This window comes from Sphaerisporangium sp. NPDC049457 (assembly GCF_055586705.1).
Genome location: NZ_JBVJHR010000006.1, coordinates 113203 through 170873, shown reverse-complemented (window position 1 = coordinate 170873; position 57671 = coordinate 113203). Strand labels below are relative to the sequence as shown.

At 71.7% G+C, this 57671-nt stretch carries 39 protein-coding genes (2 of these 39 only partly in view); 25 read left to right on the top strand and 14 right to left on the bottom strand.

Annotation, left to right across the window (positions count from 1 at the left end; genetic code table 11):
• The 5 genes from ACZ6QO_RS11700 to pgfA (ACZ6QO_RS11680) all read left to right on the top strand — a co-directional run.
• Nucleotides 1–1913, top strand: the 3' portion of a protein-coding gene (locus ACZ6QO_RS11700) for an acyl-CoA dehydrogenase (protein WP_465849928.1). The gene continues 286 nt to the left of window position 1, outside the view; only the last 1913 of its 2199 coding nucleotides appear in the window; its start codon lies off the left edge, out of view; it ends in the stop codon at nucleotides 1911–1913.
• 157 nt (nucleotides 1914–2070) lie between these two features.
• Nucleotides 2071–3969 (top strand): MmpA family trehalose lipid delivery protein, encoded by a 1899-nt coding sequence (locus ACZ6QO_RS11695; protein WP_465849926.1) that lies wholly within the window; start codon nucleotides 2071–2073, stop codon nucleotides 3967–3969.
• 716 nt (nucleotides 3970–4685) lie between these two features.
• The gene (locus tag ACZ6QO_RS11690; protein WP_465850159.1) at nucleotides 4686–5864 is read left to right on the top strand and encodes a glycosyltransferase family 4 protein; all 1179 of its coding nucleotides are present in this window, start codon (nucleotides 4686–4688) and stop codon (nucleotides 5862–5864) included.
• A 255-nt stretch (nucleotides 5865–6119) separates the two neighbouring features.
• Nucleotides 6120–10382, top strand: coding sequence for an alpha-(1->3)-arabinofuranosyltransferase domain-containing protein (locus ACZ6QO_RS11685; RefSeq protein ID WP_465849924.1), 4263 nt, complete (start codon nucleotides 6120–6122; stop codon nucleotides 10380–10382).
• The gene (pgfA, locus tag ACZ6QO_RS11680) at nucleotides 10379–11443 is read left to right on the top strand and encodes a cell envelope lipid trafficking protein PgfA (RefSeq protein WP_465849922.1); all 1065 of its coding nucleotides are present in this window, start codon (nucleotides 10379–10381) and stop codon (nucleotides 11441–11443) included. The genes ACZ6QO_RS11685 and pgfA (ACZ6QO_RS11680) overlap by 4 nt, the downstream gene beginning before the upstream one ends.
• Here the strand turns inward: pgfA (ACZ6QO_RS11680) and ACZ6QO_RS11675 are convergent.
• The gene (locus ACZ6QO_RS11675) at nucleotides 11384–12127 is read right to left on the bottom strand and encodes a class I SAM-dependent methyltransferase (RefSeq protein ID WP_465849921.1); all 744 of its coding nucleotides are present in this window, start codon (nucleotides 12125–12127) and stop codon (nucleotides 11384–11386) included. The two genes, pgfA (ACZ6QO_RS11680) and ACZ6QO_RS11675, sit on opposite strands and share 60 nt — an antisense overlap.
• 2069 nt (nucleotides 12128–14196) lie before the next feature.
• On the bottom strand, nucleotides 14197–15504 hold the full coding sequence (locus ACZ6QO_RS11670; protein ID WP_465850157.1) for an acyltransferase family protein: 1308 nt from the start codon (nucleotides 15502–15504) through the stop codon (nucleotides 14197–14199).
• A 516-nt stretch (nucleotides 15505–16020) separates the two neighbouring features.
• Here ACZ6QO_RS11670 and ACZ6QO_RS11665 point away from each other — a divergent pair.
• From ACZ6QO_RS11665 to ACZ6QO_RS11655, 3 genes are all read left to right on the top strand, one after another.
• Entirely contained in the window at nucleotides 16021–16887 is an 867-nt protein-coding gene (locus ACZ6QO_RS11665) for a decaprenyl-phosphate phosphoribosyltransferase (RefSeq protein WP_465850156.1), read from the top strand.
• Nucleotides 16888–16957: 70 nt separating this feature from the next.
• Nucleotides 16958–18283, top strand: coding sequence for an FAD-binding oxidoreductase (locus ACZ6QO_RS11660; RefSeq protein WP_465849919.1), 1326 nt, complete (start codon nucleotides 16958–16960; stop codon nucleotides 18281–18283).
• Between the two features lie 25 nt (nucleotides 18284–18308).
• The gene (locus ACZ6QO_RS11655; RefSeq protein WP_465849918.1) at nucleotides 18309–19088 is read left to right on the top strand and encodes a decaprenylphospho-beta-D-erythro-pentofuranosid-2-ulose 2-reductase; all 780 of its coding nucleotides are present in this window, start codon (nucleotides 18309–18311) and stop codon (nucleotides 19086–19088) included.
• Between the two features lie 23 nt (nucleotides 19089–19111).
• Here ACZ6QO_RS11655 and ACZ6QO_RS11650 read toward each other — a convergent pair whose 3' ends face one another.
• Nucleotides 19112–21133 carry an AfsR/SARP family transcriptional regulator gene (locus tag ACZ6QO_RS11650; RefSeq protein ID WP_465849916.1) on the bottom strand — a complete coding sequence of 674 codons (2022 nt, stop codon included), beginning with the start codon at nucleotides 21131–21133 and terminating at the stop codon, nucleotides 19112–19114.
• Nucleotides 21134–21319: 186 nt separating this feature from the next.
• Between ACZ6QO_RS11650 and ACZ6QO_RS11645 the strand changes: the two genes are divergently transcribed.
• The gene (locus ACZ6QO_RS11645; RefSeq protein ID WP_465849914.1) at nucleotides 21320–26764 is read left to right on the top strand and encodes an RHS repeat-associated core domain-containing protein; all 5445 of its coding nucleotides are present in this window, start codon (nucleotides 21320–21322) and stop codon (nucleotides 26762–26764) included.
• A gap of 89 nt (nucleotides 26765–26853) precedes the next feature.
• Here ACZ6QO_RS11645 and ACZ6QO_RS11640 read toward each other — a convergent pair whose 3' ends face one another.
• On the bottom strand, nucleotides 26854–27819 hold the full coding sequence (locus tag ACZ6QO_RS11640) for a hypothetical protein (RefSeq protein WP_465849913.1): 966 nt from the start codon (nucleotides 27817–27819) through the stop codon (nucleotides 26854–26856).
• A gap of 536 nt (nucleotides 27820–28355) precedes the next feature.
• On the opposite strand from ACZ6QO_RS11640, the gene ACZ6QO_RS11635 reads away from it, so the two are divergent.
• Nucleotides 28356–29039 (top strand): L-2-amino-thiazoline-4-carboxylic acid hydrolase, encoded by a 684-nt coding sequence (locus ACZ6QO_RS11635; RefSeq protein ID WP_465849911.1) that lies wholly within the window; start codon nucleotides 28356–28358, stop codon nucleotides 29037–29039.
• A gap of 216 nt (nucleotides 29040–29255) precedes the next feature.
• Here the strand turns inward: ACZ6QO_RS11635 and ACZ6QO_RS11630 are convergent, their stop codons facing one another.
• A complete protein-coding gene (locus tag ACZ6QO_RS11630) occupies nucleotides 29256–29645 on the bottom strand; it encodes an ATP-binding protein (RefSeq protein WP_465850154.1) in 390 nt (129 codons plus the stop codon).
• Nucleotides 29646–29857: 212 nt separating this feature from the next.
• Here ACZ6QO_RS11630 and ACZ6QO_RS11625 point away from each other — a divergent pair, with 212 nt between their 5' ends.
• Entirely contained in the window at nucleotides 29858–30733 is an 876-nt protein-coding gene (locus ACZ6QO_RS11625) for a helix-turn-helix domain-containing protein (RefSeq protein WP_465849909.1), read from the top strand.
• On the top strand, nucleotides 30730–30975 hold the full coding sequence (locus tag ACZ6QO_RS11620; RefSeq protein WP_465849908.1) for a DUF397 domain-containing protein: 246 nt from the start codon (nucleotides 30730–30732) through the stop codon (nucleotides 30973–30975). Before ACZ6QO_RS11625 ends, ACZ6QO_RS11620 begins: the two co-directional genes overlap by 4 nt.
• Before the next feature lie 191 nt (nucleotides 30976–31166).
• Here the strand turns inward: ACZ6QO_RS11620 and ACZ6QO_RS11615 are convergent, their stop codons facing one another.
• Both ACZ6QO_RS11615 and ACZ6QO_RS11610 read right to left on the bottom strand, forming a co-directional pair.
• Nucleotides 31167–31475, bottom strand: coding sequence for a helix-turn-helix domain-containing protein (locus ACZ6QO_RS11615; RefSeq protein ID WP_465849906.1), 309 nt, complete (start codon nucleotides 31473–31475; stop codon nucleotides 31167–31169).
• Nucleotides 31459–31854 (bottom strand): type II toxin-antitoxin system RelE/ParE family toxin, encoded by a 396-nt coding sequence (locus tag ACZ6QO_RS11610; RefSeq protein WP_465849904.1) that lies wholly within the window; start codon nucleotides 31852–31854, stop codon nucleotides 31459–31461. The genes ACZ6QO_RS11615 and ACZ6QO_RS11610 overlap by 17 nt, the downstream gene beginning before the upstream one ends.
• Before the next feature lie 386 nt (nucleotides 31855–32240).
• Here ACZ6QO_RS11610 and ACZ6QO_RS11605 point away from each other — a divergent pair, with 386 nt between their 5' ends.
• Both ACZ6QO_RS11605 and ACZ6QO_RS11600 read left to right on the top strand, forming a co-directional pair.
• Nucleotides 32241–32699 carry a SigE family RNA polymerase sigma factor gene (locus ACZ6QO_RS11605; RefSeq protein WP_465849902.1) on the top strand — a complete coding sequence of 153 codons (459 nt, stop codon included), beginning with the start codon at nucleotides 32241–32243 and terminating at the stop codon, nucleotides 32697–32699.
• The gene (locus ACZ6QO_RS11600; protein ID WP_465849901.1) at nucleotides 32696–33757 is read left to right on the top strand and encodes a hypothetical protein; all 1062 of its coding nucleotides are present in this window, start codon (nucleotides 32696–32698) and stop codon (nucleotides 33755–33757) included. The genes ACZ6QO_RS11605 and ACZ6QO_RS11600 overlap by 4 nt, the downstream gene beginning before the upstream one ends.
• A gap of 41 nt (nucleotides 33758–33798) precedes the next feature.
• Here ACZ6QO_RS11600 and ACZ6QO_RS11595 read toward each other — a convergent pair whose 3' ends face one another.
• Complete coding sequence (locus ACZ6QO_RS11595) at nucleotides 33799–34680, bottom strand: aminoglycoside phosphotransferase family protein (protein WP_465849900.1); 882 nt, start codon at nucleotides 34678–34680, stop codon at nucleotides 33799–33801.
• A 311-nt stretch (nucleotides 34681–34991) separates the two neighbouring features.
• On the opposite strand from ACZ6QO_RS11595, the gene ACZ6QO_RS11590 reads away from it, so the two are divergent.
• From ACZ6QO_RS11590 to ACZ6QO_RS11565, 6 genes are all read left to right on the top strand, one after another.
• On the top strand, nucleotides 34992–36410 hold the full coding sequence (locus ACZ6QO_RS11590) for a M20/M25/M40 family metallo-hydrolase (protein ID WP_465849899.1): 1419 nt from the start codon (nucleotides 34992–34994) through the stop codon (nucleotides 36408–36410).
• Between the two features lie 606 nt (nucleotides 36411–37016).
• Complete coding sequence (locus ACZ6QO_RS11585) at nucleotides 37017–39608, top strand: NPCBM/NEW2 domain-containing protein (protein ID WP_465849898.1); 2592 nt, start codon at nucleotides 37017–37019, stop codon at nucleotides 39606–39608.
• Between the two features lie 49 nt (nucleotides 39609–39657).
• Nucleotides 39658–40929 (top strand): ABC transporter substrate-binding protein, encoded by a 1272-nt coding sequence (locus ACZ6QO_RS11580; RefSeq protein ID WP_465849896.1) that lies wholly within the window; start codon nucleotides 39658–39660, stop codon nucleotides 40927–40929.
• Nucleotides 40926–41855: a carbohydrate ABC transporter permease gene (locus tag ACZ6QO_RS11575; RefSeq protein WP_465849894.1), complete on the top strand. Its 930-nt coding sequence runs from the start codon at nucleotides 40926–40928 to the stop codon at nucleotides 41853–41855. The genes ACZ6QO_RS11580 and ACZ6QO_RS11575 overlap by 4 nt, the downstream gene beginning before the upstream one ends.
• Nucleotides 41856–41904: 49 nt before the next feature.
• A complete protein-coding gene (locus ACZ6QO_RS11570) occupies nucleotides 41905–42798 on the top strand; it encodes a carbohydrate ABC transporter permease (protein ID WP_465849892.1) in 894 nt (297 codons plus the stop codon).
• A gap of 13 nt (nucleotides 42799–42811) precedes the next feature.
• Nucleotides 42812–44971: an alpha-galactosidase gene (locus tag ACZ6QO_RS11565; protein WP_465849891.1), complete on the top strand. Its 2160-nt coding sequence runs from the start codon at nucleotides 42812–42814 to the stop codon at nucleotides 44969–44971.
• 63 nt (nucleotides 44972–45034) lie between these two features.
• Here ACZ6QO_RS11565 and ACZ6QO_RS11560 read toward each other — a convergent pair whose 3' ends face one another.
• Nucleotides 45035–45898 carry a helix-turn-helix domain-containing protein gene (locus ACZ6QO_RS11560; protein WP_465849889.1) on the bottom strand — a complete coding sequence of 288 codons (864 nt, stop codon included), beginning with the start codon at nucleotides 45896–45898 and terminating at the stop codon, nucleotides 45035–45037.
• A gap of 165 nt (nucleotides 45899–46063) precedes the next feature.
• Between ACZ6QO_RS11560 and ACZ6QO_RS11555 the strand changes: the two genes are divergently transcribed.
• Complete coding sequence (locus ACZ6QO_RS11555) at nucleotides 46064–46795, top strand: SDR family NAD(P)-dependent oxidoreductase (protein WP_465849887.1); 732 nt, start codon at nucleotides 46064–46066, stop codon at nucleotides 46793–46795.
• Between the two features lie 194 nt (nucleotides 46796–46989).
• Here the strand turns inward: ACZ6QO_RS11555 and ACZ6QO_RS11550 are convergent, their stop codons facing one another.
• The gene (locus ACZ6QO_RS11550; RefSeq protein ID WP_465849885.1) at nucleotides 46990–47217 is read right to left on the bottom strand and encodes a hypothetical protein; all 228 of its coding nucleotides are present in this window, start codon (nucleotides 47215–47217) and stop codon (nucleotides 46990–46992) included.
• 178 nt (nucleotides 47218–47395) lie between these two features.
• Here ACZ6QO_RS11550 and fabG point away from each other — a divergent pair, with 178 nt between their 5' ends.
• Complete coding sequence (fabG, locus tag ACZ6QO_RS11545) at nucleotides 47396–48136, top strand: 3-oxoacyl-ACP reductase FabG (protein WP_465850153.1); 741 nt, start codon at nucleotides 47396–47398, stop codon at nucleotides 48134–48136.
• Nucleotides 48137–48200: 64 nt separating this feature from the next.
• On the opposite strand, the gene ACZ6QO_RS11540 is transcribed toward fabG, so the two are convergent.
• On the bottom strand, nucleotides 48201–49355 hold the full coding sequence (locus ACZ6QO_RS11540; RefSeq protein WP_465849883.1) for a S1 family peptidase: 1155 nt from the start codon (nucleotides 49353–49355) through the stop codon (nucleotides 48201–48203).
• Between the two features lie 105 nt (nucleotides 49356–49460).
• The gene (locus tag ACZ6QO_RS11535; protein WP_465849881.1) at nucleotides 49461–50420 is read right to left on the bottom strand and encodes a LysR family transcriptional regulator; all 960 of its coding nucleotides are present in this window, start codon (nucleotides 50418–50420) and stop codon (nucleotides 49461–49463) included.
• A gap of 402 nt (nucleotides 50421–50822) precedes the next feature.
• Between ACZ6QO_RS11535 and pgfA (ACZ6QO_RS11530) the strand changes: the two genes are divergently transcribed.
• The 3 genes from pgfA (ACZ6QO_RS11530) (at nucleotide 50823) to ACZ6QO_RS11520 (ending at nucleotide 54412) form a co-directional block, all read left to right on the top strand.
• Nucleotides 50823–51755, top strand: coding sequence for a cell envelope lipid trafficking protein PgfA (gene pgfA / locus ACZ6QO_RS11530; RefSeq protein ID WP_465849879.1), 933 nt, complete (start codon nucleotides 50823–50825; stop codon nucleotides 51753–51755).
• Between the two features lie 252 nt (nucleotides 51756–52007).
• Entirely contained in the window at nucleotides 52008–53123 is a 1116-nt protein-coding gene (locus ACZ6QO_RS11525; RefSeq protein ID WP_465849878.1) for an NAD(P)H-dependent flavin oxidoreductase, read from the top strand.
• Nucleotides 53124–53245: 122 nt separating this feature from the next.
• Nucleotides 53246–54412 carry a damage-control phosphatase ARMT1 family protein gene (locus ACZ6QO_RS11520; RefSeq protein ID WP_465849876.1) on the top strand — a complete coding sequence of 389 codons (1167 nt, stop codon included), beginning with the start codon at nucleotides 53246–53248 and terminating at the stop codon, nucleotides 54410–54412.
• A 25-nt stretch (nucleotides 54413–54437) separates the two neighbouring features.
• Here ACZ6QO_RS11520 and ACZ6QO_RS11515 read toward each other — a convergent pair whose 3' ends face one another.
• Complete coding sequence (locus ACZ6QO_RS11515; RefSeq protein ID WP_465849875.1) at nucleotides 54438–57209, bottom strand: FtsX-like permease family protein; 2772 nt, start codon at nucleotides 57207–57209, stop codon at nucleotides 54438–54440.
• Nucleotides 57206–57671, bottom strand: partial view of an ABC transporter ATP-binding protein gene (locus tag ACZ6QO_RS11510; RefSeq protein WP_465849873.1) — the 3' portion only. 236 nt of this gene lie beyond the right edge of the window; the window shows 466 of its 702 coding nt (coding positions 237–702); its start codon lies beyond the right edge, outside the window; it ends in the stop codon at nucleotides 57206–57208. The genes ACZ6QO_RS11515 and ACZ6QO_RS11510 overlap by 4 nt, the downstream gene beginning before the upstream one ends.

Here is a 57671-nt window from a genome sequence, read left to right as displayed (position 1 = left end):
TCATCCTGGCCTCCGACGGCAAGGCGCGCTCCGAGCTGCTTCCCGGGCTGGCCGACGGCACGCTGACCGGCGCGGTCGCCCTCGGCGGCACGCTCACCGGCACCCGCGGCGACGACGGCGTCCTGACCGTCAGCGGCACCGCCGAGCCCGTGCTCGGGGCGGCGCTCGCCGACGTGCTCGTGCTCCCGGTGAGCACCGGGCAGGGCGAGGAGTGGGTCGTCGTACCCGCCGGCGACGTGACCGTCACCCAGGTCAAGAGCCTGGACCTCACCAGGGCGGTGGCCAAGGTCGAGGCCGACGGGGTGGCGGTGCAGGGCGAGCGCGTCCTGGACGGCCTCGACCGGACGCGCGTCCGCGGCCTCGCCGCGATCCTGCTCGGCGCGGAGGCGGCCGGCGTCGCCTCCTGGTGCGTGCGCGCCGCCGCCGAGTACGCCAAGGTGCGCGTGCAGTTCGGCCGGCCGATCGGCCAGTTCCAGGGCGTCAAGCACAAGGCGTCCCGCATGCTTGTCGCGCTGGAGCAGGCCCGCGCCACCGTGTGGGACGCCACCCGCGCGGCCGGCGACGAACTGCGCTACGCCGCCGCGATCGCCGGGGTCATGGCCCCCGACGCCGCCGTGCAGTGCGCCAAGGACGCCATCCAGATCTTCGGCGGCATCGGATACACCTTCGAGCACGACGCCCACCTGTACTACCGCCGCGCGCTGACCATCCGCGCGCTGCTCGGCCCGTCCGCCGAGTGGGCGGACGCGGTCGCCTCCTACGCCCTGTCCGGCGTGACCCGCGAGATGGAGATCGAGCTTCCCGAGGACACCGAGGCGCTGCGCACGGCCATCCGCGAAGAGATCGCCGAGCTCGCCGCGCTGGAGGGCAAGGAGCAGAAGCGCGCCTTGGCGGCCAAGGGCTTCGTCATGCCCCACCTGCCGAAGCCGTGGGGCCGGGGCGCCTCGCCGCTGGAGCAGGTGCTCATCTACCAGGAGCTCAAGGCCGCGCGGGTACGGCTGCCGCAGATGATCATCGGTGCGTGGGTGGTGCCGTCCCTCGTGGCCTACGGCACCTCCGAGCAGCAGCAACGGTTCCTGCCGTCGACCCTGTCCGGCGAGCTGATCTGGTGCCAGCTGTTCAGCGAACCCGGCGCGGGCTCCGACCTGGCCTCGCTGCAGATGAAGGCCGAGCGGGTCGAGGGCGGCTGGAAGCTGAACGGCCAGAAGATCTGGACCTCCGTCGCGCACGTCGCCGAGTGGGGCATCTGCATCGCGCGCACCGACAGCGCCAAGCCCAAGCACGACGGCATCACCTACTTCGTGGTCGACATGAAGGCCCCCGGGGTCACCGTCCGCCCGCTCACCGAGATGACCGGGGAGAACCTGTTCAACGAGGTGTTCCTCGACGACGTCTTCGTCCCGGACGAGCTGGTCGTGGGCGAGGTCAACGAGGGATGGCGGGTCGCGCGCAACACCCTGTCCAACGAGCGCGTGTCCCTGTCGTCCGGCTCGGGCGGCACCGGGTCCTCGGTGCCCGACCTGCTCGGCCTGGTGTCCCGTCTCGGCCGCGAGCTCACGGCGGCCGAGCGGCAGCAGGTGGCGCACGTGGTGTGCGAAGGGCACTCGATCAACGCGCTCAGCCTGCGGGTCACGCTGAAGCAGCTCGCCGGCGCCGAGCCGGGGGCCGACGCCTCGGTGCGCAAGCTGCTGTCCACCTCGCACGCGCAGCACGTGTCCGAGTGCGCGGTCGACCTGCTCGGCGCGTCGGCGACGGTGGCCGCCGACATGAAGCTCGGCGACGCGGGCTACTGGAACCGGGCGGTCCTCGCCACCCGGGCGATGACCATCTACGGCGGCACCACCGAGGTCCAGCTCAACATCATCGCCGAACGCATGCTCGGCCTCCCCCGCGACCCCGAACCCGGCAAATAACCCCGCCTCACCCCCGACCTCAGGTATCCGACTCCCGGTATCCGACGCCTCCTGGGCTCCTCGCCGCCGTGGCGAGGTGCCGGGTTCGGGTAGTTTTGCGTGGTCCGCTGCTTGCCGGCGACCGGAGTAGTGCGAGGCCATGCGAGATCATCGGTTCGTGGGGGCGGCGCCCGCGGTGGCCGCGCTGATCGTGGGCATCGTGGTCCTCGGCCCGGCGCTGCGGCCCGGGTTCGTGCTGCGGTACGACATGGTGTTCGTGCCGGACCCGCCGGTCACCTGGCCGTCAGGCGGCTTCCCCCGCGCCGTGCCCAGCGACCTTGTCGTCGCGCTGCTCTCGCATGTCGTGCCGGCGGCCGTCCTGCAGAAGGTCATCCTGCTCGGCATCTTCGTCCTGGCGGGCGCCGGAGCCGCCGCCCTGGTCTCACAGGTCCGCACAGCCAGGGCCGGGCTGGACGTCGGAATGCTCGTGGCCCGGATCGCGGCGGCGGTGTTCTACGCCTGGAACGCCTACCTCGCACAGCGGCTCCTGCTCGGGCAATGGGCGCTGCTGCTCGGTTATGCCGGGCTGCCCTGGGTGGTGAGAGCAGCAATTCAGGGCGGGTGGCGGCGGCTCGCCCTGGCCCTTCTCCCTGCGGCGGTGGGCGGCTTCCAAGCCACGCTCGTCTCGGTCCTGGTGGTGCTGCCCGTCGCGGCCACCCGTCCTGGACGACGGCTGCGTTCGACTGTGCCGGCTTTGGTGGTGCCGGCCGTGCTCAGCCTGCCGTGGGCGGTGCCCGCACTGCTCAGCGACGCCGCGACCGACCCGGCCGGGGTCGACGCCTTCGCGGCCCGCGCCGACGGGCCGTTCGGCACGATCGGCAGCCTGCTGACCCTTGGTGGCATCTGGAACGCCGAGGCCGAAGTACCGGGCCAGTCCGCGTGGTGGCTCGCCACCGCACGACTGGTCGTCGCTGTGCTGGCGATCGTCGCATTCACCCGGTTCCGCGCGGCGCCGTACCGTCACGGGTTGCTGATCGCGGCCGGAGCCGGACTCGTCGTTGCGCTGACCGGCGCGTACGCGCCTGGCGTACTCAAGGCGCTGATCGCCTGGTGGCCGGGCTTCGGCCCGCTACGCGACGGCCAGCTCTACATCGCCCCTCTGGCATTGCTCCAGGCCGTGGGCTTCGCACTGCTCGCCCGCCGTACAACGGCGCCGGCATCGCCGTACCCCTCCCCACCGACGCGGCGCCGATTCAACCCCAACACGATGCGGGAGGAGGGTCCCCCTCCGGGCGGTGGTGGGTCATTGGTCCCGTCGGATGTGGCGGGTGAGGAGGCACGGCCTCCGGAGTGTGGCGGGTGGGGAGCAGCCTCGTCAGGGGAGGAGGGGCGGTCTCCGGTGAGTGGTGGGCGAGGAGCTGGTGGCGGCGTTGCGGGGGAGGAGGGGGCGTCTCTGGCTGGTGGTGCGTGGGATGGGACGGGTGGCAAGTGGGGGGTGGTGGTCGCGGTTGTCGTGGGGTTGGTGCCGGTGTTGGTGTTGCCTGCGTTGGGGTGGGGGGCGGCCGGGCGGCTCGGGGCGGTGGAGTATCCGCAGGACTGGCGGCGGGTGCAGGCCATCGTCAACGGGGACCCGAGTCCCGGGGCGCTGCTCTCGTTGCCGTGGGGCGCGCACCGGGCGTTCGCGTGGAACGACGGGCGGGTGATCCTGGACCCCGCGACCAAGAGCTTCGCGCGCCGGGTCGTGTGGGACGACGCGCTCCTCGTCGGGCTCGGGCGCGGACGCGTCCTGCGGGTCGGCGGGGAAGATCGGCTGGCCCGGCGGATCGGAGCACTCCTCGGTACGCCCGCCGGTCCGGGGGCCGAGCGGCGGGACGGGCCGGGTGCCGAGCGTCCAGGTACTGAGTGGCGGTCCGGGCCGGGGGGCGAGCAACGGGCTGGGGCGCTGACGGCTGGACTGAGGGGGGCGGGGATACGCTACGTGCTCATTGTGGGACAGAGTGAGAACACGTTCCGGTCTCGGCTGGCGGGAGCGGTTTCCGTGTACATGGGACAGGAGTTGGTGCTGCTGCGGTTGTGACCGCCTCCCCGGGACGACAGGGAGCTCTGCTGCCCCTGTGACGTGGGCGGTATCTCCAGGCCTGGGCATACTGGACGGTAAGTCTTATTATTACGTTTTGAGTAACGGCCTGGCCTGTAACCTGTATCACGTTCTACTCTCGGTGAAGTCCCCACGCGTCCGCACTTTGGAGGGAGAAAGCCCAATGGTGCGAGTACTCGCTGCTCTCGTCGTTGGGGTGGTTCTGGCGATCGGCGCGTCTGTCAGCGTCGTCAACGTTGTCGCCCCAAGCCCTCAGCCGCCCAACAAGCCGCTGTACAACTACGGCAACCGGTGATCTTCAACGGGCGGGGCCCGCGCCGCGATAGGTGAGCCCGTCCCGTCTCTTGTTCCCCGCAGATCGAGGCGTGGCTCAGCCATGCCCGAAACCCGGCGGGGGCGGGGCCCGACGATATATAGGCCGGCAGACGTATGCGGCAGACGTATGACCGACGACAGCGAGCGCACAGCCAGGAGGGCTCGACGCACACGAAGGAGTGTCCGTGGTCGCACAGCAGGTGGGCCGAGCCCCGCAGGAACCCCGCCGTCACTCTCGTGACGCGGCCGGGTCTCGCGGCGCCGCGGAACCGTCCCTTGGTGTCGCCGAGGTCGTTCCCAGTGTGGCCTGCGCGATCGCGGACGAGGCCTCTGCGAGTGTGGGCGGGGCTTCCGCGGGCGCCGGTGGGGCGTTGGCGGGGGTGCGGGTGGCGGTGTGCAACTTCCGGGAGCCCGCGCAGTCGGTCGCCGGTGGGGCGGAGGAGTACGCCTGGCAGGTCGGACGCCACCTTCTCGCCCAGGGCGCCTCGGTGCACTTCCTGACCAGCCGGGAGCCCGGCCAAACGGGCGGCGAGCGGCGCGACGGCGTCGAGCTGCGGCGCATGGGCAACCGCTACCTCGTCTACCTGCTGGTCCCGCTGTGGCTGCTGCTGCGCCGCCGCCGCTTCGACGTGGTCATCGACTGCATGAACGGCATCCCGTTCTTCGCGCCGCTGGTGGTGTCGCGGCGCACGACGGTCGTCTGCCTGGTGCATCACGTGCACGACCGCCAGTTCTACGCCTTCTTCCCGCGCTGGCTGGCCCGCATCGGCTGTTTCATCGAGGGACCGGTCGCCCGCCTGCTGTACCGCCGCCGCACGACCGTCACGGTGTCGGAGTCGTCGCGGGCCGAGCTGCGCGACCGGCTCGGCTGGCTCGCGCCCATCGAGGTCATCCCGAACGGCAGCCCGGCCGTGCGCCCGCTCGCGACGACGGTGGGCGGCCGGCGGGTCGAAGGCGACCCGGTGGTGGCCTACCTGGGGAGGCTCGTCGGCCACAAGCGGGTGGAGCGCGTGGTGGGGCTGGTGACCGAGCTGAGGCAGTCCTGGCCGGGCCTGCACGTCCACGTGGTGGGCCGGGGCCCGGAGTTCGAGCCGCTGGCCCGCCTGGCCGCCGAGCCGGGCGTGACCGGACGGGTGAGCATGCACGGGTTCCTGGCCGAGCAGGAGAAGAACGCGGTGCTCGGCGCCGCCCGGCTGAACGTCACGGCCTCGGAGTTCGAGGGCTGGGGCCTGACGGTGATCGAGGCGGCGGCGCTCGGCGTGCCGACCGTCGCCTACGACGTCGCGGGCCTGCGCGACTCGGTGCGGGACGGGGTGACGGGATGGCTGGTCCGGGACGGCGAGTCGCTGGCCGCCGTCGTCGATCGCGCGCTCAAGGAGCTGGCGGACCCGGTGCGCCGGGCGGAGGTGCAGCGGGCGTGCCGGGGCTGGGCGGCGGAGTTCTCGTGGGGGAGGACGGGCGCTAGGATGACCGGACTCATCGCCGCTGAACTGGAGCAAAAGGGGCATGTCAGGCCGCTCGCCTTCCGGCTCGCCGCAGGTGAGAGTCATACTCCCTGACCACCTGCCGGTGCCGGGCCGTGACCTCCGCCAAGGGCCACGTCCGGGGGGCGACCGCCTGTGCCGACCGTGCCCGCGTCCTGACGTGCTCTCCGGGCCGCGTCCTGAGGTCCTGTGCGGGTCGCGTCCTGACGTGCTGTCCGGGCCGCATCCTGACGTCGCGTCCGGGCCGCGTTCTGACGTGCTGTCGGGGCCACGTCCTCACGTTGTGTCTGTGCCGGGTCCTCGCTGGGACGAGTCGTCGGGGCTGTGGTCTTGACCGTCACCGCCGGCGGCCGCCCCGCGACGGACGTTCGCGTCGCGCCCGCCTCGGACGCCCCTGGGTCGCGGCTGCGCCGGCGGCTTCGCCTGCTCGCGGGCTGCCTGCTGCTCGGGGCCATCGCCTTCAACACCTCGCCCGGTCAGCTGATCGCCGAGACCAAGCTGGACATGGCCGTGAACCCGGTCGGGTTCCTCGAACGGGCCGGCCACCTGTGGGACGACGCGTTCTTCGGTCACCTGCAGAACCAGGCGTACGGCTACCTGTTCCCGATGGGACCGTTCTACGCCGTCTTCCGCTGGCTGGACATGCCCGCGTGGAACATCCAGCGGCTCTGGATGACGCTGGTGCTGTGCGCGGCGTTCCTCGGCGTCGAACGGCTCGCGCGCGCCCTTCGCGTCGGCTCCCCGGACACCCGCCTGCTCGCCGGCCTGGCGTACGCGCTGGCGCCGCACGCGCTGGCCCTGGTCGGGGTCAACTCCTCGGAGTTCCAGCCGAGCGCGGTGCTGCCGTGGATCCTGCTGCCGCTGGTGCGAGGCGCGGAGGGGAGCCTTCGCCCGCGCCGGGCCGCCGCCATGTCGGCCGTCGCGTTCCTGTTCGCCGGCGGCATCAACGCCGCCGCCGAGCTGGCCGTCCTGGTCGTGCCCTTCCTGTACCTGCTCACCCGGGAACGCGGCCCGCGCAGGCGGCGGCTGCTCGCCTGGTGGCCGGCATGCGTGGCCGCCGTGTCGATGTGGTGGCTGGTCCCCCTGGTCGTCCTGGGCCGCTACATCTTCTCGTTCCTGCCGTTCATCGAGACCGCGAGCGCGACCACCGGCGTCACGTCCCTGCTCAACACGCTGCGCGGCACCTCAAGCTGGATCTCCTTCCTGCCGGTGGACGGCAGGCCGTGGCTGCCCGCCGCCTACGAGCAGGCCACCGCTCCCTGGCTGATCGCGGTCACCGCCGCCGTCGCCGCCCTGGGCCTGGCCGGGCTGGTCCGCCGCTCCACACCCGAGCGGACGTTCCTGACCCTCTCCGTGCTCGCCGGGCTGGTGATCGTCACCGCCGGGCACGCGGACGCGCTGGCGTTCCCCTGGACCGAGCAGGTGCGGAACCTGCTCGACGGCCCGCTCGCGCCGTTCCGCAACCTGCACAAGTTCGACGCGCTGCTGCGCCTGCCGCTCGCCCTGGGCCTCGCGGCGCTGCCCGCCCGGCTCCCCGGCCCGGCGCGCCCCGGGCCGGCGCAGCGTCCGGGGTCTGCGCGTCCCCGGCCGGCGCGCCCGCGCGAGGCCGTCGCGGGCGGTGGCCTGGCACGGCTCGCCGTCGTGCCGACGGCCGCGTTCGCGCTGGCCGGCCTCGCCGTGCTGCCCGTCGCCACGGCCGGGATCACGCCGCCCGGGTCGTTCGCCGACCTGCCGTCCTACTGGCGCGACGCCGCCACCTGGCTGAACCACAACACCGGCCACGGCATGGTGCTCGCCGTCCCCGGCTCCAAGCGCGGCGAGTACCTGTGGGGCCGCCCGCTGGACGAGCCCATGCAGTCGCTGCTGACGGTGCGCTGGGCCACGCACTCCAACGTCCCCTGGGGATCGGCCGGGCTCGCCCGCCTGCTGCAGGCCGTCGACGAGCGCTTCTCCAACGGCGAGGGCTCGCCGGGCCTCACCGCGGCCCTGCGCCGCATCGGGGTGAAATACCTACTGGTCCGCAACGACCTGGCCCGCGACACCATCGGCTCGGCCTGGCCGGCCCGCGTTCACCAGACCATCGGAGACTCCACCGGCCTGGCGCGGGTCGCGCAGTTCGGCCCTCTGGTCGGCCAGATCTCCAGCACCACGGCCGCCAACTGGTTCGACCAGGCCTACCCGGCGCTGGAGGTCTACGCGGTCCCCGACCCGGCGCCCATCGCCGGCGTGGTCCCCGCCGGCGCGACGCTGCGGATGACCGGCGCACCCGAGGGCGTGCTGTCCATGGCCGAGCAGGGCGTGCTGACCGACGACGCCGCTGTGCTGGTCGGCGACGAGCCCGGCGCCGCCGCCGTGCCGGCCGGTAAGACCGTGGTCACCGACACTCTGCGCCGGCGCCGCATGGTGTTCGGCGACGTCCGCAGGAGCGCCGGGCCGACCCTCACCGAGGGCGCCCGGCAGGACGCCACCACCGACCTGCTCGACCCCGCCTGGACCTCCGCCACCTCCTCCGCCCGCTACCTGGGCGTGGACGACGTGCGGGCCTCCTCCTCCGACGCCGACATCACCGCGGCCGCCGGTGAGCGCGACCCCGGACGCCTGCCTTACGCGGCCTTCGACGGCGACGCGCGCACCGGCTGGCGCTCGGACGGCTGGAACGGCGCCCTCGGCGAGTGGCTGGAGGCGCGCTTCGTCGAACCGGTGCCGATCAAGGACATCACCGTCGCCTTCGAACAGGGCCCGATCGGCCCGCCGGTCGCCGAGATCGAGCTGTCCACCGCGGCCGGCACGCGGCGGGCCGCCGTCCGGCAGACCACCGATCCGCAGCTGTTCAGCCCGCCTCAGGGGCCGACCACCTGGCTGCGCATCCGCGTCACCAAGCTGGCCTACCAGCCCGCCGACCCGTTCGGCGGGCGGGTCGGGATCACCGAGGTCGCCGTCCCCGGGGTCACGCCCGCCAGGCCGATCGCCGTGCCGGGGCCGCCGGGCCGCGCCGGAGCGGGCACCGTGCTGCTCACCTCACAGGGCACCGCCCCGGCCTGCATGCGCGGCTCGTCGGCCTGGACCTGCTCGCGCCGCCTGGAGATCCTCGGCGAGGACGGCTACGGCTTCCAGCGGCTGTTCGCGGTGGACAAGGAGCAGACCCGCAGGGTCGGCGGCACCGCCGTGCTCACCGACCCCAGATCGGCCACGCTGCTCACCACGCTGCCCGAGGTCTACCCGCACGTGACGGCGTCCTCGACCGTCACCGACCATCCCGCCGTGCTCGGCAGGGCGGCCATGGACGGCGATCCGCGGACCGTCTGGTACGCCCAGCCGTTCGACCGGCGTCCCACCCTGTCGATCGACCTCGGCAAGCCCAGGAGGTTCTCGCAGATCAAGGTGCTGTTCCCCGACTCCTACCTGGGCAAGCCGCCGGTGAAGGTGACCCTCAGGGCGGGGACGCGCACCGTCCAGGCGTGGGTGGGCGGCGACGGGCGGGTGGCGTTCCCCCCGCTCACCACCCGGCGGCTGGAGGTGCGGTTCACCGCTCCCGCCTCCCGCGCCATCGAGGTCACCGAGCTGACCATTCCCGGTGTCAAGCCGCTCGGCCAGTTCGGGGGGTTCGCCCTGCGGCTGCCGTGCGGCTACGGCCCGACCCTGGAGGTCGACGGCACCACCGTCCCGACCCGCATCGTCGGCGGGACGCTCAACGACGTGCTCGACGGCCGCCCGCTGACCTACGCCGGCTGCGCGCCGGTACGGCTCATCCCCGGGATGACCTACGTCGCCGCCTCCTCCCGCGACGCCTTCCGCGTCCGCTCGGTCGTCCTGCGCGGCGAGGCGGACCCGGACGGCGGGGCGGACGCGGACGGCGGGGCCACGCGCGTCACGCCCGCCCGCATCGAGGCGTGGGGGCCTGAGGAGCGGCGGCTCGCGGTGTCGGCGGCCGAGCGTTCCTACCTGACCGTCAACGAGAACTACAACGCCGGCTGGCACGCCTACCTCGACGGCGCCCGCCTGACGCCGGCGCGCCTGGACGGCTGGCGGCAGGCGTGGATCCTGCCGGCCGGCGCGGGCACCGTCGTGCTGCGGTACGAACCGGACGCCACCTACCGGTGGTCGCTGGTGGGCGGCCTGGCCCTGGTCGCGATCGTCCTCGTGCTGGCGTGGGTGCGCGGCAGGAGGGCCGACCGCTCGCCGCCGGCGGGCCCCGGCCGGGTCGGCGCGCGCTGGATCCTGGCCGCGGCGCCGCTGGTGGGCCTGTGGACCGGCGGCCTGCCGGGCGCCGCGCTGTTGGGCGCGCTGACCGTGGTCGGGCTGTGGCTGCCGCGCGTGCTGGCCGCCCAGCACGCCGGAGGCGGCAGGGCGCGGCGGGCCGCCCGCGCCGCGCTGTCCGCCTGGCTGCCCGCCGCGGCCCTCGCCGCGGCGGGGCTGAGCGCGGCGGCGGGGACCGTCCTCGGCGTCGAGCCGCTGATCGGCGTGGTGCCCGAGCTGTGCTGCCTGGTGGTGGTCGCGCGACTGCTGGTCGCCGTCCCGGCCCCCGAGCGCCTGCGCGGCCCGGCCGCGCTGCCGCACCGCCCCGAACGCAGGACGGTGGAGGTGCCCGCATGACGCGACCGGCGCGGGTGCCGGGTGGCGCCGCCGGCCCTGGCACCGGCAACGCGGCCGGTGGAGGTGGCGGGGCGACGCGCGCCCAGTTCGTCAGGACCGTTTGCTATGTCCTGGTCGCGTTCATGGTCACCATGGCGGTGCTGTTCCGCTCCTACGTCTACCCCAACGGCCTGAAGCTCCCCCTGGAGCAGCGCAGGGTGTACCACCTGAGCAGCGAGGCGGCCACCTACCTCGACACCGCGACGTTCCAGTCGCGCACCGGCGTGCCGGTGACCGGCACCGTCTCCCTCTACGGCGACCCGGCGGCCGGTGACGACCGCACCGCGGTGTGGGTGGAGTTCTCCTCGCTGGAGACCGCCTACGGCCAGCGGATCGACTACCACGAGCGCAGGACCGCCTTCGACCGCCGCACCGGCATGACGGTCGCCTGCTGCGGCGAGTACATCGACGACGACACCGCGGTCCGCCAGACCGGACTGGCGTTCCGGCTGCCGTACGGGGCCGAGCCGCGCGGGTACCCGATGTTCGACCCGGTGCTCAAGCGCGAGGTCGGGCTGCGGTACGAGGGCGAGGAGACCGTCGAGGGCCTTCCGGTCCGCCGCTACTCCTACACCGTCGGCCCGGCCAAGGTGGAGGACCTGCCGGACGAGGTGCCCGGCGAGGTGCTCGGACTGCCGGGCAGGCGGCCGGTCGGCGTGGCCAGGTACGTCCGGATCACCAGGACGCTGTGGGTGGAGCCGGAGAGCGGCCTGCCGGTCCGCGTGCGCGAGCGGCGCACCGACACGCTGCGCACCCCCGACCAGGTGGACCGCGTGGTGAGCTTCCAGGCCGACCTGGTCACCGACGCGGGGGACGTGCAGGCCCTGGCGGCCGAGGCCGAGGGGTTCCGCCGCTGGGCCTTCGTGATCAGGGACGTCATGCCCGTCGCCTTCCTCGTCCTGGCGCTGGCGGCGGTCGCGGTGGCGCTGCGCGCCGGCCGCCGTCCTCGCCGGACGCGGGCGTCAGCGGCGGCGCAGGACCAGCAGCAGGTTCCAGGTCACGATCTCGCGGACGCCGGGTAGCCGCACCACGCCTTTGGCCCACTCCGGGTGGTAGCGGGGCCGGGCGGCGAGCACCTCGGCGTCCGCGCGCGTCCGCGCCCAGCGCAGGGCGTCCGCCACCGAGACCGGGTAGAGGCTCTCGCCGTACACGTTCTTCGGGCGGCGCCCGTGACGCAGGGTGTAGCGGCGGGCCGCGCGGTCCCCGCCGAGGTAGTGCCACGGGGAGGTCTCGTGGCCGCCCCACGGGGACAGCCAGTTGGTGAACGACAGGTACACCACCCCGCCCGGCCGGGTGACCCGCACCATCTCCGACGCCATGCGCCACGGGTCGGGGACGTGCTCCAGCACGTTGGAGGAGAAGCAGACGTCCACCGAGGCGTCGCGCAACGGGATGTCCAGGGCGCTGCCGAGGATCGCCCCCTCGGGGACGGCGCCGTCGCGGGCCATCATCTCGCCGGCGTCGCAGTCCACGCACAGCGTCCGCGCGCCGTGCGCCCGCAGCACCTCGGTGAAGTACCCCGGCCCGCCGCCGACGTCGGCGACGAGCGCGCCGGACAGGTCGGCGTAGCCGGCGAGCTGCGCCGCGGTGTCCCGGGCGAGCATGCCGTAGAAGAAGTCCGGGTCGGTCTGCTCCTCGCGGAAGGCGGCGAACAGCCGGACCGACCGGCCGAGCGTGGCGCGGAAGGGCGCGTTCGGGGTCTCCACGTCTGCCTTCCCCCTCACGGGTGTGGTCGAGTGCCCGGGAGCATAACACCGCGTTGCGCCTGATTTGTGAGGCTCATAGGGTGTCCGTTACTCGGCGGTAGCCACCGGGACGTGATCGGAGGGACCGTTGCCCCAGACCATCGCGGTCGAGCAGCCGGATCAGCCGACCGTGCGCGTCGCCTACCCGCGGTGGATGGCCCGGCTGGCCGACCCGGTGCTGCTGCTCGGCGCCCTGCTCATCACCGTCTCGCTCGCCCTGCGCGTGCCCGTCCTGCGCAGCGCGTACTTCGTCGAGGACGACCTGCTGTTCGTCGGCGACGCCTACGAGCACGAGCTGACGTTCGACTTCCTGTTCCGCATCCACAAGGGCCACCTGATGCCCGGCGCGCTCGCGCTCACGTGGGTGGAGTCGCGCGTCGCCGCCTACGACTGGACGGTGGTCGCCTCGGTGACGTTCGTCCTGCAGGCGCTGATCTCGGTGCTGCTGTTCCGGCTGCTGTGGAAGATGTTCGGCCCGCGCGCGGGCATCCTGCTGCCGCTCGCGGCCTACCTGTTCTGCCCGCTGACCATTCCCGCCTTCAGCTGGTGGTCGGCCGCCATCAACGCGGTGCCGCTCCAGCTCGCGATCGTGCCGGCCCTGTCGGCGCAACTGCGCCACGCGCGAGGCGAGGGCGCGCGGCACGGGTGGACGGCCCTGTTCTGGGTCGTGTTCGGCATGGCCTTCAGCACCAAGGGCGTGTTCCTGCCCCTGCTGCTGTTCGCGTTCACCAGCGCCTTCGCACACGGCATCCGCGGCGGATGGTTCGGCTCCATGGGGCGGGAGCTGCGCGGGCACTGGCGGCTGTGGACGGCGTACGTGCTGCTCATGGGCGGCTACACGGCGCTGTACCTGTCGCGGCGGTACACCGCGCCGGGCGAGGGTGCGGCGCTGCCCAAGGCCGACGTGGCCACCGACCTGGCCGGCACGCTGCTCGGCCGCACGCTGCCCTCGGGGCTGGCCGGCGGCCCGCTGTCGTGGGGCCCGGTGCCCTCCACCGGCGGCATGGCCGACCCTTCGACGCTGCTCGTGGCCGCCTCCTGGGCGGTGCTGGCCGCGCTCGTGGCGGCGACCCTGCTCTACCGTCGCCGCGCGGCGCGCGCGTGGCTGATCGTCGCGGCGTACGCGGTGGTCGTCGACGCGATCCCGACGGTCATCGCCCGCGGGTCCGCGTTCGGCCTGGTGGGCGCCGAGACCCGTTACGTCGCCGACGCGGTCATGGTCTTCGCGGTGTGCCTCGGCGTCGCGCTGCTCCCGTTGCGCGGCGAGCCGGACCCCTACCGCCGGCCCGTCCCGGCGGGCGGCGCCGTCCCGGTCGTCGCCGGGCTGACCGCCGGGGCGTTCCTGGTCATGTCAGTGGTGTCGGTCGAGAACTACCGCCAGACCCTGTCGGGCGACCGCGTCCGCGCCTACCTCGGCAACGTGCGCGCCGCGCTGGCCAAGGTCCCGGCCGGCACGGTGATCTTCTCCCGGCCGGTGCCGGAGTCCATCGTGCTGTCCTGGAACGGCAACCGCCGGCTCAGCCACCGCCTGCTGGCCCCGCTCGCGCCGCCCGCGATCCGCGCGAAGATGCGGGTGCCCGAGCCGTCGGAGCGCGCGATGGTGTTCGACGACGGCGGCAGGCTGGTGCCGGTGAGCGTCGCCCCCGCGTTCGCGCAGCTCCCTCCGGCCGGGAAGCAGTGCCTGCCGACCCTCGACGGGGCCGTCTACTGGCCGGAGCCGGTCGCCTTCGGCGGCCCCGACCAGGTGGCCGGACTGGCCTACTCGGCGAAGCGGGCCACGTCGGTGTCCGTCGAGGTCAGCGGGCGCGGCGAGCAGCTCAACCTGCGGGTCACCGAGATGGGGCTGCTGCACTTCCCGGTGGGCACGCCCGGCAAGGGCCTGCTGCTGCGGGTGGACGACCCTTCGGCGGGGGTCTGCCTCAAGGGGTTCGCCTTCGGAGCCGCGGTCCCGGTGAACGCGCCTCCGCCCCCGGCTTCGCAGGACGTGACGCCGCCGCCCGCGCCCACGGCCGCCCCGTCCCCGCCGGCCGTCACGCGGGCTCCCGAGCCGGCTCCGACGCCGTCGCGGGAACCGTCCGGGGTGAGTTCTCCGAAGCCGTCCGGGTCGCCGTCCCCGAAGGTCCAGAAGTCGCCGAAGACTCCGAAGTCCCAGGGGTCTGCGGGGGCGCAGGCGCGGCAGCCGTCCGCGACGCCGTCGCCGAAGGGCGCAGGAACCGGATGAGGCCGCGGGCCGGTTCCTCGACGTACCGGTAGGTGAGGGTCGCCAGCCCGATCGTCAGCGCGCCGACCACGACCAGGTTGACCGGGAAGTTCCCCGAGAACGGCCGCTGCTCGGTGAGGTCGTACCACAGGTAGAGGGCGACGAACTGCCACAGGAACACCCCGTAGGAGATGCGCCCGAAGAACCGCATGACCGGGTTGCCGAGCAGCCGCCCGACCGGGGCGTCCCCACGCGTGAGCGTCGCGCACGGCGCGACCAGGCAGGCGGCGATCACGCTGTACAGCGCCAGCTCGAACATGCCGCTCCACACCCCGTCGACCCCCGAGAAGCGGGGCCCGGTCACCGGAGAGGCCGCGACCGCGTAGGCGAGGGCGGCGACCAGCCACAGCGTGCCCGGCGAGGCGTTGACGGCGCGGACGAAACGGGCGGCCGGGCCGTCCTGCTCGCGCCGGGCCCACACCGACACCACGGCCAGGGCCATGCCGGGAGCGAAGAAGGTCCAGGCGCGCGGCAGCCAGGCGTTCATGTAGGGCCGGTAGGCGGGGTAGTAGCTCAGCACCGTCCACAGGTACGAGATCGCCGACAGCGCGGCGAGGCCGATCAGCAGCCGCCGCGCCCGGGTCGCGACGTCGTCGCCGCCCCGGCGCGCGAACCACGCGAGCAGCGCCGCCAGCAGCGGCAGCACCAGGTAGAACGCCGCCTCGACGGACAGGCTCCACATCTGCGCCAGGCCCTTCGGCCCCAGGCCGAACCACCAGGGATGCAGCTCGTAGTTGTGGGCGAGGAACACCATCTGCAGCCACGTCTTGGCGTCGCCGAGGTGGTCGCGCGACCACAGCAGCATGGCCGCCGCCACGACCAGCCAGTAGGCGGGAAGGATGCGCAGCGCCCGCTTGACCAGGTACGTCCCGGTGGCGGGCCGGTCGGCGCCTTCCAGCACGGCCCTGGCGTACGGCCGGTACAGCAGCAGGCCGGACAGCGCGAAGAAGATCGGCACGGCGACGTCGCCCCGGGACAGCAGGGCGCCGAAGAAGTCGCTCTGCAGGGCGGTGGCCGACTCGATGGCCACGTGGAAGGTCAGCACCGCGAACGCGGCGACGGCCCGCATCCCGTCCAGCGCGTCAAGATGCCCGGCCGTGGACGGGAGAAGGTGCGCGGCCGCCGCCGGAGGCTCGGCGTGCGGGCGTGCGGCCGCCGCCGGAGGATCGGTATGCGGTTGCGCGACCGCCGGGGGGTCGGTGTGCGGTTGCGCGGGCGCCGCCGGAGGCTCGGCGTGCGGGTTCGCGGCCGGTGCCGCCGGCGGAGTGACGGGGGTCGGATCAGACGTCGAGGCCGTGGATGGGCCGGCGCTGGCCGGACCCTCGCCCTCGCCCTCGCCCGATCTAGAACCTGTTTCTGTCACTTTTCCGCATCCCTCGTGACGTGGGGTCACTCGCCGAACTAACATATCCCGAAATAGAACCCTGTTTCAGGACATATCGCCGTGAGAACCCCGGGCTGCGGGGCGTACCGTCGCGAGCGAGCACACCCCACCCGCCGGGCGCCACCGCCGTCCAGCGGGCACCCCAGGAGGAGCGATGGCGTGACCACCGGACACGCCGGCGTGCGCTCCCCGGAGGATCTCGCCCAGCACCTGACCACCGGCGCGCGCCTGCGGGGATTCGCCCGCGCGTGCCGTCCCCGCCAGTGGCTGAAGAACGTTCTGGTCTTCGCCGCCCCCGCCGCCGCCGGAGTGCTGACCACCCCGGCCGGCCTTCGCGACACGCTCATCGCCTTCGCCGCGTTCTGCCTGGCCGCGAGCGGCACGTACCTGCTCAACGACGCCGCCGACGCCGAGGCCGACCGGCGCCACCCGCGCAAGCGGCTGCGCCCGATCGCCGCGGGCGTCGTCCCGGTGGCCCTCGCGCGCGTCGCAGGTGTGCTGTTCATCGCCGCCGCCCCCGCCCTCGCCGCCCTGGCCGGCGGCTGGCGGCTGCCCGCCGCAGTGGCCGGGTACGTCGTCCTCACGCTCGCCTACACCTACTGGCTCAAGCACGAGGCGGTCGTGGACCTGGTCGCCGTCGCGGGATGCTTCCTGATCAGGGCCCTCGCCGGCGCCCTCGCCGTGGACGTGCCCGTGACGAGCTGGTTCCTGGTCGTGGTCTCGCTCGGCTCGCTCCAGGTGGTGGTGGGCAAGCGCGAGGCCGAGATGCGCAACCAGGGGACGAACGGCACCCGCGCCACCCTGGTGACCTACACCCCGAGCTACCTCGCCCACGTCCGCTCGATGGCCTCCGGCGCGATGATCGTCACCTACTGCCTGTGGGCCCTGCAGATCCACGCCGACACCCTGTACGGCGTGAGCATCGTCCCGTTCGTCCTGATCATCCTGCGGCACAACCTGCTGGTGGACCGGGGCGTCGGCGAGGAGCCCGAGGAACTGGCGCTGCACGACCGCCCGCTCCAGCTCTACACCGCCCTGCTGATCATCCTGCTCGTCGTCGGAATCTACGTGAAATGACCGCTATACCCCGACCGCGACACAGCGCGCCGAGAATGTTCGTGGACGCCGCACCAGGGAACTCCGGCATATGACCTTCCTGACCGGATGGGCGCGGACCGCGCCCACGCCCGCGACGCTCGTCCGGCCTCGTACGGTCGAGGACCTGGCTCGCATGGTGGCCGAGGCGCCGCCGCGCGGGCTCATCGCGCGCGGGCTCGGCCGGGCCTACGGCGACGCGGCGCAGAACGCGGGCGGCGTGGTCGTGGACGTGACCGCGATGGAGGACCGCTGGTCGCTCGACCCCGCCACGGGCGTGGTCACCGTCTCGGCCGGAATGAGCCTGCACGACCTCATGCGCGCTCTCATCCCCCTCGGGTGGTTCGTCCCCGTCACCCCCGGCACCCGGTACGTCACCGTGGGCGGCGCCGTCGCGGCCGACGTACACGGCAAGAACCACCACGTGGACTCCTCCTTCGGCGCCCACCTCCGCTCGCTCACCCTGGTCACGGCCGGCGGAGCCGTCCACGAACTGACCCCGGCCGACGAGCTGTTCTGGGCCACCGTCGGGGGCATGGGACTGACCGGCCTCATCGCCGAGGCGAGCTTCGCGTGCGTGCCGATCGAGACCTCGCGCGTCCGCGTCGACGTCGAGCGGACCCGCGACCTGGACGACACGCTCGAAATCATGACCGCCACCGACGACGGGTACCGCTACACGGTCGCGTGGATCGACCTGCTCGCGCGCGGCCCCCGCATGGGCCGCAGCGTGCTGACCCGCGGGGACCACGCGCGCAGGGACGAGATCCCCGCCGGGGCCGACCCGCTGGCCTTCGCCCCGGCCTCAAGGCTGACCGCCCCGCCGTGGGCGCCGAACGGCCTGCTCAACCGGCTGACCGTGCGCGCCTTCAACGAGGCCTGGTACGCCAAGTCGCGCGAGCGGCGCGTCGTCCAGCACCTCGCCCCCTTCTTCCACCCCCTGGACTCCGTCGACGGCTGGAACCGCGTCTACGGCTCGCGGGGATTCGTCCAGTACCAGTTCGCCGTTCCGTTCGGCGCGGAGGCGACGCTGCGGCGCATCGTGTCGCGGCTGTCCGGCGGGGGAGTGGTGTCCTTCCTCACCGTGCTCAAGCGCTTCGGGGCCGGGACGCCGGGGATGCTGTCCTTCCCACTGCCCGGCTGGACGCTGGCCCTGGACATCCCGGCGGGACAGCCGGGCCTGGCCGGGTTGCTGCGGCGGTTCGACGAATGGGTCGCCGAGGCGGGCGGGCGCGTCTACCTGGCCAAGGACTCCCGCATGCGCGCCGAACTGCTGCCCGCCATGTACCCGCGCCTGGACGAATGGCGCAAGATACGCGAGAAGGCCGACCCCGCCGGGATCTTCCGCTCCGACCTGGCGCGAAGGCTTGACCTGTGAAGTCCGCGAACAAGGAGACCGCCCTGTGAGGAACGCCCTCGGCTCGGTCGACTCGGTGCTGGTGCTCGGCGGCCGCAGCGAGATCGGCCTGGCCATCGCCGACCGCCTCGTCCGCGACGGCGCCCGCCGCGTCGTCCTGGCCGTCCGCCCCGCGGCGCACCCGGAGGAAACCGAACCCGCCGAGGAGGCGGCGGCCGAACGGCTCCGCAAACTCGGTGCCGAGGTCACCGTCCTCGCGTTCGACGCGACCCGTCCCGAGACGCACGGCGCCGTGATCGACGGAGCCGTGGAGGCGGCCGGGGACCTCGACGTCATCATCGGGGCCTTCGGCGTGCTCGGTGACCAGGCCGCCTACGAGGCCGACCCGGCGTCGGCGGCCGCGTCCGTCGCCGTCAACTTCGGCGGGCACGTCTCCGCCGGCCTGTTCGCCGCCCGCCGGTTGCGCGAACAGGGCCACGGCACGCTGGTCGTGCTGTCGTCGGTGGCCGGGGTGCGGGTGCGCCGGGCCAACTTCGTCTACGGCGCCACCAAGGCGGGCCTGGACGGCTTCGCCCAGGGCCTTGGCGACGCCCTGCACGGCTCCGGCGCCCGCGTGCTGGTGGTCCGTCCCGGTTTCGTCATCGGCCGGATGACCGAGGGCATGACCCCCGCCCCCATGTCCACGACCCCCGGCGAGGTCGCCGACGCCGTCGTCAAGGGCCTGCGCGACGGCGTGGAAACCATGTGGGTCCCCGCCAAACTGCGCTTCGTCTTCACCGTCATGCGCACCCTCCCCCGCACGATCTGGCGCCGCATGCCTCGCTGACCTTCGTACACATGCTCGGCGCGTCACCGGGCGCGGCGACCGCGAGCCGCCTGAGGCGGTGAGGGGGGCGGCGCGCGGAGGCTACCTGGCTCCGCTCGAAGTCTCCTGCTCCGATCGTCGCGCTCGGCGAGACGACCAGGACTTCTCGCTGCCCTGAGATCCCTCGGTTCGGCCAGCTCGGCCAGCTCGGTCGCGTAGGCGCGCAGCAGGGCGTGGCAGGTGTACCGGCCGGGTAGGCGCTCGGTGACCAGGTGTGCCCCGGCCAGCTCCGTGAGCGTTCGACGTGCCTCCGGCGGTGAGGTGCCCAGCAGCTCCGCGGCCGTGGCCGCCCCGATGTCAGAACCGGTGTGCAGGCTCAACCGGCGGAACAGGCGTGCGGCCTCGGCGCTGAGCCCACGATAGGACGAAGAGAAGACGGCACGCAGATCGGTGCCGGGGTCTCCGCCGGCGAAGACGTCCAGAAGCTCCGCCGCCTCGCGGGGTTCGGAGGCGATCGTCGTCAGCGGGAAGGCCGGCAGGGCGGCGGCGCGGGCGGCCACGATGGACAGGGCGAGCGGCAGCCGCCCGCACAGGGCGATGATCGAGCCGACCGCCTCGGGCTCGGCCGCGACCCGCTGATCGCCGAGGCGGCGCGCCAGCAGGTCGCGCGCCTCGTCGGCGGTCAGGACGTCCAGCGTCAGCGGGTGGGCGGCCTCGGTGGTGACCAGGCCGGGCATCTGTTCACGGCTCGTCACCAGCACGACAGACCCCGCCGATCCCGGTATGAGAGGCCGGACCTGGTCCGCATTCCGCGCGTTGTCCACCACGACGAGCATCCGCTTGCCCGCGCTCAGGCTGCGGTACAAGGCGGCCTGGGCGTCGATGTCGGCCGGGATCGTTCCCGGGGCCGCGCCCAAGGCCGAGAGGAACGTGCTAAGCGCCTCACCAGGCGGCACAGGCTCTCTTTCCGGGTCGAAGCCGTGCAGGTCGACGTACAGTTGCCCGTCCGGGAACCGTTCGAGGTTGTCGTGCGCCCACCGCAGCGCCAGCCAGGTCTTCCCGACGCCTCCCATGCCCTGCATCACGAATATCACCACCGAGCCCGCGTGACCGTGTACGGCGGTGGTGAGCTCGGCGAGCTCGCCGACGCGTCCGACGAAGCCGCTGCGAGGTCCCGGTAACTGCCGGGGCGTGGGTGAGCCGGTCCGGGGGTCCGGGGGGAGTCCCGTCCCTGCGACGGCCACGGGAGCGTCGTCGCGGCCGGGCTCGGCGGTGATGGTCGGCTCGGCGGTGATGGCCGGATCGGCGGTGATGGTCGGGTCGGCGGTGATGGTCGGGTCGGCGGTGAGGATCCGCTGGTGAAGGGTCCGCAGAGCCGTACTCGGGTCGGCGCCCAACGTCTCCGCGAGCGCGTGCCGCGTGCGATGGTAGTGCTCCAGCGCGTCACCCTGGCGACCGCAGTGGTACAGCGCCAGCATCACCTGGCCCGCGAGGCGCTCGTCGAGGGGCAGCGCCTCCGCCCGGGCGGACATCTCCGGCAGTACCCGAGCGTGCTGACCGCAGCGCAGCGCGACGTCGTTGCGGTCGAGCTCCGCCGCCAGCCGCAGGCGAGCCAGGCTGTGCCGTACGGTGTCGAACCATGGGCCTTCCAGGTGCGCCAGCGCCTCCCCGCGCCACATCGCGAGCGCCTCGTCGAACAGCGCGAGCGCGTGGGCGTCCACGCCGGTCGTACGGGCCCGCGCCACCAGGAGGCCGAAGCGGTGCGCGTCCACCGCCGTCGGCTCAACGGCCAGCGCATAACCGCCCGGCTGCCGCGAGATCGCCGCGCCGCTTCCCACGGCCAAGCACCGGCGCAGCCGGGAAAGGTAGCTGTACAGGGCCTCCCGGGCGCGTTGCGGTCGGCCTGCGCCCCATACCCTGTCCACGAGTTGCTCGACGGAGACCGTTTTGTTCGCGTCGATCGCCAGAGCCACCAGCACGGCCCGTTGCCGGGAGTGGCCCACGTCGACCGGCCGGCCGTTCACCCGTACGTCGAGATCCCCCAGTAATCGGAATTCCACCGTCATCCCGTCGTCTCCCCGTCCCGTTGGCCGCTGAGGCGTCATATGCCGCTATCAGCGGATTCAAAGATCGCACAGGGTGGGCTCAAGGTCAGCCCCACATCGTGTTGATGCGGGGCCCCGGCGCTCGCGGCTCGGTCGCGGCCGGTCCGGACCAGCGACGTACAGCACGCCACGGCATTCGGAGGCACCGTGTCCTTTTCCGCGCATCCCCGGCCGTCGCTGGTCGCCGTCCTGGTGACGTTCGTCGCGTTCGCGGTGGGGATCTCCGCCGCCGGTGTGCGTCCGGTGTCCGCCGAGACGGGTCTCTCTCCCGGAGCGCCTCCGGTCCCGCCCGCTCCGGTGTCCGTCGCGGTCGAGGCGGTGCCCGTACGACCGCTCGCGCCCGACGCGGACACGGCGGCGGCGGTGCGCGAGCCGCCTGCGGTGACCTGGCCGGGCGCGGGGTCCGCCGAGGTGACCCTGGAGTCGAAGAGCACGTCCGGCGCCGGACGTGCGGAGGGGAAACGGGCCGTGACCGTGCGGGCGGGTTCCCTTCCCGTGTGGGTCGGCGGCGCGGGTGGCTCGGGCAGTGCGCGGGTGGAGGTGCTGGACCGGGCGGCATCCGCCCGCGCCGGGGTCGCCGGCGTGCTGGTGCGCCTGTCGGCCGGGGGACCGAGTGCCGGCCGGATGCGCGTCGAGATGGACTACTCGGGCTTCCGGCACGCGTATGGGGGTGACTGGGCGGCGCGCCTGGCCGTGGTCCGCCTGCCCGAGTGCGCCTTGACCGGACCGGCCGGCTGCGGAAAGCGGGAGATCATCGCCTCGCACAACAGCGCGGCCACCGGCCGGATCAGCGCGGAGGTCGGTGAAGGCGGGTTGTTCGCCGTCACAGCGGCGCCCGGAGGCGGCACTGGCAGCTTCGAGCCGACCTCGCTGTCGCCGTCGTCCTCTTGGTCGGCAGGCTCGGAATCCGGCGACTTCGGCTGGTCGTATCCGATGGAGGTGCCGCAGGTGCCCGGCAATGAGCCGGACCTGGCGTTGTCCTACTCCTCGGGCGTGGTGGACGGGCGGACGTCGGCGACCAACAACCAGCCCTCCTGGGTCGGGGAGGGGTTCACCCTTCAGCCGGGCTTCATCGAACGGTCCTACGCCTCGTGCAAGGAGGACGGTCAGGCCGGATCACGCGATCTGTGCTGGCAGTCGGACAACGCGACGCTGTCGCTTCCGGGAATGTCCGGTGAACTGGTGCGGGATGACGCCGGCGGGCAGTGGCGCGTGCGGGGCGACCATGGCTGGCGCGTCGAGCGGTTGGAGGGCGCGTCCAACGGCGACGACAACGGCGAGCACTGGAAGATCACCTCCACCGACGGAACGCAGTACTTCTTCGGGCGCTCCGCGGCGGCGAACTCCGCCTGGACGGTGCCGGTGTTCGGCGACGACGTCGTCGGCGGCAGAGCGGAGCCGTGTCACCGAGCGACCTTCGCCGCTTCCTGGTGCCAGCAGGCCTACCGCTGGAATCTGGACTACGTGCTCGACCGGCACGGTGACGCGACGGCGTACTTCTACCAGAAAGAGACGAACAACTACGCCCGGACGGGATCCACGGTGACGCCCTATGTGCGGGGCGGATATCTGGAGCGCGTCGAGTACGGCCTGCGATCCGACTCGGCGGCGGTGGCGTCGGCACGGGTGGTCCTCACGCCGGGCGACCGTTGCATCCCCGGTACGACCTGCACCCTGTCACAGCCGCAGAACTGGCCGGACACCCCGTGGGACCAGGCGTGCTCCGCCACGTCCTGCGCGATCGGCTCGCCGACGTTCTGGACGGCCAAGCGGCTGGCCAAGGTGACCACGCAGGTCCACACCGGCGGACAGTACCGTGACGTCGACTCCTGGACGCTGACGCACTCCTTCCCGAGCACCGGTGACCTCACCGATGCCTCCCTGTGGCTGGACTCGATCGTCCACGCCGGACTCGCCGGAGGAACCGCGACCCTGCCCCCGGTGACGTTCGGCGGCATCCGGATCGGAAACCGGGTCGACACGGCCACGGACAACGACCCGCCGATGAACAAGTGGCGGCTGAACTCGATCACGAACGAGACCGGCGGGCAGATCAGGGTCACCTATAACGGCCAGGTCTGTACCGCGGAGACGTTGCCGACGCCGGACATGAACCGCGAAACGTGCTTCCCCTCCTACTGGATGCGGTCCGGAGCCACCGAACCGACGCTGGACTGGTTCCACAAGCTGGTGGTCACCCAGGTGGTCGAAGCCGCCGCCCCCGCCACCACGGAGAAGATCACCCAGTACAAGTACCTCGACGCGGGTGAGGCGGCCTGGCACCACGATGACACGGAGCTGACCCCGCAGCGGTTCCGCACCTGGGGAGAGTGGCGCGGCTACCAGAAGGTGCAGGTGCGCACCGGCAACCAGGTCGGCGGCACGCCTTCACGCGTCGAGCGGATCTTCCTGCGCGGCATGGACGGCGACAAGACGTCGAGCGGCACTCGTCAGGCGGACGTCGTCGACTCTCGCGGCGACAAGGTGGCGGACCGGCCGTACTGGCGGGGCTTCACCCGGGAGAGCACCGTTCACAACGGTGACGGCCCGTGGATCGAGCGGACCATCTCAGACCCGGCCGATGTCGCCACCACCGCCACGCGACTCCTCCCCGACGGCACCCGGCTGGAAGCCCACCTGACCGAGAAGAGTGCCGAACGCCATTACACGGCCCTGGCCGACGGCATCGTGCGCACCGTGGAAGTGGCCTACGAATTCGACGACCGGACCGGCAGACTGCTCGAGACCGACGACCTCGGCGACGTCTCCACCGCCGCCGACGACACCTGCACGACCCGCGCCTACGCCGACAACACCACCGACTGGATCGTGGACGCGGAGTCGCGGGTGCGGACCGTCTCCGTACGGTGTGGCGCGGCCGTCTCGCTCCCTGATGACCTCGTCTCCGACCGGCGCTACTACTACGACGGGTCCACCACCTGGGGGGCGGCGCCCACGGCCGGCGACGTCACCGGAGCCGAGGAGGCGGCGTCCTGGGCGGACGGCTCCCTCGTCTACAGCACCGTCGGCGGTTGGAAGCGTGACAAGCACGGCCGGGTCACCGAGGCGGCCGACGCTCTCGGCGACAGGACCGGTACGGCCTACCTCCCCGAGGTGGGCGGCCCGGTCACCCAGATCGTGACCACCAACGCGCTCGGCCACGCGACCACGGCGGCCTTCGACCCGCTGACCGGCCGCTCCCTGTCCACCGTGGACGCCAACGGCCGGCGCACCGAGCAGACGTACGACCCCCTCGGGAGGCTCACCGCCGTCTGGCGTCCCGGCCGCTCCAAGGCGGCAGGCGACGGCCCGCACGCCCGCTTCACCTACCAGGTGCGCAACACCGGACAGAACACCGTCACCAGCAGTCTGCTCCGCCCAGGAGGCACCTACCGGGACGGCCACACGATCCTGGACGGGTTCCTGCGGACGAGGCAGACCCAGGTGGCCTCCCCGGCCGGCGGCCGGCTCATCTCGGACACCTTCTACGACAGCCACGGCCAGGTGGTGAAGACCAACGCGCCGTACTGGAACAGCGCGGCGCCGAGCGGCACCCTGGTCACGCCGGCGGCCGATGCCACCGTGCCGGCCCAGACCCGGTACGTCTACGACGGGGCGGAGCGCGAGACCGCGGAGATCTTCATGTCCAGGGGCGTGGAGAAGTGGCGCACCACCACCACCTACGGCGGTGACCGGACAACGGTGGATCCGCCCGACGGCGCGACCGCCACGATGACGATCTTCGACGCTGATGGGCGGACCGTCGAGCTGCGGCGATACACCGGCGATGCGCCGACCGGGACATACGACGCCACCCGCTCCACCTACACCTCCTCGGGCCACCCGGCCACGGTCACCGACCCGGCGGGCAACACCTGGCGTTACACCTACGACCTGCGCGGCCGGGTGATCCGCAGCGAGGACCCCGACCGTGGGGTGCGCACCTACGGCTACGACGACGATCACCAGGTGTCCAGCACCGACTCGCGCGGCACCACCCTGGTCACCACCTACGACGCGCTGGGCCGCAAGACGGCCACCTACCAGGGGTCGGCCACCGGGACGAAACTCGCTGAGTGGACCTACGACACGCTGCCCGGCGGCAAGGGCCTGCCGGTCGCCGCCAAGCGCTACGTGGGGCAGGACGTCTACAGCAGCGAGACGCTGGGATACCAGCCCGCCACCGGACTGCCCACCGGCGGCCGCGTCACCATTCCGTCAGTGGAAACCGGGCTGGCGGGGACCTACGACACGACCTACACCTACGACTCGTTCGGCCGGATCAGCGAGACGGCGCTGCCCGCGGCGGGAGGACTGGCCGCCGAGACGCTGACCCACGGCTACGACCAGAACTCCGACCTGCCCGCCACCCTGTCCGGGCTCACCCCGTATGTCGCCGGAACCTTCTACGACCGGTTCGGCGAGGTGTCCCAGACCACCCTCGGAGTCGAAGGCCGGCAGATCTGGCAGAGCTACCAGCGTGAGGACGGTACCCGACGGCCGGTCCAGAGCACCGTCTTCAGTGAATCCGGCGCCGACTGGCTGGTGAGCGATCGCACCTACACCTACGACCCGGCGGGCAACCTGCTCGCCACCATCGACACCCCGGACGGCGCCCCCGCCGAGACGGAATGCTTCCGCACCGACCATCTGAGCCGTCTCACCGAGGCGTGGACTCCGGCGTCCGGTGACTGCGCCGACGTGCCGGACGCCGACGCCCTGGGCGGCCCGGCCCCCTACTGGCACTCGTACAGCTATGACAAGTCCGGCAACCGGACCGGCGAGGTGCGGCACGCCGCGAGCGGTGACACGACGCGGACCTACACCTATCCCGATGCGGGCGCGGCCCAGCCGCACACGCTGCGATCGGTCTCCACGACCGGCCCGGGCGGATCCCACACCGACGGCTACACCTACGACAGCGACGGCAACACCACCGGCCGGACGGTCGACGGCAAGGCCCAGACCTTGACCTGGGACGCCGAAGGCCGGCTCGCCTCGGTCACCCAGGACGGCGCCACGACCGCGTACCTCTACGACGCCGACGGCGACCGGATCGTCCGCCGCGACCCGACCGGTACGACGATCTACCTGGGTGAGACCGAGCTGCGGCGGGACGCGGCCACCGGAGCGGTGAGCGCCACCCGCTACTACAGCCAAGGCGGCAACGCCATCGCGGTGCGCACCGGGAGCGGCGACGACAAGCTGAGCTGGCTCGTCTCCGACCATCACGGCACCGCCGAGATCGCGATCAGGGCGAGCGACCTCGCCGTCACCCGCCGCTACTCGCTCCCGTTCGGCGAGCCCCGGGGCCCGAATCCCACCACCTGGCCGGGAGAACGCGGCTTCGCCGCCGGCGCGCTCGACCCGACAGGCTTGGTCCACCTGGGCATCCGCGAATACGACCCCGCTACCGGCCGCTTCATCAGCAGCGGACCGGTGATCGATTTCGAAACGCCGGAAACCTCGAACCCCTACGCCTACGCCGGAAGTGACCCGACCGACAAGGCTGACCTCACCGGTTCATGCTCCCGGAGCCTCGTCGAGCGTGAGCAACCCGGCGACCTGTCCTGTCGGAGTGGTGTCGAGTAGGTCCTCGAGACCGCCATGCCGGTTCGTACCTCGGCAGGACATCCTCCGCGCGGTCGAAATTCCGCCCACCCTTCCGCCGGGTGGCGGGATCATTCTCTTGAGATGAGGTACAGGAAGATCGCTAGTAAGACTCTAGTCGTGAGTGCGTCCTTTGGGCGCGACACTCCGCGATCACTCGTCGGTCGGTCGGTGGGCGGCGGGGCCCCGGGGGGCGAGCCCCAGGTGGTCTGCGAGAACGGAACGGATCGGATGACCGCCACGAGCGTGGGAGTGGACGCGAGGAAGGTCGCCAGTACCAACGTGTCAGGCGGTGCCGCTCGTGCACTTATGACGAGCGCTGCGACGACGGTCATGGTGCCTGTGTATACGATCGCGCTGAAGATCCCGAAGGTCAGCGCGCGATTGGTCTGGGGCGGCGCGGGAGCCGCCTCAAGTCGCGCAGTTCCGTGATGCCTTCGTCGCCTCACCAGTTCTATCGCGATCGTGGCGGTGATGATGCAAAAGTATGCGACCGTCATGAACGTCGGCCAGACTCGAATGTCGTGTCTTATCCGCTGATAAGCGAACCCTGTAGCCAGGTTGAATGAGGCGACGACTAATGCGATCACCCAGACGGTCCTTTGGGACACCTCGCTGAGGAGGGTGACGTTGTGAAGGGTGGCGGCATCCTCCTCATCGGCGGTATGGGGACTTGCCGCGTTCGGAGTTATATGCTCTCCGAATAACCATGCGGCGCCACTGGCGACCATGACCGCGCCGACCCCGAGAAGGGCGCAACAGATCATGAACATGTCCCATGTCCGGGCGCAGTCGGTCCCTCCTGCGGTAAGGCTGAAGAGGAAGGCGTCCACGGCCAGGAGGGCGAATGCCGACCACAGGAGAGCAAGTGTTCTGATCTTCTGTGTGCCGAGACGTTGTGGACCGAGCATCGTGGCAATGCCTACGAACGCGAAGCCGGCAAGTATCCCCATAAGTTGAGAATGGGTACCAGCAGTCTCGGTTAGATCGAATGGCACGATAAGTGTGCAAACGTCCAGTTCGCTGATGGTCGCCATCGCTCTAGTATGCGGCGTAGTGGGTCGAGTTGTGGGCGATAACGGTCCATGCGAGGAATCTCCCGGGTCTAGACCGATATGCCATATGGGACAAACTACTCAAAAACGAGAAGAGCCGTTATCTGGGATCAGATTCGCTGGGAAGCCGATTGATGCATAAAGGGCGATAATGATGCGCATTGCTATAGCCTGGCTTCTGGTCGGCTGCGGGCATGGCCCTCGGGTTCGGGTCGTATTTCCCGGGGCGTCGCTCTTGAAGCTTCCAGCCGGCCCTGGCGTGGTCGACGCGGCGAACTCGGTCGAGCGGAAGCGACCGCCTGACAGAATCGCTGGTCCGCGTCCTGTGATGCGCTTGTTGACTTCACCGCGGATGGCGGCGATCATGACGTGGTCAACTGCATAAGCCAGGTCAGCGCCGTGGTGGTCGGTGGGTGCGCTGGCCGAGCCCCGTCATGTCATGGGTTCGGCCGCACCCCGTGAGCACGGGTTCTGCGTCGTCGGGTCCATGACCGGACCTGACTCGACCAGGAGAACCCATGTCCGACCACACCCCCGACGCCCGGCCGTCCGAGGCCGGCTATCAGTCTGACCCTGCCGCCGAGACTCGGATGCTCATCGACGAGTTCTTCACGGCGCTGGCCGATGCCGTTCCCGGGCGGCGCGATGATCTGATCGCGCGACTGCGCGCGAGGCACGAGCAACTGCTCACCGCCCAGCGGCACCGCGTCATCGACGAGGCCTCCCGTCACAATCTCGCGCTCAGCCTCGCCGTGCTGGCCGGCTACCGAGAGCTCGCCCCGCAGTTCAGCGACGACGAGTTGCTTGCCTTGCTGCGCAGGGCGTTCGTCGAGCCGTTGCGCGCCTTCGTTCAGCAGGCGACCGCCGCCGCGCTGGATACCGCGGCCGACCCGTTCGCCGCGATGGTGGACATCAGCCGGCAACGAGAGCGGTACGCCTTCGGCGCAGGGTTCACCTTCACCCATCCACAGGATGACGACGATCACTACGTCGCGCTGGTGGAACGCTGCTACTACCACGACGTCCTGTTCGCCAACGGCGCTGCGCAGCTCACCCCGGTGTTCTGTGCCTTCGACGCCAACTGGATCGACGTGATCGACCCGGACCGGCACGGCTTCGCGTTCGACAGGCCCACCACCATCGGCACCGGTGGCCCGAACTGCCCGTTCCGATTCCGCCGCACCGGCACCCCGGCCGAGTGATGACGGCCGCCGATTGGATCTCGCGCGACGTCGATGCCGCCGTGGTGGGCGCGGGTCTGGCGGGCTTGACCAACGGCCGGCGACCGCGACGCCACACGCGCTGAGACGTCCGCGAGCGGCACGCCCGGCTCGCATAGGGCCGGGCGTGCAGGTCATCGTGCGAACGCCGGGGGACCTGCGTATGCCCCTCATCGGGAGTCGGACAGCGGACATGCGTCAGAACGGCCCAGGGTCTCTGGCTCGGTGTTCGTGTGGCGAGGAAGCGGGACTGATCGCCACGTCGCACCAGATGGTCACGCTCTGACCGCGGTGGGTCGTGCCCCATTCCTTGGCGAGCGCGCTGATGATCTGCAGGCCGCGGCCTCCCTCGGCTTCCGGTTCGTTCCGTACTCGGGGTGTGCTGACGAGGGACCCCTCGTCGGTGACCTCGATGCGGATCGCGGCGTCCGACGACCTGATGGTCAGCGTGACGGTGCCGCCGACCTCCCCTGAACGCGAGTACCTGAGCGCATTCGTGACCAACTCGCTGACCACGAGGACCGCGTCGTCCACCGCTGGATGGTCCTCCCCGAGAAGATCCTGAGTGAACTGCCGTGCCCGCCGCACCGAGGTCCTCGTCCCAACAAGGTTCACCGTCGCCGCAAGTCCGCCTGCCACCACATGCCCCTTTCCGTCTCCGTGACCACATGATTACGCTGTGCAGCCAAGCGGTGCAACCGATTCTGCACGGTTGCATGCATCGAGTTAGTGGCCGGACCTGCTGCCTGGGTGGCTCCGCATGCGCAACACTGTGATCCGTGTTCACTGGAGGTGGTCAGATGGTGACCGTGGGGCATGGCCCAACCGTTCGGCGGCGCAGGCTGGCCGCGGAACTGCGCAAGCTCCGAGAGCGTGCCGGGCTCAACGGGGATCAGGCAGCGGACGCCCTGGGTTGGTCGCCGTCCAAGGTCAGCCGCATCGAGACCTGTCGGGTCGGTATCACGGCGAAAGACCTGGCTGAAGCTCTCGATCTGTATCAGGTGGCAGGTGCGAAGCGCGAGGCTCTCCTGGCCCTCGCCCGATCGGCGAAGCAACGAGGTTGGTGGGACACCTATGACTCGCTCCCGTCCGACTACGCGAATTACATCGAACTGGAGACCGAGGCGAGCTATCTGAAACGCTATGACCTTCTGCTCGTGCATGGTCTCTTGCAAACAGAGAGATATGCCCGGTCGGTGATACGGGCCACGTTGATGTCACTCGTATCAGCGCAGGAAATCGATCGGAGAGTCGAGGTTCGGCTCACTCGGCAGAAGGTGCTGCATGGGGCGGAGCCGCTCCAGCTATGGGTGGTCATGGATGAGGCTGCATTGCGACGGTTGGTGGGTGGTCCCGACGTCATGCGGGAACAGTGCGAACACCTGCTCATCCAGGCGGAACTACCGAATGTCACACTCCAGGTACTACCGAACAGCCTCGGCGCTCATCCTGGAGCGGTAGCCGCTTTCACCGTCTTGGAGTTCCCGGACCCGTACGCCTCCGATGTCGTATATGTCGAGACAATGAACAGTAGCTTGTACGTAGAGGGTGACGATGACGTGCATCGATATAACTTGGCTTTCGACCGGCTGCGGGCCATGGCTCTCGGGCCGGATCAATCGATGTCGCTGATCGCCCAGGTCGCGGAGGGCCTCAAGAAAGAGGTTGAGGGATGACGGAGCATGCCAACCGCCGGCATGATCTCGCATGGCGCAAGAGCAGCTTCAGCGAAGGCGGCAACGGATGCGTCGAGTTCGCCGTAGTGGGGGCCGAGGACGAGATGTGTTCCCGGGCGGATGTACGAAAGCTCTACCTGGTACGCGACTCCAAGGACCCGGCGGGGCCGGTGCTCGCTTTCCAGTCCGGTGAATGGCACGTGTTCCTCGGCGGGATCAAGGACGGCCGGCTGGGTGTCTAGTGCTGTTCGCGAAGGTTCGCCGGGTGGGGGCGCCGTACGGCGGCGCCGGCATCGCCGTACCACGACTCGCCGACCCGGCGCCGGACATATCCCGCACACACCGGGTGGAGTACGGCACCCGGTGAAGGTATGTGGTCACCGCTTGGCGCACCGCTGAGGCGGACGGGTGTCGCGCTGAAGCGTACGGAGAGTCAGGCGATTTTGTAGTGCGTGCCGTCGACTGTCGCCACGACGTCGAGCCTGCCTCCGAGCGCCTGTACGTAGGAGATCAGGGTGCTCAGCGTTGCCGATTCGGGGTCTCCCCGCTCGATCGCGGAAACCCGTTCTTGGCGGACGTGCATCTTCGCCGCCACGTCCGTCTGCCTGAGTCCGAGGTGCCTGCGTACTTGGGAAAGCCTGACCGCGGCCACCATTTCCGCGGTGCCCTTGTCGATCGCCGCGATGCCCTCTTCATCGAAGATCTCGCGCTTGACAGCGTCCCACTCATGAAAAGTGGTCATCTACCGTCTCCCTTCGAGCGGTTGTCCAGCAGTTCAATCCACTCGGCGAAACGAGCTTCGGCCAGTGGGATCGCCTTCTCGTACCACCAATCCCATCTGCCGCTTTGTCTCCCGCAACGAGCAGAACGGCGGTGCGCTCCGGGTCGAAGGCGAACAAGATTCTTATCTCGCTCCGACCGGCGGAGCCAGGACGGAGTTCCTTCAGGTTCCGCAAAGTGGAACCCTTGATCGTGTCGACGAGTGGCCTACCCAAGTCTGGTCCGACTTCGATCAGCGTCTGGATCGCCTGGCCGATCAGTCGGGCAGTGTTCCGATCTTCCACGCGTAGCGCATGTAGCCACTCCTTCACCTCTCCTGCCATCTCCAGCCGCCATGCCATCGTAGCCTCCTCCCTAGTATGCACACATACTAGGGAGGAGGCTATCTCTACGCTGCGTAATTGACTTACTTCATGAAGTGATATTTGGCTTGCGCCTCCAACCGTCCTGCCACGTTTTCGTATGACGGCATAGCCGTTTCGGGACGAAGGTGTCGTCGCGGGTGTGAGTTGGGCGCACCATCATCGGCGCCGACGGGCCGGACTGCGCGGTCCCATCTCGCCGTACCGGTACCCCGCCCGCGGCGGCGGGAGGTGGGCAACCTGAGTTCGGGGTCGATGCGTCACCACGGAGGACGGGCCGGATGAAGGGGCACCGGCGACTTGGGCCGGTGGTGCCGGCGGACGGGAGGAAGTGCGTGGCCGATCGGGCGTTATATGAGGGTTTCGTGCTGGCGAGGTCCGACCGGCTGTTACGTACGGCCTACCTGCTGACCCGCGACTGGGGCGTGGCGGAGGACCTGCTGCAGGAATCCCTGGCCAAGGCGTGGTTCGCCTGGCCTGGCGTGGAGGAGCCGGAGGCGTACGTGCGCAGGGTGCTCGCCACCACGTACACGTCGTGGTGGCGCAGACGGTGGCGGCGGGAGGTGCCCCGCGACGACTTCCTCGACATGCCCGCCCCGGAGGGGGTCAGTGACCTCGCCGGGCGCGAGGCGCTCTGGCGGGCCGTGGGACGGCTGCCCGCCCGTCAGCGTGCCGTTGTGGTGCTGCGCTTCTACGAGGACCTGCCGGTAGCCGAGGTGGCGCGGCTGCTGGGCTGCGAGCCCGGCACCGTCAAGAGCCAGACCGCCAAGGCGCTGGCCAAGCTGCGCGTCGACGACTCGATCGTGAAGGAGTTGCGCCCGTGACCGTACAAGATCTCCGGGACGTCCTGCGCTCCCATGGCGAAGGCCCCGCCCCCGCCAACCCCGCCCGGCACGAGCAGGTCCTGGCGCGCATCCGCACGATACGACGGCGCAGGCGAGCGGCCGCCGCGGGCGCGGCGTTGAGCGCGGCCGCGGTGCTGAGCCTGGCCTTCCTGCCGGGCCGTGCCCCGCTGGGTCCGGACGCGGTGACCGTCGTCCGCTCGCCGGACCGGACGTCCAATCAGGAGGCCGACCCCGCGGAGCGAGCGGAACGACTGCCCGAAACGTTCACCGCGACCGACGGCGCCGAGTACCGGCGCCTTGCCGTGGCGGTCGTGTCGCGGACCGCTTCCACGACGGCCACCGTGACGGTGCCCGTCACGGGCAGACCGCTGGACGTCGCGGCGCTGTGCTCCGGGGGCGCCAGATCGACTTTGGGGGTGCGGATCCGCGTCGACGGCAAGCCGGTGTCCGCCGGCCTCGAGGGCCTACTGTCGTGCGAGAAAGGCAGGAAGTTGACGCCGCTGGTCGTGCCGGCGGGTGCCGGCGAGCGAATCAGGGTCTCGTTCGATCTGGTCAAGCGGTTGGCGGGGTGCATTTTGGAAAAGGGCTCCTGCGTGCCGTCGGAGAACGGGAGGATCGCCTTCTCGCTGGCCGTGTACGAGTGGGCGCCGCCCGAGCACCCGGTCGAGCCGCAGGCGCCGAGGACCCTGCCCGACCTCGACGGCTACCGGTTGGCCGACTCCCGGACCGGCACCTGGCCGCGCGACAGGTCACTGGCGTTCGACGTCCTCGGCGACGGGAGACCGGTCGCCATCGGTCAGATCTGCACCGGCGACGTGGCTCGGCGGCTGCGGTTCGCGGTCGAGGTGAACGGCCGCCCCGCCTCGCGCAGCACGTGCGTCATGTGGACGAGTGGGCCGTTCCCGAGGGCGCTGCAGGAGTGGACGGTACCAAAGGGTAAGAAGGCGACCATCGTCGTGAAGCTGGGCATGTCGCCCGAGGCGCCGAACCGCCCGGTCCGGTGGTCGGTCGGCCTCTGGCACCGCCGGTACCGGTAGCCGGTCAAGAGTCGTGGACGTGTGACGTGCGGCGCCGGAGGTCACTCGGTGATCGGATCGTCCAGCACGTGGGCGAGGACGCCGGTCTGCAAGTTCTCGGGGTCGGGGCTGGACAGACTGGCCATGGTCACCAGTGCCTTCCACAGTGCCCATCCACGCGCGCGTCTCCAGGTGTCGTCGGACAGGCCGACGGCTTCGCGGAAGATGTTCCGCTCGTCACCGGTGAAGTACGTCCACGCCATCACGAGGTCACACGCGGGGTCGCCGACCCCGCAGGTGCCGAAGTCGATGACCGCCGACAGTTTCCCGCCGGTGACGAGCAGGTTGCCGACGGCCACGTCGCCGTGGAACCACACCGGTGGATGCGGCCAGGCCGAAGTCAGCGCGCTCGCCCAGATGGCCTCACAGGCGGCCACGTCGACCACTCCCTTGAGCCGGTCCAGGGCGTACTCGACCTGGTCGCCGTAGACACTGGGGTGACAGCCCCGGAAGTAGGAGTGCCGGCCGCCCGCCGGCCCCTGCCTCGCAGGGACGCGCCGCAACGCGGTCAGGAAGCCTCCGAGATGCCGCGCCAGCTCGGATCCGTCGACATCGGTGGCCGCCTCGACGGTCTCGCCGGGCAGCCAGCGCCGTACCGACCAGAGGAATGGATAGCCGGCCGCCGGGCGTCCCACCGCGACCGCCGTCGGCACGGGCAAGGGGAGATGCGCGGCCAGGACGGGCAGACAGCGGTCCTCCTTCTCGACCGCGGCGACATAGCCTTCGGCGCTGGGCAGGCGCACGGCCAACCGGTCACCGAGCCGGAAGGTCCGGTTGTCCCAGCCCTGGCGGGCCACAGGCTCGACCGGCAGGCCGCTCCACTCAGGGAACTGGTCGGAGACCAGGTCGCGTACGAGGTCGGCGGTCATGTCGATCACGGTCACCTCTGGCGCTCCTTCTTGGCGGCCTGCCCCTGCCGGGCGCGCAGCCGCCGGAGCGTCTTTTCGGTGATCTCCCGGTCGGCCTTCATCGCCCGTCCTTCCGCGTCGCTCGAACCCCCGCCTTCTGTGTTGCCCGTCCACCCCCGTCCTCCGCGTCGCCTGACCGCTGCCGTCCACCGTGTCGCACGTCCACCCGGCCGGGAGGGGGCCGGGGCTCGACGATAGCCCGTTTCTCCAGCTCCTGGGGTCTCCTTCGGTGGGGGCGGTGAGCGGCCGGTGGAGTCCTCGGCGATGGCGGGTGCCATGATGCGGCTATGGATTATGGGCGAGTTCACGAAGCAGTGACCAAGGGTTGGAACGAAGACGTACTGTCCAGTCTGTCCAGCCTGGTGGAGATCCCGGCGGTGTCCGCCGCCTACGACGCCGCCTGGGAGGAGAAGGGTCATCTGCGAGCCGCCGCCGACCACGTGCGGGACTGGATCTCGGCCCAGGGCCTGCCGGGCGCCCGGTGTGAAGTCGTCCAGCTCGACGGCCGTGCCCCGCTGCTCCTCGTGGACGTGCCCGCGACCGCCGGCGCCGAGGCGGACGGCACCGTGCTGCTCTACGGCCACCTCGACAAACAGCCCTCGCACGGAGACTGGTCGGACGGGCTGAGCCCGTGGCGGCCGGTGCTGCGCGATGGACGGCTCTATGGTCGCGGCGCCGTCGACGACGGGTACTCGGGCTACGCGGCGACGACCGCGTTGACGGCCGTCCGGGCGGCGGGTGGCGAACACGCCAGGGCGATCCTGCTGCTGGAGACCGGTGAGGAGTCCGGCAGCCCTGACCTGCCCGCTTACCTGGAGCTCCTGTCCGACCGCCTCGGTGAGGTGTCCCTGGTGGTCTGCCTGGACGCCGGCGGCGGCGACTACGAGCGGATGTGGCTGACCACGAGCTTGCGCGGGGTGGTGCAGGCGACCGTCACGGTGCGGGTGCTCAAGACGCCCGCGCACTCAGGGACCGCCAGCGGCATCGTGCCGAGCTCGTTCCGCATCATGCGCCGGCTGCTCGACCGGGTGGAGGACTCCGCGACCGGCGAGGTCACCATCCCTGAGATGAACGTGCCGATCCCGCCGGAGCGGCGGGCCGAGGCCGAGGCGCTCGCCGCGCTGGAGCCCGGAGCCGCCGCCCGCCGGTATCCGCTGGTCGACGGGATGCGCGCGGTCTCCGACGATGACGTCGAGCTGATCCTCAACAACACCTGGCGGCCGACGCTGTCGGTCATCGGCGCGGGCGGGCTCCCGGACCCCGCGGTGGCGGGTGCCGTGCTGCGCGACTCGACGTCCCTGCGGCTGAGCTTCCGGACGCCGCCGACGGTCGACGCCGAGGCCGCGCGAGACGCGCTGGTGAAGATCCTGACGACCGAGGTGCCGTACGGCGCGCAGGTCGAGGTGGGCGACTTCCTGCTGCTGAACGGCTGGGAGGCCCCGGCGTCCGCGCCGTGGCTGGCCGCGGCGCTGGAGGAGGTCGGCGACCAGGTGTTCGGCGCGCAGTGCCGCGGCTTCGGCATCGGCGGCGGGATCCCGTTCATGGAGATGCTGGGCCGGCGCTATCCGGAAGCGCAGTTCGTCGTCACCGGCGCGCTGGGGGCGGACTCGAACATGCACGTGCCCGACGAGTGGCTGAACATCGCGTTCGCCGAGCGGGTGACCGAGGCCGTCGCGCACATCCTCGACGCGCACGCCCGCGCCTGACCGCGTTCGCCATAAGCAGTGCGCTGTCCATGAACGTTCGCCGAGTCGGGCGCCGTACGGCGGCGCCGGTTTCGCCGTACCACGACTCGCCGACCCGGCGCCGGCCATGTCCAGCATTCAGCGGGTGGAGGGCGGCGTCCGGTGGATGGAGTCACCGCGATGGCCGTTCTCCGTGACGGACCGCGTTCTCGCAGTTGATCGCTCGCCGTGTCGGGCGCCGTACGGCGGCGCCGGCTTCGCCGTATCACGACTCGCCGACCCGGCGCCGGCCATGTCCAGCACTCAGCGGGTGGAGAGCGGCGGATAGTCGGATCGTCCAGGCGGATCGCCGGTTCGACCATTCCGGTCGCCCCTAGCTGGGCTCATAGTTGCCTCACCTGAACGAATGCGGGCCGGTGAAGTCCAGTCCGCCGTTCCAACGGGAGGTGAGATGCCGCGACGAGACCAGCGGCGAGCCCCGGCGCCGACCACCGCCGTCGCCACTGTCGCCACTGTCGCCACTGTCGCCACTGTCGCCACTGTCGCCACTGTCGTCACCGTCGCCACTGCGGCCGGTGGCGGGCATCCGCCTCCCCAGCACCCCGACGGCAGCTGATGGAGAACGTGGTGACCGACGAAGTACGCCCCCCGGCCGTGACGAGCGTGGGCGCGGTGAGCGCCCGCGTCGACGACGGCGGCACGGGCGTCCGGCTGACCGTCAGCCGGAACGGTGAGGCCGTCCTTGCCGGGGTCCCGCTCGGGTTCGCGGTCGACGGCACGGAGGTCGGCGTCGCCGCGGAGCTCGTGCGGGTCTCCGAGCGCACGGTCCGCGACCGGTTCCGCGCCCGCTCGGGCAAGGCCGTGGGCGAGCACCGGTATGAGCACCGCGAGGTCGTCTACACCTTCCGCGAGGCCGGCGGAGTCGAGTGGCAGGTCGTCCTGCGGGTGGCGCGCGACGGCGTCGCGGTCCGCTATGTCCTGCCCGCTCTGGACGGGACGGCCCGCCTCACCGGCGACCGCACCGCGCTCACGCTGCCCGCGGGGTCGCGGAACTGGGTGCTGGACTACCAGACCTGGTACGAGACGCCGCGCCGTGGCGTCGACACCGCCGATCTGGCGAGCGGCGCGTACGGGTTCCCCTTCCTCACCCGGCTCGGCGGGGACGCGCACGTCCTGGTCACCGAGTCGGGGATCGACGGCCGGTTCGCGGGCGCGCATGCCGAGGTGGGCGAGCCCGAGGCGGACGAGAGGGACGGCGGGCGGACGCTGCGGTTCACGCTCGCCGACGACGCCGTCGAGGTCGCCCGCGGCCCGGTCACGCCGTGGCGGGTCTTCCTCGTCGGGACGCTGTCCGACCTGGTGTCGTCCCTGTTCGTCGACGAGCTCGCGCCCGCCGCGCCGCCTGAGCTGGAGGACGCGGCGTGGGTCCGGCCCGGCCGCGCCGCCTGGTCGTGGTGGTCGGACTTCTACTCGGGCGCGCAGTTCGGCAGGCAGAAGCACTTCGTGGACGTCGCCGCCGACCTGGGCTGGGAGCACCTGCTCATCGACTGCGGATGGGAGGAGACCTGGGTGCCGGAGATCGTCGCGTACGCGAGCCGCCGCGGCGTCCAGGTACACCTGTGGACGATCTGGCGCGACCTCAACAGCCCCGAGGACCTCCGGAAGCTCGCCCTGTGGCGGTCCTGGGGCGTCGCCGGGATCAAGGTCGACTTCATGGAGTCGGAGTCCAAGGACCGCTACCGCTGGTACGACACGGTCCTCGCCGAGACCGCGCGCCTCGGTCTCATGGTGAACTTCCACGGCTCGGTCATCCCGCGCGGCTGGTCGCGCACGTTCCCGCAGGTGATCGGGTACGAGGCGATTCGCGGCGCCGAGTACTACGTGTTCTTCGAGAATCAGGCGCTGACCGCGTCGCACAACGTCGTCCAGCCGTTCACCCGCAACGTCGTCGGCGGCATGGACGCGACGCCGGTCGCGTTCGGCGCCGCGAACCGCACGACCAGCGACGGCCACGAGCTCGGGCTCTCCGTGGCGTTCGAGTGCGGGATCACCCACTTCGCCGACCACGTCGACGGCTACACGGCTCGTCCGCTCGCGGCCCGGTTCCTCGCGGAGCTGGCGCCGTCCTGGGACGAGACGGTGCTGCTGGCCGGCGACCCCGACAGCCACGCGGTCATCGCCCGCAGGGCGGGGGACCGGTGGTTCGTGGGAGGCATCGCCGCCGGGGAGGCGCGCGCGGTCCGCGTGCCGTTCGACCGGCTCGGGGCGGGGCCGGACGCCCAGGTGTGGATCGTCGGGGACGCGGCTCCCGCGACCGGCGAGGTGCCGGCCACCGGGCTCGCGGAGACCACCACGACCGCCGGAGACGAGGCCGCCGACATCGCGGTCGCCCGCGACGGCGGGTTCGTGGCGATCGTCGCCCCGGCGGGCGCCCGCCTGTTCCGGGCCGCGCCGCGGCCGGTACGGCCCGCGCCCGCCGTTCACCCGGCCGTCGCCGAGGTCGGCCCGGATGGCACCGCGCTGCTGACCACCGACGCCGACGCCCGGCTGCGCCTTCCGCCGGGCTGGACGGCCCGCCGCGACGGCGAGAACGGCTGGGCCGTCCGCCCCGATCGCTCACTGCGGCCCGGACGTCTCGGCGTCGTGACGGTCGAACGCGACGGAGAACGTGACCGCGGCGACGAACATGACGGCGACGGAGAAAGCGGCGGAGAACGGGACGGCGGCGGCGGGGTTCCCGTTGTGGCGCATGTCCGGGTCGTGCGGCCGTTGACGCCCGGCGACCACGCGCTGTCCGACCTGCCGATGATCGCGTTCGTCAACGACGACGGCCCCGTCGAGCGCGACCAGTCCAACGGCGCCGGCAACCCCGGCGACGGCCGGCCCATGCGCGTCGCGGGCGAGGCGTTCGAACGCGGCCTCGGCACGGCGCCGTACTCGGAGGCGCGCTTCCACCTCGGCGGCCGCGCCGAGACGTTCACCGGAGCCGTCGGCGTCGACGACGAGTCGGCCGGGAGCGCGCGGGTCGGCGTCCTGGCCGACGGCCGAGAGATCTTCGCCGCCGTCGTCGAGGCGGGCAAGCCCGTCACGGCGTTCGCCCTGAAGGTCCGGGGCGTCCAGACCCTGTGCCTGCGCAGCGAGACGAAGACACCAGACGACACCGGCGTGCACGTCGACTGGGTCGGCCCGACCCTGCACGTCGCACCCACCAGCCCGTGAAACCGCGCCGGTCACCACGGCCGGCGCACAGCACGATCAGAGGAACACCATGAAACGCAAGTGGATGGCCGCCGCGGCGATGGCCGCGGCGGCGACGGTCCTCACCGCCTGTTCCGGCGGGTCAGGCGGGTCCGGCGGCGCGTCGACGCCGGCGGAGAAGGTCACGCTCACCTACGCCAACTGGAGCGAGGACCAGTCGCCGGCGATGGAGCAGATCGCCGCGGAGTTCACCAAGGCCAACCCGAACATCACCGTCAAGGTCCAGACGCTGCCGTGGACCGAGTACTGGTCGACACTCCAGGTCGGGGCCGCGGGCGGCACGGCGCCGGACGCGTTCTGGATGCTCGCCGACCACTTCCGCGAGTACGCCAAGGGCGGCCAGCTGGCCGACCTGTCCGGCACGGTGAAGTCCGCCGGGATCGACATGAACGTCTACCCCAAGGCCGTCTCGGCCTCCTACACCTACGAGGGCAAGATCTTCGCGCTGCCCAAGGACTTCGACACCAACGGCCTCTGGTACAACAAGGCGCTGTTCGACGCCGCGAAGGTCGCCCACCCGGACGACACCTGGACCTGGCAGCAGGTGCAGGACGCGGCCAAGAAGCTGACCGACAAGGCCAAGGGCGTGTGGGGCATCGCCGCGCCGATCGACGCGCAGGGCGGCTTCTACAACACGATCCTGCAGGCCGGCGGGCAGATCGTGAACCCCGAGGGCACCGCCTCCGACTTCGCGAGCCCGGCCGGGGTGGCGGGGTTGAAGTTCTGGACCGACCTGCAGGCGGCGGGCTCGTCGCCGACGCTGAAGCAACTGTCCGACACCGAGGCCGTCTCGATGTTCGAGAACCAGAAGGTCGCCATGTACCTGTCCGGCGCGTACTGGGCCTTCCGCTTCCACAACAACCCCGACCTGAAGGGCAAGATCGACGTCGCGCCGCTGCCGCAGGGCGTCAAGCGCGCCACGGTCACCAGCGGCATCGGCAACGCCGGGTACGCGGGCAGCAAGCACCCCGAGGAGCTGAAGAAGTTCCTCGCCTTCCTCGGCGGCACCAGGGCCGCCGAGATCCAGGCGGCGACCGGGACGGTGCTTCCCGCCTACAAGGGGACGCAGAAGCCGTGGCTCGACGCGATGCCCGAGTTCCACCTGCAGGTGTTCATCGACGCCATCGACTACAGCGTCCCGCTGCCGGTCGCCGGCAACGCCTCGGAGTGGCAGGGCCTGGCCGCGCAGTACCTGGCTCCCGCGTGGAACGGCGAGAAGCCGGTGCAGGCGGCGGCGAAGGAGTACCAGGACGCGGTCGACCAGGTGCTCGCGAAGCAATGACGTCCGCGACGACCAAGCCCGCGCGGCGGCCCTCCGGTCGCCGCGCGGGCGTCGGCGAGCCCGGCGGCTGGTGGGCGGCCGCGTTCATCGCCCCCGCGCTGATCGGCCTGGCCGCCCTGTACCTGTGGCCGTTCCTGTCCACTCTGATCAAGAGCTTCCAGGACGTGCCGGCGTTCGGCCCCGCCACCTTCGCAGGGCTCGGCAACTACACGGCCCTGCTCGGCGACGCGGAGTTCTGGAAGGCGTTCGGCAACTCCGCCCTCTACACCGGGATCATCCTGCTCGGCATCCCCCTCGCGATCGTGCTGGCCGCGCTGATCGAGCAGGTCGGCCGGGGACGCGGGGTCTACCGCGTGCTGTTCTTCCTGCCGGTCGTCACCCTGCCCGTCGCCATCGGCATGGTCTGGCGGTTCATCTACAACGGCGACTTCGGGCTGCTGAACACAGTGCTTTCGTGGTTCGGCGTCTCCGGGCAGTACTGGGTGGCCGACCCCCGGTTCACGATCTACGCGTTCGGCGCCGTCGGCATCTGGATGAGCCTCGGCATCAACATGATCATCCTGGGCGCCGGGCTGCAGGCCATCCCGAAGGACGTCTACGAGGCCGCGGCGCTCGACGGCGCCGGCCGCGTCCGGCAGTTCCGGCACATCACCGTGCCGCTGCTCACGCCGAGCATCTTCTTCGTGACGATCCTCAGCGTGATCGCCGCCCTGCAGATGTTCGACCTGATCTTCGTCATGCTGCGCGGGGTGAACAACACGGCGCTCACCGACTCCAAGACGATCGTGTACCTGTTCTACGAGAAGGCGTTCGTCCAGTTCCACCAGGGCTACGGCGCGGCGATCGCGGTCGTGCTGCTGATCGTCATCATGATCGCCACGGCCCTGCAGTTCCGCCTCCAGAGATCGTGGGTGTTCTATGGCTGACACGGCCGCACGCTCCCGGCCTGCCCCGCGGCGGCGCGGCGGACCGGCCATGACGCGCGGCGGACCGGCGATGCGGCGCGGCGGGCCGGCGATGCGGCGCGGCGGGCCGCCCAGGAGGCGGCGCGGCGGAGCGGCCGCCACCTGGCCGGTCCACGCGATCCTCATCGTCGCCGCCGTGATCATGGTGGTGCCGTTCGCCTGGCAGATCGTCACCATGTTCAAGACGACCGCCGAGGCGACCAGCATCCCGCCGACGGTGCTGCCGGAGACCTTTGGGCTGCGCTCGTTCGCGACGTTCTTCTCGACCGTGCCGTTCTGGTCGATGTTCGCGGTCTCGGCCGGCTCGCTCGTCCTGCGGGTCGCCGGCCAGCTGGCGGTCGCCTCGCTCGCCGGGTACGCCTTCGCCCGCATCCCGTTCCGGGGCCGCGAGCCGCTGTTCGGCCTGTTCATCCTCATGCTGATGGTGCCGAGCCAGCTGTTCCTGATCGGCCAGTACGAGCTCGTCCGGGGCCTGAACCTGCTGGACACCCTGCCCGCGCTGGCCATTCCCGGGCTGTTCTCGGCGTTCGGCACCTTCCTGATGCGGCAGGCGTTCCGCACGATGCCCAAGGACTTCGAGGAGGCGGCGCGGCTCGACGGCGCCAACACCTTCCAGGTGTTCTGGCACGTCATGCTCCCCATGGCGCGGCCGATGCTCGCCGCGCTCGCCGTGCTGACCGGCCTGTACTCATGGAACGACCTGCTGTGGCCGCTCATCGTCTCGCCCTCGGGGGAGAACCGGCCCCTGCCGGTGGGCCTGGCGGGGCTGCAAGGACAGTTCGGCACGGACTACCCGACCCTCATGGCCGGGGCGTTCGTGTGCTCGATACCGCTCGTGATCGTCTTCCTCGTACTGCAGCGGCAGTTCTTCGCGGGCATCACGAGCAGTGGACTCAAGGGATGACAGGACTACCCACGTGAACGACAGCCGGCACACGCCGATCCACCTGCGCGCGGGGGGCACCAGCCTGGTCGTCGCCGTCGACGGCGGCAGGCTCCCGCGCATCCTGCACTGGGGGCCGGACCTCGGCCCGCTCACCGGCGACGTCCTCGCCGACCTGCTGCGGGCCGCGCTTCCCGCCATCGGCGACAGCGCGGTCACCTATCCCCAGCCCGTGCCGGTGCTCCCGCAGCTGGCGGAGGGCTGGCTCGGCCGCCCGGGACTGACCGGCGACGGCGACGGCCGCCGCTGGGCGCCGAAGCTGCGGGACGCGACCCACCACCTCGACGAGGCGGCCGCCGGCGGCCCGCTGCTGCGGAGCACGGCGCACGACCCGGAGTACGGCCTCGCCGCCGAGATCGAGATCCAGGTGCTCTCCGCCGGCGGCCTCGTCCGGCAGCGGGCCAGGGTCCGGAACGACGCCGCGACGCCGTACCGCGTCGACGGCCTCGAACTGGCGCTCCCCGTGCCGCCGGAGGCCTCCGAGATCCTCGACCTCACCGGCCGCTGGGCGCTCGAACGCGTGCCGCAGCGCCGCCCGTTCCACGTCGGCGAGTGGGTCCGCGCCTCGCGCGGCGGCAAGCCGGGGCTCGAACACACCATGCTGCTGGTCGCCGGCGAGGAAGGGTTCGGATTCCGGACCGGTCAGGTGTGGGCGACCCATCTGGCGTGGAGCGGCAACCAGGTGCTCGCCGCCGAGCGGACCCCGGCCGGCACCCGGCACCTCGCGGCCGGAGAGCTGCTGCTCGCCGGCGAAGTGGTGCTGGAGCGGGGCGATTCGTACCAGAGCCCGTGGCAGTACGGGTCGTGGGGCACCGGGCTGGACGACCTCGCCGCCCGGTTCCACCGGTACCTGCGTTCGCGGGCCCACCACCCTCGCTCCCCCCGGCCGGTCGTGCTCAACACCTGGGAGGCGGTCTACTTCCGGCACGATTTCGACACCCTGGCGGCGCTCGCCGAACGCGGAGCCCAGGTGGGCGCCGAGCGGTTCGTCCTGGACGACGGATGGTTCCTCGGCCGCCGGGACGACACCAGGGCGCTGGGCGACTGGACGGTCGACCCGGCGGTCTGGCCGGACGGCCTGGAGCCGCTCGCCGCCCGCGTCCGCGAACTCGGCATGGACTTCGGGCTGTGGTTCGAGCCGGAGATGGTCAACCTCGACTCCGTCCTCGCCCGCGAGCACCCGGAATGGATCTTCGACGCCGGGCACGGCCCCGGCATGCCCTCCCGCCACCAGCACGTCCTCGACCTCGGCCATCCAGGAGCGTACGCCTACCTCTTCGACCGGATGAGCGCCCTGGTGGGATCGCTCGGCATCGCGTACATCAAGTGGGACCACAACCGGTACCTGCTCGACGCCGGGCACGGCCCCGACGGCCGGCCAGGGGTGCGCAGGCAGGTCCAGCAGGCCTACCGGCTGATGGCCGACCTCAAGGCCGCCCACCCCGGCCTGGAGATCGAGTCGTGCGCCAGCGGCGGCGGCCGCGTCGACCTAGGCGTCCTGGAACTCGCCGACCGGGTCTGGCCGAGCGACTGCAACGACCCGCACGAGCGGCTGGAGATCCAGCGCTGGACGGGCCTGCTGGTGCCGCCCGAGATGCAGGGGACGCACATCGGGGCGAAGGAGTCGCACACCACCCACCGCTCCCATCCGCTCGACTACCGGGCCGAGAAGGCGCTGTGGGGCCACCTGGGCGTCGAGGTCGACCTGCTCGCCGCCGACGAGGCGACCCTCGCGGGGCTCGCCAGGTGGGTCGCCTTCCACAAGGAGCACCGGGCCCTGCTGCACTCCGGCGAGGTCGTGCACGCCGACCTCGCCGACGCGGCCCTGCGCCTGGAAGGCGTCGTCGCGGCCGACCGCGGCGAGGCGCTCTACGCGTTCAGCGTCGTCGAACGGCCGTCGACCTGGCCGCCGGGGCGCGTCCGGCTGCCCGGACTCGACGACGACCGCCTCTACACCGTCGAGGCGGTGTACCCGGGGGAGCCGCCCGCGGCGGGCGCGGTGCTGCCGCCGTGGCAGCACGCCGGGGTGACCATGCCAGGGCGGGCGCTGCGGCTCGTCGGCGTCGAAGCGCCCTCCCTGGACGTCGACCGGTCGGTGCTGCTGCGGGTGACCGGCGCCCCGGCGACCTCATGACGCGCGCAGGCCATCGCGCCGGCCTGACGACCGCTGCGCCGGCCGGGCGGCGGCGGCGCGGGCTCAGCCCTTGGCGCGGTTGCGGTACTCCGTCGGGCTGGCCTCGTGCATCCGCTTGAAGTGACGGGAGAAGTAGAACGGGTCGCGGTAGCCCACCTCGCGGGCGATGCTGGCGACGGTCGCGTCGGTGGTGTCGAGCAGGTTGCGCGCGTGCGCCATCCGCAGCGCCGTCTGGTGGGCGAGCACCCCGCCGCCGGTGGCGCGGCGGAACAGCGCGCTCAGATGGGACGGTGAGACGCCGACCAGCGCGGCGAGCTCGGTGACCCGGACGTTGGCGTCCAGCCGCTCCGAGAGGTAGGCCATCGCCCGCTGGAGCGGGTCGCCGGGCGCGGGCATGGCGCGGTCGAGCACGATCTGCGTGAGGAGCTTCCACGCCGTGCCCGCGGCCCCGGTCAGGCTCGCCGGTGAGTGGTCGCGTTCGAGGATCACGATGATCTCGTCGAGCAGCGCGATCGCCCGGTCGAGCCGGCGGATGGGGACCACCGGCCTGGACGCGCTCACGCCGATCTCCTCCACGAGCTCCGCGAGATCGCCTCCCCGCAGATGACACCACCAGATCGTCCAGGGAGCGTCCTTGGACGTGCCGTAGGAGTGCGGGGCGCCGCGCGGGATCACCAAGGCGGTGCCCGGCCCGACGCGGTGCTGGGCGCCGTCGACCTCCGCCCACCCGACGCCGGCCGCGCACAGGATGACGATGGTCTCCTCGGTGCCGTTCGGCCGGGTCATCAGGTGGTCGACGGCGTTCGGGTAGTAGCCGCAGTCGGTCACCATCAGGCGTCTGGTCACCGGGCGCGCCTGGGCGTCCGCGACGACGCGGCGTGGGACGACGGTCAGCCGCTGGTTGCGGAACCCCTCCTGGATCGGCATCGGCCCAGTATGGTGTCAGACCGTCGGATCGTCCAGGTGATGCCGTCACATCCGCCATTCCCCTCCGGTCGCCCGCGGCTGTTGACTGACGATGACGAAAGGCCCGGCCGATCGGGGAGGCCGTCCAGCCGGACGGGCTCATCAACGACCTTGGAGACACAGAGCATGGGACGGGGATTGCTGTCGGGGAAGGTCGCCGTGGTGACCGGCACGGCGTCCGGCATCGGCGCCGCGGTCGTGGACCGCTTCCTGGACGAGGACGCGCGGGTGATCGCGGTCGACGTGGCCGACCAGGGCCCGCACCGGCCCGGGGTGCTGGCGATCACCGGCGACGTCGCCGACCCCGCCACCTGGCGGCGGGTCGCCGAGACGGCGCGGGCCGAGTTCGGGCGGCTGGACGTGCTGCACGGCAACGCCGCCGTGGTCGTGCGGGCCGCCGCCCACGAGCTGTCCGAGGACGACTGGGACCGGCAGATCGCGGTCAACCTCAAGGCCGCCTACCTGGCGGCCGGCGCCTGCGTCGGCCTGCTGCGCGAAGGTGGCGGCGCCGTCGTGCTGAGCTCATCGGTGCACGCCCTGGTGGGCCTGCCCGCGCATCCCGCCTACGCGGCCGCCAAGGGGGGCCTGGTGTCGCTCGGCCGCCAGCTGGCCGTGGAGTACGGCCCCGAGGTGCGGGTCAACACCGTGCTCCCCGGGCCCATCCTCACCCCAGCCTGGGACGGCATCGGCGAGGACGACCGCCGCCGCAGCGCGGCCGGCACGGCCGCCGCCCGCTTCGGCCGCCCGGAAGAGGTCGCCGCCGCGGTCACCTTCCTCGCCTGCGACGAAAGCTCCTACATCACCGGCACATCCCTCGTAGTAGACGGCGGCTGGACCGCCGTCAAAGACTCCGCGTGACGACGACGGCGGCCCGGCCTCCAGGAGCCCGCTAGACAGGATCACCGATGCGACTACCATGAGTAGTGCATGGCCCACTCGGGGTCATGAAGTGAAGCCGGGTTAACCTCCGCAGGTGGTGGCCCGGCTTTCGCGTCCCCGGCGTCACGCCGGTTCGCACCCTGCGTACATCAAGACGTTGCCGAGCCCCAGGCTCAAGGGGTCTTCGTCGCGCGCGAGCGGGCTTGTGCGGCTTCCTTGCGTTTCGGCCGTTCGAAGCGGCAGCCGTACACCCGTGCCGAGATCGGCATAGAGGCGATCTCCTTGATCAGTGCGGCCCGCGTCGGCTCGTCCTCCATCGACCAGTGGGGTGGGCGGGCGGCGGGGACGAGCGCTGCCAACCGGCTGCGGATGTCGGCCGTGAAGCGGGGATCGACGATCACGAGTCCGATCACATACAGTCGCGCATCCGTGTGGATCGACTCGTCAACGTATCCGGCGAGACTCGGAGGGAGGGAACGCGCGACGTCATCATCGCGTAACCGTGCGGGTTTGGTTGACTACTATTGGTGATTTTGCGGGTTGGGTTGAGGAGGACAGGTGACGAGTTCGGTGGAGCGGGTGGCGGTCGTCACGGGGGCGGCGCGGGGCATTGGGGCGGCGGTGGCGCGGCGGCTGGCGGCGGAGGGTTCGCCGGTGGCGGTGGTGGACCTCAAGGAGCAGGACGCGCGCGCGACGGTGGAGGAGATCGAGCGCGCGGGCGGCAGGGCGATCGCGGTCGGTGCCGACGTCACGGACGCCGAGCAGGCCGCCGAGGCCGTGCGCCGTGCGGCGGCGGAGCTCGGGCCGCCCGCCATCCTGGTGAACAACGCGGGCGTCACGCGGGACAACCTGCTGTTCAAGATGACCGAGGACGACTGGGACCAGGTCGTCGACGTGAGCCTGCGCGGCTCGTTCCTGATGAGCCGGGCGGCGCAGAGGCACATGGTCGAGGGCGGCTGGGGCCGCATCGTCAACGTGTCGTCGACCTCCGCGCTGGGCAACAGGGGGCAGGCCAACTACGCGGCGGCCAAAGCGGGCCTGCAGGGGTTCACCAAGACGCTGGCCATCGAGCTCGGCCGGTTCGGCGTGACGGTCAACGCGGTCGCGCCCGGCTTCATCGTCACCGACATGACCCGGGCCACCGCCGCCCGCGTGGGCCAGTCGTTCGAGGAGTTCAGCGCGGCCAGGGTGGCGCAGATTCCGGTCGGCCGGGCGGGCCGGCCCGAGGACGTCGCGGCCGTCGTCGCCTTCCTGGCGGGGGAGGACGCCGGGTTCGTCAGCGGGCAGGTCGTCTACGTGTCCGGCGGCCCACGCGGCTGACCCCGGACAGGGCGAGCGCCGCCCTCCGGGGAGGGCGGCGCTCGCTGACCGGGTGGGGGGGCTGCTACCCGGTGACCAGGGTGAGACCGTAGGCCGAGAGGATCTCGTTGACCGGCTGGAAGAACGTGGTGCCGCCGTAGGTGCAGTTACCGGAGCCGCCCGAGGTCACGCCCTGGGCCTGGCTGCCGGAGATGTAGGAGCCGCCGGAGTCGCCGGGCTCGGCGCAGACGTTGGTGCGGGTGACCTCGTAGATCGTGCCCTGCGAGTAGGTGACGCTGGTGTTGCGCTGCAGGACGGTGCCGCAGTGCCAGCCGGTGGTGGAGCCGGACCGGCAGATGGACGAGCCGACGCCGGCCACGCTGGAGCCGCTGACGGTCACGTTGCCGCCGCCGCTGCCCTTGACCCACGGCCTGGGCGTCCAGTTGCTGTTCACCGCGATCCACGAGTAGTCGCTGCCGGGGAAGACCGAGCCCTGGAAGGTGCCCTGCGCGACGCGGTTGTAGCCGGCGGTGCTGGCGCCGGCGCGGCCGCAGTGCCCGGCGCTGACGAACCCGTTGGTGCTGCCCCTGCGCACGGAGAAGCCGACGGAGCAGCGCGCCGAGTTGTTGATGTAGTACGCGTCGCCGCCGCGGACGTCGTAGTAGGTCTGCGGCTGCTCGCTGGACTGCTCGACGCGGACCATGGAGGCGTCGGCGCCGCTGGCGGCGATGAAGGCCTGCGCCTCGGCCGGCTGCGACGACTGGACGACGACGCTGTTGGTGCGGACGTCGACGAACCACACCGGCGTCGACTTGGGCGCCTGCGCGGCGGCCTTGTCCAGCGCGGCCTTGGCGGCGTCGAGGGAGGCGAGGCTGTGCGCGACGACCTTGGCCTGGACGCCGGTGCCCTGGATGCCGCTCAGCGCGGCGGCGTCGGTGCCGGCGACGGTGAGCGTCGCGGAGGTGGGCCCGCTGAGCCAGGAGCCGGCATAGCCGTCGCCGAGCTTGGCGGCGGCCGAGGTCTCCACGCCCATGAAGCGGGCCTCGTTGAGCAGGCGCGACTCGGCCTGCTCCTTGCTGATGCCGAGGTCGCGGGTCATCGCGTCGATCATGGCGGGAGCGGGCGGGGGAGCGGCGGGCGCGGCGGCCGGTGCGCGATCGGCGACGGCCGGGGCGGCCATGAGGGTGAGGACACTGATTGCTAGAGCGCATCCGGCGGTGACCGTGCGTCTGCGGAGCATGGGCTCTCCTCGGTGTATGGGGGGTGCCGTCACCGTAACTGGGCTCACGCAGGACGCGGAGCTATCGTTTAGCCCCTATCGCCGCGTTATGGAACCGCGCGGGCGTCACGGGATGGCGCCGAACCGCGGGTTGGCGGCGAGCCAGTCGGTGTAGCGGTCGTTGCGCCGGACGGCCTCGGCGTGGGCGTCCCTCGCATGGTCGGCGACCAGGGGAGCGGTGCGGGCGGCCAGGGAGTCGGAGTGCCATCCGAGCAGGTGCCTCCAGCGCAGCGGGGTGCCGGCGACGGGCATCATCACCAGCCCCGCCGTCAGCTCGAACGTCGCCTGGCACAGCGCCGCGGCCTTGCCCGCCTTGACCAGGTGCAGGCAGGTGGCCACGTCCGTCTCGTACACGTTCCGCGGGACGAACCCGGCTCGCGCGCACGCCCCGGCGAAGCAGTCGGAGAAGCACCCGTCCCCCGGCGTGACCGCCCAGCCCTCGGCGGCGAGCCCGGACAGCTCCACTTCCTTCTCCCCGGCCAGCGGGTGGTCCTCGCGCAGGAGCACGAACACCGGGTCGGTTCCGACGACGGCCCAGGTCATGGCCTCGGCGGCCGGCGGCGCGGACTCTCCGCAGGTGCCGATGAGGGCGTAGTCCAGCCGTCCGGCGCTGACCATGGCGGTCAGCTCGCGCGCCGACCATGAGGTGCGGGTGCTGATGGGCGTGGAGGGATGGGCGGCGGTGAGGCGTTCGACCAGGCCGCCGAGGATCGGCCCCTGGGTCGCGCCGATGCGGAAGCCTGCGATGCCGGCGTAGGTGTTGGCGAAGCGCACCGCCTCTTCCTGGAGTTCCCGCACGGCGGGCAGCAGCACGCGTGCCCGCGTCAGGACGAGCTCGCCGAGGGGAGTGGGGCGGGCGCCGTTGCGGTCGCGCTCGAACAGGGCGCCGCCGAGTGTGCGTTCGATCCGTTTGAGCTGCGCGGTGAGCGACGGCTGGGCCAAGCCCAGCTGGGTCGCCGCCTTGGTGACGCTCCCTGCCTCTGCGACCGCGCGCACGATCTTGAGGTGACGGAGCTCAAGGTCCATACCGGGAAGGTACGACCGAGATGTTATGCCTGCAATGCCGATATGTCACTAAATCTGACAGCGAATTGTAGGATCATGCTCATATCTCCGCTGACCTGCACGAACGTGATAGAGCGTCAGCCGAAAAAAGCGAGCCGTCCTCGCGGTGGTCTGTCAAGAAGTGCGTGATGCTTACAGGGCGGGCGCCGCGACGGGCGTCCGACGCGGGGGTGCTGGAGGGCGCGGGAGGAATGGCGGGCCGTGGTCCGGGCCGCTCCCGTCCAGGTAGAACACGTTTCTATCAATTTGGCGGGCGAGTCAGTGACGGAAGCCACACTCGCCACTACGATCGCGGACAACACACGCGCTATTGGACAAAGGGTCCGAGTATCCGGCGTTGACGGTTTACCCCGGAGGATTTTGATGCGACGCATCACTGGAGTCGTTCTCATCGCGCTCGGGGCGTTCCTCATCACGCTGGCGCCGCTCATCCGCTTCTACGCGGCGAGCAAGCTGGTCGCGGCGCCGGCCGACTACTACGGGGTGTCGGAGCTGCGCGCCGACAACGCGCAGTACTTCAGCATCGCCAAGGTGAAGGTGCTCACCGCCACCCTCGACATCACGGTGACCACGCGCGGGGACGTGGCCGAGGCCAAGGACGACCGCGTCGTCTGGGACGAGTTCACCGCCGTCAACGACGTGACCAACGCCCAGCCGAACATCCAGATGAACCAGCGCCGCAGCGCCTTCAACAAGTACACCGGCGAGGGCGTCGACTGCTGCGGCGTCAACGTGGACAAGGAGCCGGTCCAGATGGCCGGCCAGATCTACCTGTTCCCGTTCGGCACCGAGAAGAGGACCTACAAGGTCTTCAACTCCTCCGCCAAGCAGTCCTTCGACGCGAACTTCGTCGGCGAGGACATGGTCGACGGCCTTCCGGTCTACAAGTTCGAGCAGAAGGTCCCGCCGACCAAGATCGCCACGTTGACGGCGCCCGCCTCGGCGATCGGCATGGACCAGGCCGGCGACGTCCAGGTCGACCGCTTCTACGACGGCGTCGTGACCTACTGGGTGGAGCCGGTCAGCGGGTCCCCGGTCAGGCAGGAGCAGCAGCGGCACGAGGTGCTGCGGACCCAGGACGGCGTGGAGCGCACGGTGGCCCTGGTCGCCACGGCGAAGATGACCCCCGCCACCGTCGACAGGCTGGTCCAGAGCGCCATCGACGCCAAGAGCCAGATCTCCTTGCTCAAGACCACCATTCCCCTGGTCTCGCTGGTCGTGGGCGTGGTGCTCGTGGTCGCCGGAGCCGTCCTGCTGCTGACCGGCCGCTCGCGGCGCCGTCCCGCGGAGGCGTGAACCCCTCGGCGCCTCTCCGCCGCCGGGGTTGATCCCCGGCCTCCGAATCCCCGCCCGAATCCCCGCCCGAATCCCCGCCCGAATCCCCGCCCGGATCTCCAGGCGGGGATTCGGCCGCGCCCGGGTGGAACGTGTTCTCATATGCGCCCTGAGCTCATGGCCGCCGGTGGGATACGGCGGCGGACGCCGTCGAACCGGACACCTTGCTAGAACGCGTTGCAGTTTCTGGCGCGCCGGTCGTACATTCGAGCCATGCGGACACGTGTCACCGACATGTTCGGGATCGAGCTGCCGATCTTCGCCTTCAGCCACTGCCGGGACGTCGTCGCCGCGGTCAGCCGCGCCGGCGGCATGGGTGTGCTCGGGGCCCTCTACTTCACCCCGGAAGAGCTCGAAATGGAGCTCAAGTGGATCGACGACCACGTCGACGGCAAGCCGTACGGCGTTGACGTGGTCATGCCCGCGTCGTACGCCGGAGCCGACCTCGGCGTGGATTCCCCGGAGGACCTGGTGGCCAGGCTCCAGGGGATGATCCCCGACGGTCACCGGCAGTTCGTGGAGAACCTGCTGGCCGAGCACGGAGTCCCGCCGCTCTCCGGTGACGCCGACGCGGGACGGGTGCTGCTCGGCTGGACCGACGCCACCGCGCGTCCCCAGGTCGAGACCGCGCTCAAGCACCCCATCGCGCTGCTGGCCAACGCGCTGGGGCCGCCGCCCAGGGACGTCGTCGAGCTGGCGCACGCCAAGGGCGTCAAGGTCGCCGCCCTCGCCTCCACCCCGCGCCATGCGATCAAGCAGGTCGAGGTCGGCGTGGACGTGGTCGTCGCCCAGGGCACCGAGGCCGGCGGGCACACCGGCGAGATCTCCACGATGGTGCTGATCCCCCAGGTAGTGGACGCCGTGGACGTCCCCGTACTGGCCGCGGGCGGCATCGGGTCGGGCCGGCAGATGGCCGCCGGCATCGCGCTCGGCGCCGAGGGCGTCTGGACGGGCTCGCTGTGGCTCACCGTCGAGGAGGCCGACACCCCCGAACTGGCCAGGCAGAAGATCCTCGCGGCCACCTCGCGCGACACCGTCCGGTCCCGCTCCTGGACGGGCAAGCCCGCGCGGCTGCTCAAGAACGAGTGGACCGACGCATGGGAGTCCGCGGAGTCGCCCGGCACGCTGCCGATGCCGCTGCAGTTCATGCTGATCTCCGGCGCGCTGCGCCGCATCGGCAACTCCGACGCCGCCGAGCTGGCCACCTTCCCCGCCGGGCAGATCATCGGCGCGATGAACCAGGTGAAGTCCGCCAAGGACGTGGTGTTCGACCTGGTCGAGGAGTACGTCGACGCCGTGGAGCGCCTGGAGCGCCTCACGGGCGGCTGACCCCAGGGCGAGGCCGCCCCGCGCGCCCCGGCCCGCACGTGCCGCTCCACCCGCCCGGCCTTCCGGGCGGGTGGCGGCCGTGCGGTTTACTTGGCGGGAGGCGAGCGGAGGAGTGGAAGAGGATGCCGGAGGCGACGGACGCGCCCGAGATCATGGGCAACGTTCCCGGTGCGTACGCTCTGGGCGTCTTCCGTGAGCGGCATCCGATCCTGCTGCGCCAGGTCAGGGAGGCGCTGCCCTACACCCCCGACCGGCTCCGGGCGCTCGACGCGCTGCTCGACGAGGTCGTCCGCGACGTCATGGAGCCGCTCGACGGCTCCGCCCACGACGCCGCGGCCTGGGCGGCGTGGGGCCGCGGCAAGATCGGCCGGCGCTGGGTGGACGTGCCGTTCCTGTGGGCCGAGAGCTACTTCTACCGCAAGCTGCTGGAGGCCACCGGCTACTTCGGGGACGGCCCGTGGCGCGGCGTCGACCCCTTCGGCCCGGCCAAGCAGGCCGAGCTGCACAGCGCGGCGGTGGACGACGAGCTGGCCGCGCTCGACCACGCCGCCACGTTGCCCGAGGACGAGCAGGCCACCGGGGTGCTGCTGGGGTCGCTGTGGGGCAACCGCGCCGACCTGTCGCACGCCATCACCGCGGCCGGCGGGCCCGGACCGGCCGGCGGGCTCGTCGTGGACGACGGAGCGCTGCTGTGGTCGCTGCTGCGCGACCGGGCGCCGGGCAAGGTCTGCCTCCTCGCCGACAACGCGGGCCGCGAGCTGCTGCCCGACCTGGTGCTGATCGACCACCTGCTCGACCGGGGGCTCGCCGCCGAGGTCGTCCTGCACGTCAAGCCGCAGCCCTACTTCGTGTCCGACGCCACGCCCGCCGACGTCGTGGCGTCCCTGCGGCGGCTGACCGCCGCGCCAGGCCAGGCGGGCAAGGTCGGCGGCCGGCTCTGGCAGGCGATGGGCGCCGGACGCCTCGCGCTGCGCGCCCACCCGTTCTCCTGCGCTCCGCTGCCGTACCACGACATGCCGGACGACCTGCGTGACGACCTCGCCTCGGCCGCCCTCACGATCACCAAGGGCGACCTCAACTACCGCAGGCTGGTCGGCGACCGGTTCTGGCCGCCGGCCACCTCCTTCGCGGCGGTCACCTCGTACTTCCCCGGGCCGGTCGTCGCGCTGCGCACGCTGAAGTCGGACGTGCTCGTGGGCGTGGACGGGCGGACGTCGGCCGCGCTGGACGCCGCGGGGCGTTCGTGGCGCACCTCGGGCACCCACGCGACGATCCAGGGCCGCGCCTGACGCCGCCGTCCGTCCGCCCGTCCGGTCACGCCTGGGCGAGGATTCCCGCCAGAGGCAGGCGCTGCACCAGCGTCGCCGGGAGCGCGGAGGCGAGCACCGCGAGCAGGACGGCCAGGACGCAGGCCCCGAGGCCCCCGGCGACCACCGCCCAGGGCAGGCTCCCGGCGAGCGCGGCCGTGGCCGCCAGCCCGGCGGCCGCCCCCGCGGCGGCGCCGGACAGCCCGATGAGCACGCCCTCCGAGACGACCAGCCTGGCGAGCGAGCGTCCCTTCCAGCCGGTCGCCCGCAGCGCGGCCAGCTCCGCGTCCCGCTCGCGCACGCCGAGGTAGAGCACGTCGGCGACGGCCAGCGTGCCGAGCGCGAACATCACCACGATGGCGGCGTAGTCGGCGGGACGGGCCTGCAGCACGATGGCGTCACCGAGGAGCGAGCCGACCACCCGGCCGCGGAAGCCGTAGGTCACCCCGAGGAGAACGGTCAGCGCGAACACGCACACCATGAGCGTCGCGGCGCCGAGCAGCGTCCGGCCGGGGGCACGGACCAGGCCGGCCAGGGCCATCCCGGTGACCCCGCGAGGCGAACGGGCCCGCCGGCCGGTCCGCACGGCCGGGCGGACGGCCTCGGCCGGGGGGACGGCCGACGCGCGCCACGCGGGGACGAGCCCCGCCGCCAGGGCCAGCGCCAGCGCCGCCGGCACGGTGAGCAGGACGCGCGGCGCCGACACCTGGAGCCCGAACCACGACGACACGGGCAGGGCGGCCGCGGCCGACAGCAGGCCGCCCAGCAGGCCCACACAGCCGGTCTCGGTCAGCACGGCCCCGAAGAGCTTGCGGCGCGACCAGCCGAGGCAGGCGAGCACGCCCAGCTCGGTGCGGCTGGTCCGCACCGCCGCGGAGGCGGCGTTCACCAGGAAAAGCCCGCACACCACCAGGATCAGTACGAACAGGACGAGCGACTTGCGGTCGGACTCCTGGAGGATCCGGTAGGCCACTCCCTTGTTGACCCAGCCCTCCTTGACGGTCAGCGCGGGCCGGCCGTACGAACCGGCGGGCAGGTCCACGGTGACCGGTGTCGGCGAGGACCCCATCGTGATGTCGACGTCGAGCCCCGTGGCGGCCACGATGTCCCGGGCGACCTGGCTGATGCGCTCCCTGCTCACCGGGTCGGGGCCGGTCACTCCCGCGACCCGGACCCGCACCACGCTCAGCGGTGCCTTCGCCAGCCCCCCGCCCTCGGTGAGGCCCGCGATCTTCCGCAGACTGGCCAGGTCGGTCAGCAGCAGCGGCGGCGGCTGCAGGTAGCCCGCGAGGTTGTCGGAGGGCAGCAGGTTGCGCCCCTGCAGCAGGGCCTCGGCGCGGCTGTCGCCGGGGACGACCGACGGCGGGTTGTAGGTCTCCATCGGCAGTGAGGAGAGGGCGGAGAAGCCCGGGAGCTTCTCGGGGTCGAACCGGCCGACGACGCGCATGGCGTTGTCCTTCACCACGTCGCCGCCCATGACGTGCAGGTCCAGCCGCCGGAACTGGGCGTCGGCCGATCCGATGGGGGCCATTCCCGCTCCGGCGAGCTCGGGGACGATCGCCGCGGCGAAGGGGTCCCGCCACACCTCGCGGTCGTTGGTCACCCGTTCCGGGACCAGGCCGCCGCCGGCGCCCTTGGCGTACTGGACGGGGCCGGCCGTCCAGTAGCGGGTCATGGATATGTACTGCTGCATGGAATTGTTGCTGACGGGGTGCTGCCAGGTGTCGAGCATGTCGGCGTAGAACCGGTCGGTCCCGACGGTGACCTTCTTCACGACGGGTCCGTCCTGCCGGGTGACACGGCTCCGGAGGTCCTTGGCCGGCAGGCCGGACACCACCTGCCGCGCCGCCTTGGCCGGCAGCCTGCTGATGACGAGCTCGTCCTGCTGGTCGGCGTAGGGGCGGCCGGCCGCGATGAGGGGGATCTCGCCACGGGGCGTGTCCTGCGGTGAGCCGAGGTAGTGGCCGTTCACCATCGCCTTGTCGAGGCCCGCCAGCTCGGCCTCCGCCTCCGGGTCGATCGCCGCGAGCAACAGGGGGAACTCCTGCTCCAGCCGGACCGTCGCCTCACCCGGCCTGCCCCGTCCCAGCCGGTCGGGCAGGCCGTCGCCCCGCCCGTTCGCCGTGGACCAGGCGCTGCTGGTGGGCCCGCCGTCGAAGGGGAACGGGCCGGAGCGCGGTGTCAGGCGCTGCCAGTACAACGAGCTCCCCACCTCCGCGTCCTTGCCCGGCGCCACCTGTTCGCCGATGTACTGCAGCTGCGCGCCGCCCCCTCCCGAGGAGGTCAGCGGCCGCCGGGTGATGTAGGCGTAATGCGGGGCGTAGGGGATGCGGGTGAGCCCGCGGTCGGCGACCCGGGTGCGGTCGACGCGCAGCAGGGTGCGCTCGCCCTTGTCCAGCGTGTCGTCGACCGGGATGTCGACGTACCCCGATCCGGTCATGTAGCCGATCATGCCGATGGGGGCGGCGACCTCGATGCCGTTCAGCCCTTTGATGCGTTCGAGCTGGGCCTGGGTGATGCCGCCGTGGATGCCCGACAGGTAGTTGGCCCTGACCAGGCCGGACGAGCGCTCCAGCTCGGTGGCCGACCCCTTGGGGCGGACCAGGATGTCGTACTGGGCGCGGTAGGTCTTGTTGATCGTGCCGACGATCCGCAGCCGCTGGGTCTCGGCCGTGCCGGTGAGCACGGTGAAGCCGGTGGCGGCGACGAGGACGCCGAGCAGGAGCACCAGGGCGCGCCCGGCGTGGTGCCGCAGCCGGGAGACGGCGAGCCGGATCACCCGAGCCGTCCGATGCGGTCGAGCACGTCATCGGCCGGCGCCACGCGCTCGTCGCTCACGACGCGGCCGTCCTTGAGCCGGATCAGCCGGTCGCAGGAGGCGGCCACCTCGGGGTTGTGGGTCGCGATGATCATCGTCATGCCGTACCGGCGGCGCAGGGCCGCGAGCAGGTCCATGATCTCCACTCCGGTGGCGCTGTCGAGGTTGCCGGTCGGCTCGTCGGCGAGCAGCAGGGGAGGGTGGCCGATGAGCGCGCGGGCGATGGCCACCCGCTGCTGCTGGCCTCCGGACAGCTCGGCGGGCAGCGCCCGTTCCCGGCCTTCCAGACCGGTCGCTTCGAGCAGTTCCCGCGCCCGCGCCTTCCTGTCGAAGTCCACGCGATACGGAAGGACGGGCGCGAGCACGTTGTCCAGCACGCTGAACGCCGGAAGCAGGTGGAAACGCTGGAACACGAATCCCACC

Excerpts from the sequence above, each read along its gene's own strand:
- ACZ6QO_RS11635 (WP_465849911.1), top strand. The coding sequence starts at position 28,356 with ATGTCCGACCACACCCCCGACGCCCGGCCGTCCGAGGCCGGCTATCAG.
- ACZ6QO_RS11620 (WP_465849908.1), top strand. The coding sequence starts at position 30,730 with ATGACGGAGCATGCCAACCGCCGGCATGATCTCGCATGGCGCAAGAGC.
- ACZ6QO_RS11560 (WP_465849889.1), bottom strand. The coding sequence starts at position 45,898 with ATGCCGATCCAGGAGGGGTTCCGCAACCAGCGGCTGACCGTCGTCCCA.
- ACZ6QO_RS11650 (WP_465849916.1), bottom strand. The coding sequence starts at position 21,133 with ATGACGGTGGAATTCCGATTACTGGGGGATCTCGACGTACGGGTGAAC.
- ACZ6QO_RS11575 (WP_465849894.1), top strand. The coding sequence starts at position 40,926 with ATGACGTCCGCGACGACCAAGCCCGCGCGGCGGCCCTCCGGTCGCCGC.
- pgfA (WP_465849879.1), top strand. The coding sequence starts at position 50,823 with ATGCGACGCATCACTGGAGTCGTTCTCATCGCGCTCGGGGCGTTCCTC.
- ACZ6QO_RS11570 (WP_465849892.1), top strand. The coding sequence starts at position 41,905 with ATGACGCGCGGCGGACCGGCGATGCGGCGCGGCGGGCCGGCGATGCGG.
- ACZ6QO_RS11660 (WP_465849919.1), top strand. The coding sequence starts at position 16,958 with ATGACCTTCCTGACCGGATGGGCGCGGACCGCGCCCACGCCCGCGACG.
- ACZ6QO_RS11555 (WP_465849887.1), top strand. The coding sequence starts at position 46,064 with ATGGGACGGGGATTGCTGTCGGGGAAGGTCGCCGTGGTGACCGGCACG.
- ACZ6QO_RS11590 (WP_465849899.1), top strand. The coding sequence starts at position 34,992 with ATGGATTATGGGCGAGTTCACGAAGCAGTGACCAAGGGTTGGAACGAA.
- ACZ6QO_RS11535 (WP_465849881.1), bottom strand. The coding sequence starts at position 50,420 with ATGGACCTTGAGCTCCGTCACCTCAAGATCGTGCGCGCGGTCGCAGAG.
- ACZ6QO_RS11520 (WP_465849876.1), top strand. The coding sequence starts at position 53,246 with ATGCCGGAGGCGACGGACGCGCCCGAGATCATGGGCAACGTTCCCGGT.
- ACZ6QO_RS11525 (WP_465849878.1), top strand. The coding sequence starts at position 52,008 with ATGCGGACACGTGTCACCGACATGTTCGGGATCGAGCTGCCGATCTTC.
- ACZ6QO_RS11640 (WP_465849913.1), bottom strand. The coding sequence starts at position 27,819 with ATGGCGACCATCAGCGAACTGGACGTTTGCACACTTATCGTGCCATTC.
- ACZ6QO_RS11540 (WP_465849883.1), bottom strand. The coding sequence starts at position 49,355 with ATGCTCCGCAGACGCACGGTCACCGCCGGATGCGCTCTAGCAATCAGT.
- ACZ6QO_RS11610 (WP_465849904.1), bottom strand. The coding sequence starts at position 31,854 with ATGGCATGGCGGCTGGAGATGGCAGGAGAGGTGAAGGAGTGGCTACAT.
- ACZ6QO_RS11580 (WP_465849896.1), top strand. The coding sequence starts at position 39,658 with ATGAAACGCAAGTGGATGGCCGCCGCGGCGATGGCCGCGGCGGCGACG.
- ACZ6QO_RS11625 (WP_465849909.1), top strand. The coding sequence starts at position 29,858 with ATGGTGACCGTGGGGCATGGCCCAACCGTTCGGCGGCGCAGGCTGGCC.
- ACZ6QO_RS11615 (WP_465849906.1), bottom strand. The coding sequence starts at position 31,475 with ATGACCACTTTTCATGAGTGGGACGCTGTCAAGCGCGAGATCTTCGAT.
- pgfA (WP_465849922.1), top strand. The coding sequence starts at position 10,379 with ATGACGCGACCGGCGCGGGTGCCGGGTGGCGCCGCCGGCCCTGGCACC.